Annotated in this window: 49 protein-coding genes (1 of these 49 running past the window's edge); 32 read left to right on the top strand and 17 right to left on the bottom strand. The window is 72.5% G+C overall.

Annotated elements, in window-relative coordinates; all coding sequences use genetic code 11:
• Positions 1–955 carry the 3' portion of a TauD/TfdA family dioxygenase gene (locus O7621_RS27465; protein ID WP_282231884.1) on the top strand. Its footprint begins 116 nt before the window's first position, so the window shows 955 of its 1,071 coding nt (coding positions 117–1,071); the start codon falls outside the window, past its left edge; it ends in the stop codon at positions 953–955.
• Positions 956–1,072: 117 nt separating this feature from the next.
• Here O7621_RS27465 and O7621_RS27460 read toward each other — a convergent pair whose 3' ends face one another.
• A complete protein-coding gene (locus tag O7621_RS27460; protein WP_282231883.1) occupies positions 1,073–3,319 on the bottom strand; it encodes a cytochrome P450 in 2,247 nt (748 codons plus the stop codon).
• A gap of 125 nt (positions 3,320–3,444) precedes the next feature.
• The gene (locus O7621_RS27455) at positions 3,445–4,527 is read right to left on the bottom strand and encodes an NAD(P)-dependent alcohol dehydrogenase (protein WP_282231882.1); all 1,083 of its coding nucleotides are present in this window, start codon (positions 4,525–4,527) and stop codon (positions 3,445–3,447) included.
• 75 nt (positions 4,528–4,602) lie between these two features.
• Between O7621_RS27455 and O7621_RS27450 the strand changes: the two genes are divergently transcribed.
• The 8 genes from O7621_RS27450 to O7621_RS27415 all read left to right on the top strand — a co-directional run bounded on the left by O7621_RS27450 (position 4,603) and on the right by O7621_RS27415 (position 14,889).
• A complete protein-coding gene (locus tag O7621_RS27450) occupies positions 4,603–6,072 on the top strand; it encodes an aldehyde dehydrogenase family protein (RefSeq protein WP_282231881.1) in 1,470 nt (489 codons plus the stop codon).
• Positions 6,069–7,250: a helix-turn-helix domain-containing protein gene (locus O7621_RS27445; protein WP_282231880.1), complete on the top strand. Its 1,182-nt coding sequence runs from the start codon at positions 6,069–6,071 to the stop codon at positions 7,248–7,250. Before O7621_RS27450 ends, O7621_RS27445 begins: the two co-directional genes overlap by 4 nt.
• A 190-nt stretch (positions 7,251–7,440) precedes the next feature.
• A complete protein-coding gene (locus tag O7621_RS27440) occupies positions 7,441–8,460 on the top strand; it encodes a zinc-binding dehydrogenase (RefSeq protein ID WP_282231879.1) in 1,020 nt (339 codons plus the stop codon).
• Positions 8,457–9,926, top strand: a complete 1,470-nt coding sequence (locus O7621_RS27435) for an amidohydrolase family protein (protein ID WP_282231878.1) — start codon at positions 8,457–8,459, stop codon at positions 9,924–9,926. Before O7621_RS27440 ends, O7621_RS27435 begins: the two co-directional genes overlap by 4 nt.
• Before the next feature lie 11 nt (positions 9,927–9,937).
• Positions 9,938–11,017 (top strand): BMP family ABC transporter substrate-binding protein, encoded by a 1,080-nt coding sequence (locus O7621_RS27430; protein WP_282231877.1) that lies wholly within the window; start codon positions 9,938–9,940, stop codon positions 11,015–11,017.
• Between the two features lie 106 nt (positions 11,018–11,123).
• Positions 11,124–12,680: an ABC transporter ATP-binding protein gene (locus tag O7621_RS27425; RefSeq protein ID WP_282231876.1), complete on the top strand. Its 1,557-nt coding sequence runs from the start codon at positions 11,124–11,126 to the stop codon at positions 12,678–12,680.
• Positions 12,680–13,978, top strand: coding sequence for an ABC transporter permease (locus O7621_RS27420; RefSeq protein ID WP_282231875.1), 1,299 nt, complete (start codon positions 12,680–12,682; stop codon positions 13,976–13,978). The genes O7621_RS27425 and O7621_RS27420 overlap by 1 nt, the downstream gene beginning before the upstream one ends.
• Positions 13,975–14,889: an ABC transporter permease gene (locus tag O7621_RS27415; protein ID WP_282231874.1), complete on the top strand. Its 915-nt coding sequence runs from the start codon at positions 13,975–13,977 to the stop codon at positions 14,887–14,889. The genes O7621_RS27420 and O7621_RS27415 overlap by 4 nt, the downstream gene beginning before the upstream one ends.
• Positions 14,890–14,946: 57 nt before the next feature.
• Here the strand turns inward: O7621_RS27415 and O7621_RS27410 are convergent, their stop codons facing one another.
• Positions 14,947–15,450: a YetF domain-containing protein gene (locus tag O7621_RS27410; protein ID WP_282231873.1), complete on the bottom strand. Its 504-nt coding sequence runs from the start codon at positions 15,448–15,450 to the stop codon at positions 14,947–14,949.
• Between the two features lie 173 nt (positions 15,451–15,623).
• Between O7621_RS27410 and O7621_RS27405 the strand changes: the two genes are divergently transcribed.
• Positions 15,624–16,661 carry a sodium:calcium symporter gene (locus tag O7621_RS27405; RefSeq protein ID WP_282231872.1) on the top strand — a complete coding sequence of 346 codons (1,038 nt, stop codon included), beginning with the start codon at positions 15,624–15,626 and terminating at the stop codon, positions 16,659–16,661.
• A 19-nt stretch (positions 16,662–16,680) separates the two neighbouring features.
• Here O7621_RS27405 and O7621_RS27400 read toward each other — a convergent pair whose 3' ends face one another.
• Entirely contained in the window at positions 16,681–17,709 is a 1,029-nt protein-coding gene (locus O7621_RS27400) for an aldo/keto reductase (RefSeq protein ID WP_282231871.1), read from the bottom strand.
• A gap of 167 nt (positions 17,710–17,876) precedes the next feature.
• Here O7621_RS27400 and O7621_RS27395 point away from each other — a divergent pair, with 167 nt between their 5' ends.
• The 3 genes from O7621_RS27395 to O7621_RS27385 all read left to right on the top strand — a co-directional run bounded on the left by O7621_RS27395 (position 17,877) and on the right by O7621_RS27385 (position 19,573).
• Positions 17,877–18,326: a VOC family protein gene (locus O7621_RS27395; protein ID WP_278170800.1), complete on the top strand. Its 450-nt coding sequence runs from the start codon at positions 17,877–17,879 to the stop codon at positions 18,324–18,326.
• The gene (locus tag O7621_RS27390; protein WP_282231870.1) at positions 18,314–18,721 is read left to right on the top strand and encodes a nuclear transport factor 2 family protein; all 408 of its coding nucleotides are present in this window, start codon (positions 18,314–18,316) and stop codon (positions 18,719–18,721) included. The genes O7621_RS27395 and O7621_RS27390 overlap by 13 nt, the downstream gene beginning before the upstream one ends.
• A 72-nt stretch (positions 18,722–18,793) precedes the next feature.
• Positions 18,794–19,573, top strand: coding sequence for an IclR family transcriptional regulator (locus tag O7621_RS27385; protein ID WP_282231869.1), 780 nt, complete (start codon positions 18,794–18,796; stop codon positions 19,571–19,573).
• Here the strand turns inward: O7621_RS27385 and O7621_RS27380 are convergent.
• Both O7621_RS27380 and O7621_RS27375 read right to left on the bottom strand, forming a co-directional pair.
• Complete coding sequence (locus tag O7621_RS27380) at positions 19,570–20,460, bottom strand: IclR family transcriptional regulator (protein ID WP_282231868.1); 891 nt, start codon at positions 20,458–20,460, stop codon at positions 19,570–19,572. The two genes, O7621_RS27385 and O7621_RS27380, sit on opposite strands and share 4 nt — an antisense overlap.
• Positions 20,461–20,561: 101 nt before the next feature.
• Positions 20,562–21,875: a hypothetical protein gene (locus O7621_RS27375; RefSeq protein WP_282231867.1), complete on the bottom strand. Its 1,314-nt coding sequence runs from the start codon at positions 21,873–21,875 to the stop codon at positions 20,562–20,564.
• A gap of 183 nt (positions 21,876–22,058) precedes the next feature.
• Between O7621_RS27375 and fdxA the strand changes: the two genes are divergently transcribed.
• From fdxA to O7621_RS27340, 7 genes are read left to right on the top strand one after another with little or no spacing between them, the layout of a single operon-like run.
• Positions 22,059–22,373, top strand: a complete 315-nt coding sequence (gene fdxA, locus O7621_RS27370; protein ID WP_278170791.1) for a ferredoxin — start codon at positions 22,059–22,061, stop codon at positions 22,371–22,373.
• Positions 22,370–23,350 (top strand): NAD(P)/FAD-dependent oxidoreductase, encoded by a 981-nt coding sequence (locus O7621_RS27365; RefSeq protein ID WP_282231866.1) that lies wholly within the window; start codon positions 22,370–22,372, stop codon positions 23,348–23,350. The genes fdxA and O7621_RS27365 overlap by 4 nt, the downstream gene beginning before the upstream one ends.
• Positions 23,347–24,279, top strand: a complete 933-nt coding sequence (locus O7621_RS27360; protein WP_282231865.1) for a fumarylacetoacetate hydrolase family protein — start codon at positions 23,347–23,349, stop codon at positions 24,277–24,279. Before O7621_RS27365 ends, O7621_RS27360 begins: the two co-directional genes overlap by 4 nt.
• Positions 24,276–25,463: an amidohydrolase family protein gene (locus O7621_RS27355; RefSeq protein ID WP_282231864.1), complete on the top strand. Its 1,188-nt coding sequence runs from the start codon at positions 24,276–24,278 to the stop codon at positions 25,461–25,463. The genes O7621_RS27360 and O7621_RS27355 overlap by 4 nt, the downstream gene beginning before the upstream one ends.
• 10 nt (positions 25,464–25,473) lie before the next feature.
• Complete coding sequence (locus O7621_RS27350; RefSeq protein WP_282231863.1) at positions 25,474–26,301, top strand: aldolase/citrate lyase family protein; 828 nt, start codon at positions 25,474–25,476, stop codon at positions 26,299–26,301.
• A 25-nt stretch (positions 26,302–26,326) separates the two neighbouring features.
• The gene (locus O7621_RS27345) at positions 26,327–26,704 is read left to right on the top strand and encodes a cupin domain-containing protein (protein ID WP_282231862.1); all 378 of its coding nucleotides are present in this window, start codon (positions 26,327–26,329) and stop codon (positions 26,702–26,704) included.
• Between the two features lie 4 nt (positions 26,705–26,708).
• A complete protein-coding gene (locus tag O7621_RS27340) occupies positions 26,709–27,626 on the top strand; it encodes a ribokinase (RefSeq protein ID WP_282231861.1) in 918 nt (305 codons plus the stop codon).
• Here the strand turns inward: O7621_RS27340 and O7621_RS27335 are convergent.
• Positions 27,623–28,093 (bottom strand): hypothetical protein, encoded by a 471-nt coding sequence (locus O7621_RS27335; protein WP_282231860.1) that lies wholly within the window; start codon positions 28,091–28,093, stop codon positions 27,623–27,625. The two genes, O7621_RS27340 and O7621_RS27335, sit on opposite strands and share 4 nt — an antisense overlap.
• A gap of 48 nt (positions 28,094–28,141) precedes the next feature.
• Here O7621_RS27335 and O7621_RS27330 point away from each other — a divergent pair, with 48 nt between their 5' ends.
• Positions 28,142–28,285, top strand: a complete 144-nt coding sequence (locus O7621_RS27330; protein ID WP_282231859.1) for a hypothetical protein — start codon at positions 28,142–28,144, stop codon at positions 28,283–28,285.
• Positions 28,286–28,514: 229 nt separating this feature from the next.
• Here O7621_RS27330 and O7621_RS27325 read toward each other — a convergent pair whose 3' ends face one another.
• The 3 genes from O7621_RS27325 to O7621_RS27315 form a co-directional block, all read right to left on the bottom strand.
• Positions 28,515–28,868: a PadR family transcriptional regulator gene (locus O7621_RS27325; RefSeq protein ID WP_278170779.1), complete on the bottom strand. Its 354-nt coding sequence runs from the start codon at positions 28,866–28,868 to the stop codon at positions 28,515–28,517.
• 25 nt (positions 28,869–28,893) lie between these two features.
• The gene (locus tag O7621_RS27320) at positions 28,894–30,075 is read right to left on the bottom strand and encodes an MFS transporter (RefSeq protein WP_282231858.1); all 1,182 of its coding nucleotides are present in this window, start codon (positions 30,073–30,075) and stop codon (positions 28,894–28,896) included.
• 77 nt (positions 30,076–30,152) lie between these two features.
• Positions 30,153–31,160: a CehA/McbA family metallohydrolase gene (locus O7621_RS27315; RefSeq protein ID WP_282231857.1), complete on the bottom strand. Its 1,008-nt coding sequence runs from the start codon at positions 31,158–31,160 to the stop codon at positions 30,153–30,155.
• A 51-nt stretch (positions 31,161–31,211) separates the two neighbouring features.
• Between O7621_RS27315 and O7621_RS27310 the strand changes: the two genes are divergently transcribed.
• The gene (locus O7621_RS27310) at positions 31,212–31,685 is read left to right on the top strand and encodes a hypothetical protein (RefSeq protein ID WP_282231856.1); all 474 of its coding nucleotides are present in this window, start codon (positions 31,212–31,214) and stop codon (positions 31,683–31,685) included.
• Positions 31,682–31,849: a hypothetical protein gene (locus tag O7621_RS27305; RefSeq protein ID WP_282231855.1), complete on the top strand. Its 168-nt coding sequence runs from the start codon at positions 31,682–31,684 to the stop codon at positions 31,847–31,849. Before O7621_RS27310 ends, O7621_RS27305 begins: the two co-directional genes overlap by 4 nt.
• Before the next feature lie 22 nt (positions 31,850–31,871).
• Here O7621_RS27305 and O7621_RS27300 read toward each other — a convergent pair whose 3' ends face one another.
• The gene (locus O7621_RS27300) at positions 31,872–32,978 is read right to left on the bottom strand and encodes an acetamidase/formamidase family protein (protein WP_282231854.1); all 1,107 of its coding nucleotides are present in this window, start codon (positions 32,976–32,978) and stop codon (positions 31,872–31,874) included.
• Positions 32,979–33,254: 276 nt separating this feature from the next.
• Here O7621_RS27300 and O7621_RS27295 point away from each other — a divergent pair, with 276 nt between their 5' ends.
• The 5 genes from O7621_RS27295 to O7621_RS27275 all read left to right on the top strand — a co-directional run bounded on the left by O7621_RS27295 (position 33,255) and on the right by O7621_RS27275 (position 36,831).
• On the top strand, positions 33,255–34,682 hold the full coding sequence (locus tag O7621_RS27295) for an aromatic ring-hydroxylating dioxygenase subunit alpha (protein ID WP_282231853.1): 1,428 nt from the start codon (positions 33,255–33,257) through the stop codon (positions 34,680–34,682).
• 4 nt (positions 34,683–34,686) lie between these two features.
• On the top strand, positions 34,687–35,208 hold the full coding sequence (locus O7621_RS27290) for an aromatic-ring-hydroxylating dioxygenase subunit beta (protein WP_281551084.1): 522 nt from the start codon (positions 34,687–34,689) through the stop codon (positions 35,206–35,208).
• Positions 35,209–35,234: 26 nt separating this feature from the next.
• Positions 35,235–35,528 (top strand): Dabb family protein, encoded by a 294-nt coding sequence (locus O7621_RS27285; protein WP_282231852.1) that lies wholly within the window; start codon positions 35,235–35,237, stop codon positions 35,526–35,528.
• Between the two features lie 21 nt (positions 35,529–35,549).
• Positions 35,550–36,443, top strand: coding sequence for a VOC family protein (locus O7621_RS27280; RefSeq protein WP_282231851.1), 894 nt, complete (start codon positions 35,550–35,552; stop codon positions 36,441–36,443).
• Between the two features lie 187 nt (positions 36,444–36,630).
• Entirely contained in the window at positions 36,631–36,831 is a 201-nt protein-coding gene (locus O7621_RS27275; protein ID WP_282231850.1) for a DUF397 domain-containing protein, read from the top strand.
• A 408-nt stretch (positions 36,832–37,239) separates the two neighbouring features.
• Here the strand turns inward: O7621_RS27275 and O7621_RS27270 are convergent, their stop codons facing one another.
• Positions 37,240–38,298: a serine hydrolase domain-containing protein gene (locus tag O7621_RS27270; protein ID WP_282231849.1), complete on the bottom strand. Its 1,059-nt coding sequence runs from the start codon at positions 38,296–38,298 to the stop codon at positions 37,240–37,242.
• A gap of 457 nt (positions 38,299–38,755) precedes the next feature.
• Between O7621_RS27270 and O7621_RS27265 the strand changes: the two genes are divergently transcribed.
• The 4 genes from O7621_RS27265 (at position 38,756) to egtD (ending at position 43,087) form a co-directional block, all read left to right on the top strand.
• Positions 38,756–40,033 (top strand): glutamate-cysteine ligase family protein, encoded by a 1,278-nt coding sequence (locus tag O7621_RS27265; RefSeq protein WP_282231848.1) that lies wholly within the window; start codon positions 38,756–38,758, stop codon positions 40,031–40,033.
• A 71-nt stretch (positions 40,034–40,104) separates the two neighbouring features.
• Positions 40,105–41,394 (top strand): ergothioneine biosynthesis protein EgtB, encoded by a 1,290-nt coding sequence (gene egtB, locus O7621_RS27260; protein ID WP_282234761.1) that lies wholly within the window; start codon positions 40,105–40,107, stop codon positions 41,392–41,394.
• Positions 41,394–42,146, top strand: a complete 753-nt coding sequence (gene egtC, locus O7621_RS27255; protein ID WP_282231847.1) for an ergothioneine biosynthesis protein EgtC — start codon at positions 41,394–41,396, stop codon at positions 42,144–42,146. Before egtB ends, egtC begins: the two co-directional genes overlap by 1 nt.
• The gene (gene egtD, locus O7621_RS27250) at positions 42,125–43,087 is read left to right on the top strand and encodes an L-histidine N(alpha)-methyltransferase (RefSeq protein WP_282231846.1); all 963 of its coding nucleotides are present in this window, start codon (positions 42,125–42,127) and stop codon (positions 43,085–43,087) included. Before egtC ends, egtD begins: the two co-directional genes overlap by 22 nt.
• On the opposite strand, the gene O7621_RS27245 is transcribed toward egtD, so the two are convergent.
• The 5 genes from O7621_RS27245 to O7621_RS27225 all read right to left on the bottom strand — a co-directional run bounded on the left by O7621_RS27245 (position 43,065) and on the right by O7621_RS27225 (position 57,640).
• Positions 43,065–43,841 carry an amino acid ABC transporter ATP-binding protein gene (locus O7621_RS27245; protein WP_282234760.1) on the bottom strand — a complete coding sequence of 259 codons (777 nt, stop codon included), beginning with the start codon at positions 43,839–43,841 and terminating at the stop codon, positions 43,065–43,067. The genes egtD and O7621_RS27245 overlap by 23 nt on opposite strands.
• 32 nt (positions 43,842–43,873) lie before the next feature.
• On the bottom strand, positions 43,874–44,755 hold the full coding sequence (locus O7621_RS27240) for an amino acid ABC transporter permease (RefSeq protein ID WP_282231845.1): 882 nt from the start codon (positions 44,753–44,755) through the stop codon (positions 43,874–43,876).
• Positions 44,756–44,757: 2 nt separating this feature from the next.
• Complete coding sequence (locus O7621_RS27235) at positions 44,758–45,633, bottom strand: ABC transporter substrate-binding protein (RefSeq protein WP_282231844.1); 876 nt, start codon at positions 45,631–45,633, stop codon at positions 44,758–44,760.
• A 69-nt stretch (positions 45,634–45,702) separates the two neighbouring features.
• Positions 45,703–46,104 carry a rhodanese-like domain-containing protein gene (locus tag O7621_RS27230; protein ID WP_282231843.1) on the bottom strand — a complete coding sequence of 134 codons (402 nt, stop codon included), beginning with the start codon at positions 46,102–46,104 and terminating at the stop codon, positions 45,703–45,705.
• A 16-nt stretch (positions 46,105–46,120) separates the two neighbouring features.
• Positions 46,121–57,640, bottom strand: a complete 11,520-nt coding sequence (locus tag O7621_RS27225; protein ID WP_282231842.1) for a non-ribosomal peptide synthetase — start codon at positions 57,638–57,640, stop codon at positions 46,121–46,123.
• Positions 57,641–57,671: the final 31 nt, after the last annotated feature.

Below are 57,671 nucleotides of genomic sequence, written 5' to 3'. Positions count from 1 at the left end.
GGAGACCGTCGGGCGCAAGTTCGTCGCAGACGACCCCGACCTGCGTACGGTGACCGCCGCCGACTACCCGCTGCCGGTCTGCGCCGGCCTCAACGCCGAGTGTGCCCAGCAGATGGACTCCGGCCGCGGCTTCATCTTGGTCCGCGGGCTGCGCACCGAGGAGTACGGCGACACCCTCGCCGGAGCGATCTTCTTCCTGATGGGGCTGCACCTCGGCGTACCGATGGGGCAGAACCAGATGGGTGACGTGCTCGACCACGTCATCGCCACCTCCAACAAGACCCTCGACGACCCGTCGGCGCTGCCGTCGCGGGTGCGTGACCGGCTGCCGTTCCACTCCGACAGCTCCGACGTCGTCGCGCTGATGTGCCTGCGCGCGGCGAAGGAGGGCGGGGCGAGCAGCCTGGTCAGCGGTACCACCATCTACAACGAGATCCTGCGCCGCCGGCCGGACCTGGCGCCGCTGCTGTTCGAGCCGTGGCACTGGGACTGGTACAAGCAGGACCACGACGCCCCGGCGAAGACCTACCTGTCGCCGATCTGCAGCTACGTCGACGGCATCTTCAGCACGTACGCCGGCAGCTCGATGATCTTCTCGGCGCAGGACTACCCCGAGGTGCCCCGACTCACCGAGGCGCAGATCGAGCTGCTGCACCTCTACGACGAGATCTCCCAGGAGCCGGGCCTGGCGCTGGACATGAACTTCCAGCCCGGCGACGTGCAGTGGCTGCTGAACTACGCCGCCCTGCACTCGCGGACCGGCTACGTCGACTACCCCGAGCCGGAGCGTCGCCGGCACCTGCTGCGGCTGTGGCTCAAGCGCGACGTCGGCCGCCCGCTGGTGGACGGCTTCGGCAAGAACGTCGTCAGCGACCGGGGCGCGGCGGACGTGGTCCCGGGCGGCCGGTTCCAGATCGCCGAGGCTGCCGAGCCGAACTTCGAGTGGGGTAACTGACCTTCCGGTACGTGGACGGCCCGTCACGCTTCAAAGTCGCAGCGTGGCGGGCCGCCCGCATTCACAGCACAAGGGCGGGACCGACGATCCGGTCCCGCCCTTCGCCGTACCCGTTGATCAGAGGTCGAGCACCAGGCGGTCGGAGCTGCACCTTCCGACGCAGATCATCATGCTGCGCCCGGCGGCCCGTTCGTCGGCGGTGAGCAGCGAGTCGCGGTGCTCCGGCGTGCCGGCCAGCACCCGGGTCTCGCAGGCCCCGCAGTAGCCCTTCTCGCAGTCGTAGGTCAGGCCGGGTACGGCCTCGCGCAGCACCTCGATCATCCGCTTGTCCTTCGGTACCCGCAGGGTGACCCCGGTGCGGGCCAACTGGACGTCGAACTCGGTGTTGGCCGCCGGGTCGAACGCCACCTCCAGGTCGTCGCCGGCGGCGAAGCGCTCCACGTGCAACTGCCCGGTGCGTCCGGCGTCGGCACACACCTGCTCCACGGCGTTGATCATCGCGCCGGGTCCGCAGCAGTAGACGGCGGTGCCGTCGCCGATGCCACCGATCAGCCCGGCCAGGTCGGGTAGCCCGGCCTCGTCCTGCGGCAGCAGCACGGCCCGGTCGCCGGCGAGGGCGGCCAACTCGTCGGCGAAGGCCATCGAGGCCCGGCTGCGGCCGCCGTAGACGACCCGGTACGGCGTGCCGCGCCGGACGGCTTCGCGGACCATGGCGAGGATCGGGGTGATCCCGATCCCGCCGGCCAGGAAGAGGTATTCGTCGGCGTCGACCAGCGGGAAGTGGTTACGTGGGCCGCGTACCGTCAGGGTCGCGCCGGCGGCGGCGACGGTGTGCAGCTCGACGGAGCCGCCGCGCCCGGCGGCCTCCCGCAGCACGCCGAGCCGGTAGCGGCCGGTGTCGGCGGGATCGCCGCAGAGCGAGTACTGCCGGACCCGGCCGGACGGCAGCCGCACCTCCAGGTGGGCGCCGGGTGCCCAGGCCGGCAGCGGTGCGCCGTCGGCGGCGGCCAGCCGTACCTCCAGCACCTCGTCGGCGGCCCGGGTGACCGCCTCGACGACCAGTTCCCGGTCGCTGCCGGGGCGGGTGAGCGCCGGGGCACCTCCGGCCGTCGCGTCGGCGGCGCGGCGGCCGGAGGTGAATACGGCCGGGATGGCGTCCCAACCGGTCTGGTTCCCCTTGGTGGGGTAGCCGACGAGACCGTCTTCGACGACCCGGTAGTCCGGCAGCCGGGTCAGCACCTGGGTGATCATTTCGCGGAACATCAGTCGGGCCAGGTGGGCGCCGGCGCACCGGTGGCTGCCGATGCCGAAACTGAGGTGCCGGGTGGCGTCGCGGTCCAGCCGGACCTGCTCCGGCTCGGGGAAGACCGCCGGGTCGTGGTTGGCGGCGACCCAGGGGATCAGGATCCGCTCGCCGGCGCTGACCGGGCAGCCGCCGACCTCGGCGTCGGCGCGCGCGGTACGGGCCATCGACTGGGACGGGGCGAAGACCCGCAGGAACTCCTCGGTGGCGCCGTCGAGCAGGTCGGGTGAGTCGATCAGCCGTTGCCGCTGCTCCGGATGGCGGCTCAGATGCACCAGGGTGGAGCCGGTCAGCGAGGTGGTCGTGTCGACCCCGCCGGCGATCAGCAGGCCGATGACGGAGACCAGCTCGTCGACGCCGAACAGTTCGCCGTCGGGTCGGCGCTGGGCGACCAGGTAACTGACCGCGTCGTCGGCCGGTTCGGCGCGCCGCGCGTGGATCAGCTCCCGGATCCGTTCGTCCATGTACGCCAGGCCCTGGCCGCCCCGGATGGCCCGTTCGCTGCCGGGCAGGGCGGCGAAGATGTCGTGGATCGGCTTGGCCAGCTTGGGCCATTCCGCTTCGGGGAAGCCGAGCCAGTCCAGGGTGACGGCGGCCGGCAGCGGGTTGGTCAGGTCGCGGACGAAGTCGACCGAGCCCTCGGTGACGAAGTCGTCGATGATCCGGGTGGTGTGCCGGGCGATCATCGGGGCGAGTTTCGCGACTGCGTCCTGGGTGAGCAGCGGGTTGATCAGGTCGCGGTAGTCGCCGGCGGCTGGCGGGTCCAGCTCGATCGGGTACTGCTCCAGGCCGGGCCCACGGGGGATGACGATGGCGGTGCCGTCGCCGCCGGCGGTGGCGCGGGCAGAGGAGAAGGTGTCGTCGTCGCGGGCGACGCGGACCACGTCGGCGTACCGGGTGGTGTAGACGAAGCCGCCGTGCGCGTCGGTCCGGCCGACCGGGCATTTGTCGCGGTACGCCCGGTAGTAGCCGACCGGGTCGGCGTTGCACTCGGCGGAGTGGTGGTCGAACGGTGCCGCGGACTGCGGGTCGGACGGACCCGCGATACGAGATTCAGTCATGGCGGGCGAGCTCCACATGTGCTGACTGCCGCGCGGTGTTTCCCAGCCGCGCCACTGGGTGTCTGGAGCCGAGGGTAATCCCACTCACATGGCGAGACAACGTTTCGCAGTGGGACACGGTCGGGTCAGAGCGTCAGGACGGCCTTGCCGACGGTGCCGGAGCGTACCGCCGTCACCGCCTCGTTGATCTGCTCGAACGGGTAGTAGCTGAGCAACCGGTCCACCGGGAATCGGCCGGCGGTGTGCAGGTTAAGCAACTTCGGCAGGAACACCTGGGGCAGACTGGCGCCGCCGATGATCCCGGTGACACTGCGCCCGTTGAGGATGCTGCGCCAGTCGAAGCTCATCCGCTCGCTGGGGCCGACCCCGACGACGCCGCACCGACCCAGCGGGCCGAGCGACTCGACCGCGGTCCGCAGCACCTCCTCGCGCCCGGTGGCGTCGATCGCGAAGTCGAATCCGTGCGGGGCGATCGCGGCGAGCAGTTCCTTCGCGTCCCCGGTGCGCGAGTCGACGCCGTGGGTGGCGCCGAGCAGCCGGGCGGTGTCCAGCTTGTCGGCGTTGACGTCGACCGCGGCGATCGTGGTGCAGCCGGCGATCCGGGCGGCGAGGATCGCCGCCACGCCGACCGAGCCGGCACCGAAGACGACGATCGACGACCCGACCGGCGGGCGGAGTACGTTGAGCACCGCGCCGGCTCCGGTGCCGAAGCCGCAGCCGAACGGCCCGACCAGCCGCAGGTCGATCTCCTTGCTGATCGGCACCACGGCGCGGGCCGGGGCGACCACGTGGCTGGCGAACGACGACTGGCCGAGAAAGTGTCCGTTGACCGGCTCGCCGTCGCGCGACAGCGCGCTGCTGCCGTCCGGGCGGCGACCGGCGAAGTTGACCGCGTCGAAGCTGCGGCAGTACGCCGGGCTGCCGGTCAGACAGAGCGGGCAGTTGCCGCACGAGGTGAAGCTCATCGCCACGTGATCGCCGGCCGAGACCCCGGTGACCCGCTCGCCGACCTGCTCGACCACGCCGGCACCCTCGTGGCCGAGCACTGCCGGAGTGGGGAAGAAGTTGGCGAACTCCAGGTCGGTGCCGCAGATGCCGACGCTGTGCACGCGTACCAGCACCTCGTCCGGGCCGGGTCCGGCCAGGTCGAGCTCCTGCAGGGTGAACGGTCCACCCGCGCTGTCCAGTACCGCCGCCGTGACCCGCACGCAAATCCTCCCGGTGTACTCACAAAGCGAGACTGCATCTTGACATGCGGAACATGGAGGGTCAAGGATTCCACCATGGCTGACCTGGACATCCCCGCTGCCCGCCAGCTGATCGACGGCGCCTGGGAGACAGCCGCCGACGGTGGCGAACTTCCGGTGCTCGACCCGGCGACCCGGCGGAGCATCCAGCCGGTCGCCCGGGCCCGCGCCGTCGACGTGGACCGCGCGGTCGCCGCCGCCCGTCGGGCCGCCCCCGGCTGGGCCGCGACCTCGCCGAGCGAACGCGGCGCCGCGCTGCGCCGGTGGGCCGACCTGATCGCCGCCCACGTCGAGGAGCTCGCCGCCCATGAGGCCCGTGACGTGGGCAAACCCCGTTCCGGCGGGCGGCTCAACATCTACATCGCGCAGGGCATCGTCGACTACTTCGCCGGCGCGGCCGACAAGCTGACCGGGGTCACCCTGCCCACCCGTACCCCTGACTACTTCGGTTACACCCGCCCGGAGCCGTACGGCGTCTGCGCGGTGGTGATCCCGTGGAACGTGCCGGCCGTGCTCACCGCCGCGAACGTCGCCCCGGCGCTGGCCGCCGGCAACACCGTGGTGCTCAAGCCGTCCGAGATCGCCCCGCTCGCCCCGTTCGCCCTGGCCGAGCTGGCCCGGCGGGCCGGGCTGCCGCCCGGGGTGCTCAACGTGGTGACCGGGCTCGGCCCGGAGGCCGGCGTGGCGCTGACCGGCCATCCGGACGTCGACCACATCAGTTTCGTCGGTTCGACCGTCACCGGCCGGGCGGTGATGCGGGCCGCCGCCGAGCACCTGGTCCCGGTGAAGCTCGAACTCGGCGGCAAATCGCCGAACGTGGTCTTCGCCGATGCGGACCTGGACACCGCCGTCCCGGCGATCGTCGCCTCGATCACCGAGAACGCCGGCCAGAACTGCTACGCCGGCTCCCGGCTGGTGGTCGAGGAGTCGATCCGGGCGGAGGTGGTCGAGCGGGTGGCCGCCGCGATGGCCGAGGTCCGGGTCGGGTCGTGGGATCAGGACCTGGACATGGGCCCACTGGTCAGCCAGACCCAGTACGAGCGGGTCCGGGGGTTCCTGGCCGAGGCGCCGGGCTCCGGGGCGCGGCTGGTCACCGGCGGGGAGCCGGCCACGGCCGCGTTCGGCGACGGCTGGTACGTGGCCCCGACCGTGTTCGACGGCGTCGACGAGACGATGCGGCTGGCTCGCGAGGAGATTTTCGGCCCGGTCCTGGCCGTGCAGGGGTTCCGGACCATCGAGGAAGCGGTGTCGATCATGAACGGCACTGACTTCGGCCTGCTCACCTGCGTCTGGACCTCCGACGTGTCCCGGGCGTTGCGGGTGGCCGGCCAGGCTCGCAGCGGCCAGGTGGCGGTCAACCAGTTCCACGACGCCGGGGTGATCGGGTTCCCGTTCAACATGCAGAAGGAAAGTGGGTTCAGTCGCGGCGGCGGGTATGCGGCGCTGCGCGAATACACCCAGGAGAAGGCCGTCGCGGTCCGGCTGCTCGATCGATCGCCGACGTGACCGGGGCGGCCGACCTTCCGGTGCCGGTCCGGCCCCGGCTGGCCGTGGCCGCCGAACCGACGCCGGCCCAGTTCGCCCAGTGGCTGACCGACCTCGCGTTCGGCGGTGCCGGCTGGCCGGTGCTGCTGGCCCGGCTGGCCGAGGCCACCGGCCGTGGTTGCCGGCTGGTCGCCGAGACCGGGGAGCTGCTGGCCACCAGTGACGGCACCAGCGGCAGCGCCGTCGCCGACCCGGGCACGCTGCGCGGCGACCGGGTGCGGTGCGTTGACGGCTGGCTCGGCCGGTCGGTGCCGGTCGGGTCCGGCAGCCGCCGGCTCGGAGTCCTGCTGCTGGCCGAGCCGGTCGGGACCGGCCAGCTCGACTACGCCCGGGCCGCGGTCACCGCGTTGCTCATCGAGGCGGTACGCCGGGAGCCGCCGCAGCCGCCGGCGCCGGTGGGCGCCGACGGGCTGCTACTGGCTCTGCGGGACGGCTCCGGTGACCGGTCCCCGGCCGGTCAGGCCGACCTGGTGCGCGCTGCGGCGGCGTACCGGTGGCGGCTGGACCAGCCGCATGCGGCGGTGGCACTCGGCTACACCGGCACCCAGCGCCGTCGTTGGGCATCCGCGTTGACCTGGCTGGACCGGCCGGTGCTGGCCGATGGCCGGCTGGGCTGGACCCTGCTGCAGGGTGACGCCGAGCGGGAGGTGGCCCGGCTGCGTGGCCGGTTGGAGCAGATCGTCGGTGCCGGCCAGGTCCGGGTGGCCGGCGGCCGGTCGGTGACCGGCCCGGCCGCGACCCCGGACTCGTTCCGGGACGCCCGGCTGCTGCTGCGGCTGCTGCTGCGCCGCAGCCCGGCGGCGGCGGAGTCGGCCGAGCTGCCGTTCGAGCGGGCGGGTCTGGCGCAACTGCTGCTGGCCGTGCCGCACGAGCGGCTGCGCTGGTACGTGGACCGGCACCTGGGGCCGATCGCGCAGCGCGACGACCTGCTCCGCACCCTGGACCACTGGTTGGCGACCGGTGGGAGCAGGCAAGCTGTGAGTGAACAACTGCATCTGCACCGTAACTCCGTCGGCTACCGGGTGGGTCTGATCAAGCGGCTACTGGGGGTGGATCCGTTGCATCCGTCGACTGCTGCGGTGCTGCGTACCGCGCTGGTCGCGCGGGAGCTGCTGATCGTCGCCGCAGATGGCGGATAACCGCAGGTCGATGGCGACTTCCGCCCGGTTGCGCCGGCCTGGATCACGGGCACGTTACGTAGCTGAGCCAGTTTCGGTCGAGGCGTTGACAGGTTGCCGGAGCGCAGGCAGAGTACGTCGCTAAGCAGCACGAATCACAATGCAAGACGGCATATTGTTTGGTAGACCGGTGGAGGTAAGGGTGCGAGCGATGGTTCAGACCGACTTCGGTGGCCCCGAAGTCGTACGGCCGCGCGCCCTGCCGGACCCCGAGCCCGGCCCGGCCGACGTCGTCGTCGGCGTCACCGCCGCCGCGCTGAACCGTCTCGACCTGCTCCAGCTGCGCGGGCCCGGCCTGCTCCCCGGCTTCACGCTGCCGCACGTCGCCGGCATGGACGTCGCCGGACAGGTGGTCGCCACCGGTGCCGAAGTCGGCACGCTGCGCACCGGCGACCGGGTCGTGCTCGACCCCACCATCGGCTGCGGGCACTGCGCCGCCTGCGTCGGCGGCAACCCCGGCTACTGCCGGACGCTGCGCGTCGTCGGCGGCAACCGACCCGGCGGCTTCGCCGAGTACGTCGCGGTACCGGCCGCCGTGGCCCACCGGGTCCCCGACCACGTCGACCTCGCCGACGCCGCCGCACTGCCCACCGCCTGGAGCGTCGCCTGGCACGCCCTGCACCGGGTCGGCGCCCTGCGCCCCGGCGAATCCGTGGTGATCCAGGCAGCCACCAGCGCAGTCAGCATCGCCGCCATCCAGCTCGCCCGCGCCCGCGGCGCCTGGGTGATCGCGGTGGCCCGCAGCGAAGCCAAACGGGCCGCAGCCGTCTCCCTCGGCGCCGACGTGGCGCTCGACCTGGACGACCGGACCGCCGCCGGGGTCCGCGAGCACACCGGCGGGCACGGCGCCGACCTGGTGCTGGACCACGTCGGTGCGGCCACCTGGGACAGCTCCCTGGCCAGCCTGCGCACCGGCGGCCGGCTGGTGCTGCTCGGCAACACCAGCGGCGACCAGGTCAGTCTGTCGCTGGCCCAGGTCTACCACCAGGGTCTGCGCCTGCTCGGCGCCGGCGCTTACGCCCCGGCCGACTTCGCCGCCATGCTCGACGCCTACTTCGCGGGCGGGCTGCGGGTGGTCCGGGGAGCCGAATATCCGCTCGCCGACCTGCCTGCGGCGTACGCCCGGCTGGAGTCCGGTGACCTCGTCGGCAAGATCCTGATCCGGCCATGACCACGCCCGCGGCCCCGACCGCCGACTCCGGACCCGGCACCGCCCGCGCCGACCTGCTGGTCGTCGACGCCGACATCGTCACCATGGCCCCCGGCCGGGAGGTGGTCACCGGCGGTGCGATCGCGGTGGTCGACGGCCGGATCGCCGACATCGGCCCGACCGGTGCGCTGCGGGTCGCGTACCCGCACACCCCGGAGCTCGACGCGGCCGGCTGCCTGGTCGTCCCCGGCCTGGTCAACGCCCACCAGCACACCACCGCCGACCCGCTGATCCGCAGCGGCATCCCCGACGACGTCCCCGCCCAGCAGGCGATCTTCGACTGGATCGTGCCGCTGCACGCCGCCGTCACCGGCGACGACGACGAACTTTCGGCCACCCTCACTGCCGTCGAGGCGCTCAGCTACGGTGTCACCACCCTGCTCGAACCAGGCACCGTGGCGCATCCGCTGCGGGTCGCTGCCGGGCTGCGCGCCGCCGGCATCCGGGGCCGGGTCGGACGCTGGGGCTGGGACACCGCCGATGCCCCGTACTCGATGCCGGCCGCCGACACCCTCGCCGCCCAGGCTGAGACGGTCACCGCGCTGGCCGGCGACCGGCTGGTCACCGGCTGGGTCACCCTGGTCGGCCACGATCTGGTCAGCGACGAGCTGTTCACCGGCGCCGCCGAGCTGGCCGAGCGACTCGACGTGCCGATGACCTGGCACCTGTCGCCCAGCGCCGAGGACCCGGCCGGGTACGCGGTCGCCGGCCGTCCCCGTCCGGTGCTGCACCTGCGTGACCTCGGTGTGCTCGGCCCTCGTCTGCTGCTCGGGCACGCCGTCTGGCTCGATGACGACGAGCTCGACGCGCTCGCCGGCAGCGGTGCCGCTGTCGCCTCCTGCCCCGGCGCCTACCTGCGGCTCGGACAGGGCTTCACCCGGGCGGGCCGGCACACCGAGCTGCGGCGGGCCGGTGGCCGGCTGGCGTTGGGCTGCGACTCGCACAACGCCGGCGACACCCCGGACGTGTGGCGGGCGGCCCGGCTCTTCGCCGGGCTGGACCGCGACCGCGGCGCGGCCGATCCGCTACCCGCCGACGAGATCTTCGCCCTGGCCACCGTCGACGGCGCCGACGCCGTCGGGCTGGGGCGGTTGACCGGTTCGATCGAGGTCGGCAAGGCCGCCGACCTGGTCGTACTGGACACCCGCACCATCGCGTGGACCCCGCGCGGGGACCTGGCCACCCAGCTCGTCTGGGGCGCGGCCAGCCACACCGTGCGGGACGTACTGGTCGACGGCCGGCCGGTGGTCCGGGACCGACGGATCACCACCGTCGACGTCGACGCCCTGCGGGCCGAGGTTGCGTCGCGCGGCGCGGACCTGCTCCGCCGGGCCGGCATCGACATCCCCCATCGCTGGCCTGCCGTGCCGGCGACCGAGTACCGCGCGCACCGGACCGGACCGGCCGGCGCGACGCCCCCAAGGTGAAAGGAACAGCTGTGACAATAAGGTTCGGAAAGGGTGCGTCGGCGCTGCTCGCCGGCGCCGTCAGCCTCGCCCTGGTCGGCTGCGCCGACAACGACGCCACCGCGCCGGACCCGGCCGGCTCCGAGGGCGGCGGCACCGTCATCGCCGGCCAGCCGGACGTCAACGGCGACGGCAAGGTGCTGATCGGGGTGCTCAGCCCCGGTGACATCAACGACAACGGCTACTACGAGAGCTTCGTCGCCGAAGCCGAGCGGTTCGCCAACGAGCAGGGCTGGGAGGTCATCAAGCGGGGTTCGGTGCCGCCGACCGAGGCGCTCAGCTCGGCCCGGGCGCTGTGCCAGCAGGGCGTCGACATGGTGGCGCTGGGCGCTTCTGAGCTCAAGGACGCCATCCCGGCGTCCGAGGAGCCGGCCTGCGAGAACGTCGCCTGGTACGTGCCGTCGTCGGAGAACATTCCGCAGACCCCGGAGATCGTCATCTCCAGTGACGACCCGAACCAGAGCATGCTCGCCGCCGGATACGCCACCGGTCTGCTGATGGAGGAGAACGGCGACACCAAGGCCGGCTTCGTCACCGGCATGGAGGTCGACTTCGCGATCAACGCCGCCCGGGCCTTCAAGGCCGGCATCCGGATGGTGGTCCCCGAGGCCGAGCTGGTGATCACCTATACCGGTGACTTCAACGACTCCGCAAAGGCCCGGGAGGCCGTGCAGGCGCAGATCGACCAGGGCGTCAGTGTGGTCTACCCGTACCTCGGTGGGGCCACCGACGCCGCAACCGAACTGGCCAACGAGGGCGGCGCGATCACCCTGACCCCGGGCACCGACCGGTGCGACTCGACCGAGCCGGAGTTCGACATCTCGGTCATCTTCGACCCGGGTGCCTACTTCGCCGCCGCGCTGACCCTGTTCGCCGACGGCGAGTTGGAGATGGGCACCACCAAGGTGTGGCAGATCGGCATCGACCCGTACCCGGCGATCAAGATCTGCGACCCGACGGCGGAGCAGACCGAGCGGATGGAGGCTTTCGTCACCGACGTGGCCGAGGGCAACATCGACACCGCCGCCGAGGTGGAGCGGCTCGGCGGCTGACCCGCCACCGACCGCACATCGGAAACCACTTGCTGACCCGACTATCGAGGTGGAACGGACTGTGCACACCGACGGCCACACGGCGCCGGCGCTCACCCTGCGCGCAGTGAGCAAGCGCTACGGTCCGGTCGTCGCCTGCGACGCCGTGGATCTCGCCGTCCGACCCGGCGAGATCCACGGCCTCCTCGGCGAGAACGGGGCCGGCAAGTCGACCCTGATGAAGATCCTGCTCGGGCTGGTGCACCGCGACGCGGGCAGCATCCGCCGCGACGGCGAGCCGGTGGAGATCGACACCCCGCAGCGGGCGGCCGATCTGGGGCTGGGCATGGTGCACCAGCACTTCAGCCTGATCGACCCACTCACCGTCTGGGAAAACGTGATCATGGGCGACAACGGCCGGGTCGACAAGGGCGCGGCCTGCGCCCAGGTCGAGCAGGTCGCCCAGCGGTACGGCCTGCCGATCGACCCGATGGCCCGGGTGGACCGGCTCTCCGCCGGGGAACGGCAGCGGGTCGAGCTGATCAAGTGTCTGCGCCGCGACCCGTCGGTGCTGATCCTGGACGAACCGACATCGGTGCTCACCCAGGCCGAGTCGGCCGAACTGTTCACCGTGCTGCGCCGGGTGGTGCAGGCGGAAAACCGGGCGGTCATCCTGATCAGCCACAAGCTGGCCGAGATCGTCGCGGCCACCGACCAGGTCACCGTGCTGCGCCGAGGGGCGGTCGTCTTCCACGGGCCGACCGCGCAGACCACCCCGCAGCTGCTGGCCCGGCAGATGGTCGGCCGGGAGGTGTCGCTGCGGGCGGAGAGCGCCGCGCTGGGCATGCTGCCGGTCGAACGTACCGGCGACCAGCCGGCCGGGGACCGGCCGGCGGGGCAACCCGCCGACAGACCTGCCGAGCCGGCGACGGCAGGTTCCCCGCCGGTGCTGCGACTGCGCGACATCACCGTGCTCCTCGGCGAGCTGCGGATCCTCGACGCGCTCAACCTCGACGTCGCACCGGGCGAGATCGTCGGCCTGTACGGCGTCGAAGGCAACGGTCAGGCCACCCTCGGCGATCTTCTCTCCGGGCTGCTGGTGCCCGACTCCGGCACGGTCGAGATCGGCGGCGAGCCGGTCGACCTCGAGCGGGCCGGCGCGCTGCACACCGCCGGACTCGGCATCGTGCCCGAGGACCGGCACCGGTCCGGAGTGGTGCTGGACATGACGATCGCCGAGAACCTGGTGATGAAGTCGCTGGCCGGGGTCTCCGGCACCGGCGGGGTGCTCAGCCGGCGGCGGATCCAGCAGATCGCCCGGCAGCGCATGACCGAGTTCAACATCGTCGCCCCGTCCCCGGACACCCCGGTGCGCAGCCTCTCCGGCGGCAACCAGCAGCGGGTGGTGCTGGCCCGGGAGTTGTCCGCCGGACCGAGGGTGCTGATCGCCGCCCAGCCCACCCACGGGCTGGACGTCGGCGCAATCGAAGACATGTACGTGCGGCTGCGGCAGGCCGCCGCGGAAGGGGTGGCGGTTTTGCTGATCTCCACCGAACTCGAAGAGGTGATGGCCCTGTCCGACCGGGTGGCGGTGATCTCCTCGGGTCGGATCGTCGGCGTGCTCGACCCCGCCGAGGCCACCGCGGAACGCCTCGGGATGCTGGTCGGCGGGGTGAGCCACTGATGGCCACGTTGACCGGCGCGGACCCGGCCGGCCGACGGCTGCTGGCCCGGCTCACTCCCGGCCCCGGCGGCTGGCAGGTCACCGCGGCGACGGTGGTCACGGTCGCCGTCGCCCTCGGCCTGTCCGCGTTGCTGATCGCGGTCACCGGCGGCTCGCCGAGCGCCTCGGTACAGGCGCTCTACCAGGGCAGCATGGCCAGTCCGCGAGCCTGGAGCAACTCGCTGCTCTACGTCGCGCCGCTGCTGCTGGTCGCGGTCGGCGCCTGCGTGAGCGCCCGGTCCGGCTTCTTCAACATCGGCCAGGAGGGCCAGGTGCTGATCGGGGCGCTGGCCGGTGCCTGGGTCGGCCTACGACTCGCCCTGCCCGGACCGCTGCTGCTGGTCGTCGTGCTGCTCGCCGCGCTGCTCGCCGCCGGCGGCTGGGCCGGGCTGAGCGCGTTGATGTACCGCTTCCGAGGGGTCAACGTGGTGGTCAGCACGCTGCTGATGACCTTCCTGGCCCAGCAGCTGGTGGCGTTCGCGGTCAACACCCCGTGGCTGCTGCAGGAGTCCCGGCTGGGCACCGGGGTGGTCTCGCCACAGTCCAACCCGCTGCCGGAGAACGCCTGGCTCGCCTCCCTGGGTGAGTACCCGAACCTGCAGGTCAACGGAGGGCTGATCCTGGCCGTCCTGATCGCGGTGGCGATCAGCCTGGCGATGACCCGGACCCGGTGGGGGTTCCGGCTCAAGATGCTCGGGCTCAACCCGGTCACCGCCCAGCACGCCGGGGTCCGGGTCGGCGCCCTCGGCGGGATGGCGCTGGCCATCTCGGGAGCCTTCGCCGGCCTGGCCGGCGCGCTGCTGCTGACCAGCCCGATCGGCAGCCACCGGCTGCAGCCGGGGATGTCGTTGAACCTCGGCTGGGACGGCCTGCTGGTCGCCCTGGTCGGCCGGAACAATCCGCTGCTGGCCATCCCGGTGGCGGTGCTGTTCGGCGTGCTGCGCGCCGGATCCAGCTTCCTGGCCGCCACCGGGGTGCCGTCGTTCCTGGTCGACGTGGTCAAGGCGCTGCTGGTGCTGGCGTTCGTGGCGCCGCCTGCGGTGATCGCCCTGCTGCGCCGGCGGCGGGCCGGCGGTGAACCGGCCGGTACTCCGCCGCCGACCGGTGGCCTGCCGACCCCGACCCCGTCGACAGGGGAGCCGGCGGCAACCGGCACCGAGGTGCCGGCGATCGACGTCCCGGCGGCGTCCGGTAGCGAAAAGACCGGTAACGGGCCGACTGGTAGCGAGAAGACCACCATGGAAGGCAGGCCGGCATGAGCGCCGCCGACAACATCGCCACCATTTTGTCCAGTGGGGCGCGGCTGACCATCCCGTTGGCTTTCGCCGCCTGCGGCGAGTACGTGGCGCAGCGCGCCGGCACGCTGAACATCTCGGTCGAGGGCATGATGCTCGGCGCGGCGTTCGGCTCGGTCGCGGTGGCCAGCGCCACCGGCAGCGCCACCATCGGGCTGGCCGCCGGCGCACTCGTCGGCGTGCTGGTCGCCGTGCTGCACGCCAACCTGTCGCACCGGGCCCAGATCAACACGTTCGTCGTCGGCCTGGTGCTCAACGCGCTGGTGCTCGGCCTGACCAGCTACCTGATCACCATCAGCAGCTTCACCGGGCATCAGGTGTGGCGGGTGGACATCCCGGTGCTGCGCGACATCCCGATCATCGGGCCGATGCTGTTCGTGCAGCGCTGGCCGGCGTACCTGCTGCTGATCGCGATACCGCTGACCTGGTGGCTGGTGGAACGCAGCCGGTGGGGCCTGGAGCTACGGGCGGTCGGGGAGAACCCGCAGGCCGCCGACGTCAGCGGGATCCGGGTCAACCACCGGCGCCGGCAGGCGCTGCTGTTCTGCGGCCTGCTCGCCGGGCTCGGCGGTGCCTACCTGGCGGTGGGTGAGGTCGGCTCGTTCAACCAGAACATGACCGCTGGCCGTGGCTACCTGGTGATCGCTGCGGTGATCTTCGGCGCCTGGCGGCTCGGTCGGACCATGGTCGGCTGCGCGGTGTTCGGCCTTGCCGACGCGATGCGGCTGGCGCTGCCGGCGCTCGGGGTGACCATCAACTCGCAGTTGCTCATCGCTGCGCCGTACCTGCTGGCGCTGCTGGCCATGCTGGTCTTCGCCACCCAGCACCGGGAACCGAGAGCGCTGGCCAAACCGTTCCAGCGCGGCACCACCTAGTCGGCGACCTGACTACCGGCGACCCGGCGTCGCTGGCCCGACTCAGCGCGTCGCTTCTCACGTGACGTCTTCCAGCGCGGTACCGTCGCCCATCTGCTGACGGGTGATCACGCTGAACGAACCGTCGGTCTCCAGCACCACGGCCGCCACCTGGGCGATGTCGCCGACGCCCTGTGCCCGGACCGCCTGCCGGATCTCGTTGTCGGTGACCCGTTGGCGGCGCATCGACGCGGCGAGCAGTTCACCATCGTGGAGCAGCAGCGTCGGAGTGGACTTCAGCGCGGACCGGAGCGGAGCCCACCGCACGGACAGCCAGGTCGCGGCGAACTGGAGAGCCACCAACAGGACCAGCGCCGCCGCGCCTTCGGCGAACGAGACGTCGCCGGAGAGCAGGATGGTCGCCAGAGTGGAGCCGAGCGCGACCGTGACGACCAGGTCGAAGGCGTTCAGCTTCGCCAGGGTCCGTTTGCCGGACGCCCTGAGTACGCCGACGAGAAGGACGTAGGCCAGGACACCGACAGCGGTGACTCGCCACAGGCCATCTGGGTCGTCGAGTAACATGCTGCTCGGATACCCGCGACGGTTCCCAGCTATCCGGCGACCGGCTGACGAGCGGATGATTCGCCGCGGCGGTGATTGGGTAGCGAGGCAATCATGGGACCTGAACGGACGAGGCCGGCTCGGCTGCGCCCACCGCCGCCGGATCATCCACGAAGCGGCGACGGTGGGCGGCGGTGACCGGCTCGACCTGGCCGCTGGCACCGAGCATCGCGGCGCTGGCGGTCGCCCTGCTGGTGATCGTCTTCGCCGGCAAGTCGCTGGCGGCGACCGCCGACACCCTCGCCGACCGGACCGGAATGGGCGAGGCCGTCGCCGGAGCGCTGCTGCTCGGCGCGGTCACCTCGCTGCCCGGGATCGCCACCACCGCGATCGGCGCCTGGCAGGGCGACGCGCAGTTCGCCATCGCCAACCCGATTGGCGGCATCGCCGTACAGACGGTCTGGCTGGCCATCGCCGATCTGCTCTACCGGCGGTCGAACATCGAACACGCGGCCGCCTCGCTGGAGAACATCATGCAGGCGCTGGTGCTGGTGGCGCTGCTCTGCCTGCCGATCGTCGCCTACGCCACGCCCGGCCTGACTCTCGGCTGGGTGCATCCGGCGAGCCTGCTGATCCCGGTCCTCTACCTGTACGGACTGCACCTGGTCCGCCGGCTGCGACAGAACCCGATGTGGCGGGCCGAGCAGACCTCGGACACCCGGCAGGACGTCCCGGACGACCCCGACGGCGACGCCGACGGTGCGCCCAGCACCCGCCGGCTGTGGTGGCGGCTGGCCGCGCTCGCCGCCGTTGTCGGCGGCACCGGCTACCTCATCGGGCAGGGCGGCTTAGGGGTGATCGCGGCGACCGGACTGCCCAGCGGTTTCGTCGGGTTCACCGTCACCACCGCGATAACGTCGTTGCCGGAACTGGTCACCCTGATCGCGGCAGTCCGGATCGGAGCGTTGACCCTGGGGATCGGCAACATTCTCGGCGGTAACGCGTTCGACTCACTGATGATCTTCCTCGCCGACGCAGCGTACCGGCCGGGGTCGGTCTACACCGACGCGGCCTCCGCCGGTCTGCTCCTCGCCGGGTCGACCACGCTGCTCACCGTGACTCTCGCCGCCGGCCTGATCATGCGCGAACGCCGGGGTGTCGGCTTCGAGGGCGTCGCCATCCCGGTGGTCTACCTGGTCACGGTGGTGCTGCTGCTGGTCCGCGCCGGCTGACCGCTTGTCCCGGTGAGGGTCAGTCCCGGCGGCGCAACGCCGGATCGGTGAGCGCCGGCGGCCGGTAGCCGGCGTCGGCCGGGTTGACGTTGTGTCCTGGCGGCACCAGCTCGTCGATGCGGTCGAGTACTGCGGCGGGTAGCCCGGTCAGCTCCCCGGCACCGAGCTGACTGCGCAGCTGGGGCAGGGTGCGCGGGCCGACGATGGCGGTGGTCACCGCCGGATGGCTCAGCACGAAAGCGAGGGCCAGCTCGATCAGGCTCAGCCCGGCCTGCGCGGCCAGCTTCTCCAGCTCGCCGAGAATGTCGAGTTTGCGCTGCCGGGCGGCGGCGTCGCGGAAGTCGAAGTGGTCGGCGTTGCGTCCGGCCCGTGAGTCGGCGGGGACCTCGGCGGAGCGGTACTTGCCGGTCAGCCAGCCGCCGTTCAGCGGGCTGAAGGCGAGCACCCCGAGTCGGTGCCGCTGGCAGGTCGGCAGCACCCCGGCCTCCACCCCCCGCGCCATGATCGAGTACGGCAGCTGTTCGGTGGTGAACCGTTCCCGCTGCCGTCGCTGGGCGACCCACTGCGCCTCGACGATCTCCTCGGCGGGGAACGCCGAGGAGCCGACCATCAGCACCTTGCCCTCGCGGACCAGGTCGGACAGCGCACCGAGGGTCTCGTCGATGTCGGTGCCCGGGTCGGGCCGGTGCACCTGGTAGAGGTCGATCCGGTCGGTGCCGAGCCGGCGTAGGCTTGCTTCAACCGCCTGCCGGATCCAACGCCGTGAATTGCCGCGCCGGTTGCGCTCGTCCCCCATCGGTTCGTGGAACTTGGTGGCCAGCACGACGTCATCGCGCCGTCCACGCAGCGCCCGGCCGAGGATCCGCTCGGATTCGCCGTGCGCGTACACGTCGGCGGTGTCCACGACGTTGATACCGGCGTCGAGCGCTTCCCCGACGATCCGCCGGCATTCCTGCTCGTCGGTGTTGCCCCAGGCACCGAACATCATCGCGCCGAGGCAGAGCGTGCTCACCTCGACGCCGGTGCCGCCAAGTCTGCGGTACTGCATCAGAACCTCCCGCCACCAGCCTGTCATCCGACCACCGACGGCGGCACCGTCGCCGCGGCTCGAAGGCCGATCGCCGGGTTTGTGTCCCCGGCACATGGATCCCGGCTAGCGTGCCGAATAGCCTGGTAGACGCGCTGCAACAGACATTTCGGCAACTGGAGGTTCCCGTGGCGACCGGCCTTACCCACGCCCGATGGACGCACGTGGCACTGCCCACCGGCGACCTTGACAAGGCCATCTCGTTCTACACTTCGCTCACCCCGCTGGTGGTGGTGGAGCGCTTCGCCGACGCCGACGGCGAGAGCGTCTGGCTCTCCAACGACAAGCAGGTCGAGACGCCGTTCGTGCTGGTGCTGGTCTCGTTCAACAAGGACAAGGGCGGCCAGTTGGGGCTGCTGCACCCGTTCGCGCACATCGGCATCGAGGTGCCGAACCGGTCCGACGTCGACGAGATCGCCGAACGGGCCCGGGAGATGGGCTGCCTGCACTGGGAGCCACGGCAGATGCCGCCGCCGGTCGGCTACATCTGCGCGTTGAAGGACCCGGACGGCAACGTCATCGAGATCTCCCACGACCAGCAGGTGTTCGACACCGTACGGCGGCTGTGGGGGAGCTGACCGGCGGACGCACCCGCGAAGCGGTTCGGCGTTACCTGTCCGCGCTCAACGCGTGGGACGCCGACGCGGTCGCCGGCTGCGTCAGTCCCGGTTTCGTCAACGAGCACACTGCGGCGCTGGGCCGCACCGTCACCGGCCGGGCCGCGTACCGGGCCCGGCTGGACGGCTTTCTCGCCGAGTTCGCCGACCTGCACTACGAGGTCGAGGATCTGCTGGTCGAGGGCGACCGGGCGGCGGTGGCGTACCGGATGTCGTTTCGGCTGGTGTCGGCCGGCCGCGCGCCGGTACGCATCCGGGGCATGTTCCGCTTCCTGGTGGACGCCGACGGGCTGATCGCCCGCCGGGTCGACTACTGGGACAGCGCCGAGGTGCACCGACAGATCGCCGCCGGCTGATTCCGTCGGCTGGCTGATTCCTGTCGACCGGCTGGTCCCTGTCGACCGGCTGGTGCTCGGTAGAGTGGCGCCGTGGTGGTCACGGGTCGGGCGGCGGGTGAGGCGAACGAGGTGACCGGTGACGGGCCGGCCATCCAGACGGTGCAGCGCGCCGCGACGATCCTGCGGGCGTTCACCGTGGACCGGCCCCGGCTCACCCTGGCCGAGCTGACCGCCGACCTGGCGATCAGCCGGGCCACCGCACACCGGTACGCGCGGGCGCTGCGCGCCGCCAACCTGCTGCGTTTCGACGTCGCCACCGCCACCTACACACTGGGGCCGCAGATCCTGGCGATGGAGGCGGCGGCCCGCGCCGCGCTGCCGATCGTCACCGTCGCCGAGCCCTACCTCGACCGGCTGACCCGCGACACCAACCAGACCTCGGTGCTGAGCATCTGGAACGGCGAGGTGCCGACGGTGGTCCGGTGCATGGACAACACCAGCGGGGACGTGCGGCTCAGTGTGCGTACCGGCTCGCCGTTGGAGCTGACCCGTTCGGCCCAGGGCCGGGTGTTCTGCGCGTACCTGCCGCCCGCCGAGAACCCGGTGGTGGCCCGGCAGCTGCGGCTGTCCGCCGCGCTGCGGGAGGTGGTCGCGCAGGTCCGCCGCGACGGCGTCGCGGTCAACTCACCGGAGGATTTCGGGGTACGGGTGATCGCCGCCCCGGTGTTCGAGCGTACCCAGGTGGTCGCCGCGCTCGCGGTGCTCGGCACCAGCGTGGCGCTGGCCGGTACGGCGCAGGCCGAGGCGGCGGATCAGCTGCGGCAGGTCGCGGGGGAGTTGTCCGAGACGTTGGGGGCGATCGCCGGTTAACGCCGGCTGGTCCGCCCGTTGCCACTCTGCTGGTGGCTGGTCCGCCCGTTGCCGTCCTGCTGGTGGCCGTTGCGCCCGGGACCGCCCGGCGGCTGGTGGCCGTTGCCGGCGACGCTGCCCAGTTCGGCGGTCACCACGGCGGCGACGCGCTGCAGGGCGGCTGCCAGCGGACTGTCGGTGCCCTCCGGCACCGACGTGGTGGTGCCGACGATCGCCATGGCGGCGATCAGCGTCTGGCCCCGGAAGATCGGCGCGGCGATGCTGCGTACCCCGTTGACCGACGGCGTGTTGGCGGAGATGCCGGTGCGGCGGATCTTGTCGACCTCGTGGCGCAGCTCGGCCGAGGCCGCCAGGTCGGCGGCCAGCCCGGGGACGTCCTCCGCCGGCAGGAACGCGCAGAACACCCGGCCCTGGGCGGATTCGGTGCGCGACAGCCGGGATCCGGTGCGGACGCTGACCCGGATCACCCGGTCGGTGTTGTCGTCGGCGCGGACCACCACCGCCGTGTCGCCGTCCCAGACGCTGAGCACCACGGTCTCGTCGACCTCGCGGACCAGCTGCTGCATGTGCGGGCCAGCGATGCTGATCACCGGCATGGCGGCGCGGGCGGCGGCGGACAGGGTGAGGATCTGCGGGCCGAGGGAGTAGAGGCCCTCGCGTTCGTCGTAGCGCAGCAGGTTGCTCTCCCGCAGCGCCTTGGTGTAGCGGTGCGCGGTGGCCTTGCTGGTGCCGAGGCTGGCGGTGAGCTCGTTTAGGCTCAGCCGGGGACGTGCGGCGGTGAACGCGTTGAGGATCACCGCAGCACGCTGCACGGTCTGGATCGCCGGGGTGCTCGGTTCGGCGAGCACCGGGGGGCTCACCTCGGCGGGAGAGTTGTCGTCCGCCATCTGGCTTCCTTATCTGGCTTCCTGGTCGGAAGCGGCGGGGCGTGCGCACCGGACGGGGGTAGGTGCGGGCGGCCGGGACGCGTACGGAAGGTGAGACAGCATCATGCCATACGGTACCCTGTGCTGTCGATGGTGCCGGTGTGTCGTACCGCGATGTCCGCATAAATGCCGGCGAACATCCGCAGATCGGTCAGCGCGTACCGGTCCCGTCGGGGATCAGCGGGATCGGCACCCCGGCCGGGCGGTCCCAGCCGTACCGTCGGCACCCCCCGACCGCGCAGTACCACCCCGTCGGTCGAACCGGTCCAGCCGAGGACCGGCGGTGGCTGTCCGCCGTACGCCGCTGTCCACGCGTCGCACGCGTGCCGGGCGATCGGCGCGTCCGGTTCCGTCGCCGCGGCCGGGTGGACCAGTTGCCCGTCCACCGAGACCGGGCACTCGGCCAGCGGAGTGCCGGCGGTCGCGGCGGTGACGGCGGCCTGCACCTCGTCGCGGATCCGCGCCGGATCGTCACCGGGCACCGTCACCAGGTACAGGTGCAGGTCAAGCCGGCCCGGCAGCAGATCCGGCTTGGCCGGCTGCCCGGCGCGTACCGCGCCGATGCCGACTTCGGCGCCGACCGCAGCGGTCGGATCGGCCCGGGCGGCCAGGTGCCGCCGCCGGAAGGCCTCCAACGCGTCGATCACCACGCCGAGATGGGTGATCAGACCGCCGGGCGGCACGGCGTGCTCGCGGGCCAGCACCGGATGGAACCGGCCGGTGAGCCGTACCCGCAGGTAGAGGGCACCCGGTTCGGCGGTCAGCACGCCCGGCGGACTGGTCTTGGCCAGCACCGCCGCGGCCGGCAGCGGGTACCGGTCCAGGTGCCTGGCCACACCGCCGGGCTGCTGCCGGGTCACCCCATCGGCATCCCCGCGCTGGTGCGACAGGTGGTACCGGTGGGTCCCGGCGGCGGCCAGCAGCAGGGTCAGCCGGTGCGGCCGGTCGGCCGCCCGCAGCGCCTCGGCGGCGGCGATGAAACCGACCAGCGCGCTCGCGGCGGCGGCCCGGGCGACCCCGAGGCCGAAGCCGTCCACCAGGGCGTCGCCGTCCGGTCCGACCGACCGGCGCAGCCCACCCGCCGCACCGGACGAGCCGGTCACCGGCTCGTCGAAGTCCGGGTCACCGGTGAGGGAGGTGTCGAGGTGGGAGCAGATCAGCAGCTCCGACGCGCCGCCGTGGCCGGCGCTGACCACGAGGTTGGCGCTGCGCGGCAACTCGGCGGTCGCTGGCAGCCGGTCGACCTGCCAGGCCAGCTCCGGCCAGCGGGCGCCGCCCCAACCGGCCAGTCGTTCGGCGGTGGCCAACTCCTGTCCGTACGGGGTCGGCCCAGCGGCCAGCACCGTCAGGGCGTCGACGATCCGGTCCTCGCTCATCGCCTCATCCCATCACTCCCGTGACAGTTATCCAAGATGACGTCTCGCATGTTGACATAGCCAGGGTGGGGTCTCTAGCGTGACGTCACATCAACGACGCCGCTGTCCATCCAGATAACCGCAGGTCGCAGAGGCGCGAGACGCGAGCAGGACGGCGAAAGGTGCACAGATGCGGGAGGACCGATGACCTACGTGGTCACCGACGAATGCGTGGACGTACAGGACCGCTCCTGCGTCGAGGAATGCCCCGTGGACTGCATCTACGAGGGCGACCGGATGATGTACATCAACCCCGACGAGTGCGTCGAGTGCGGCCGGTGCGAACCGGTCTGCCCGGTCACCTCGATCTTCCACCTGGACGACCTGCCGGCCGACCAGGCACACTTCGGCCCGATCAACGCCGAGTTCTTCAGCGAGCTCGGTGCCCCCGGCGGCGCCCGCAAGATCGGCCGGGTCGGTCGCGACCACCCGGCCGTCGCCGGGAGCACCGGCTCATGACCGCCGAACACGACGTCGACCTGGCCATCATCGGCGCCGGCCCGGCCGGCCTGTACGCCGCCTACTACGCCGGCTTCCGTGGGATGACCGTGGCGATCATCGACTCGCTGCCCGAACCGGGCGGACAGATCGCTGCCCTCTACCCGGAGAAGGACATCTACGACATCGCCGGCCTGCCGGCGATCAAAGGTCAACAGCTCGTCGACGCCCTGCTCACCCAGGCCGCCACCGCCAAACCCACCTTCCTGCTGGGCGAGAGCGCCGTGGAGCTGACCAACGCCGCCGACCACGTGCTGATCGGCACCGACTCCGGCAGCCGGGTGCGCGCCAGGGCGGTCCTGCTGACCGCCGGGATCGGCACCTTCACGCCGCGTGAACTGCCGGTCGGCAGCGACTACCTCGGTCGTGGGCTGCGCTACTTCGTGCCCCGGCTGGAAGAACTCGCCGGACAGCAGGTCGTCGTGGTCGGCGGCGGCGACTCCGCCGTCGACTGGGCACTCGCCCTGGAGCCGTACGCCGCCAACGTCACCCTGGTGCACCGCCGGCCGCAGTTCCGCGCCCACGAACGCAGCGTCGGGCAACTGCACGCGTCGACCGTGCGGGTGGTCACCCCGTACGAGGTCAGCGGCATCGCCGGCGACCCGCAGCTGACCTCCGTCACGATCAGCGAGGTACGCGGCGACGGGCGCGAGGAACTGCCCGCCCAGGCGGTGGTGGCCGCCCTCGGCTTCATCGCCGACCTCGGCCCGATGCAGCAGTGGGGGCTGGAGATGACCAAACGGCACATCACCGTCGACCGGTCGATGCGGACCAACCTGCCCCGGGTCTACGCCGCCGGTGACGTCACCGACTACCCCGGCAAGGTACGGCTGATCTCGGTCGGCTTCGGTGAGGCCGCCGCCGCCGTCAACAACCTGGCACCGCTGGTCAACCCGGCGCTGAGCACCGTGCCCGGCCACTCCTCGGACGCCGCGTGAGCGCCCCCGGACTGCAGCTGCTGGCCACCCGGCACGGGCTGGCCCGGATCTGTGGCGACGGCACCGCCGAGCTGCTCGACCTGCCGTACCGCGACGTCGCCGAGCTGCTGCGGGCCGGCGCCGGCCTGACCCCGGCCGCCGACGCCTCGGCCCGGGACCGGCTGCCGCTGGACAGCGTCACAGCCGAGCTGGTCGCCCCGCTGGGCAGCACCCGGGCGGTGTGGGGAGTCGGCCTCAACTACCACTGCAAGGCGCGGGCCGCCGGCCGGGCCGTCCCCACCGAACCGGTGCTCTATCTCAAGTCGGCCAGCGCCGGCTCCGGCCCGGACGCCACCGTGGCGCTGCCCAGCTCGATCAGCGCCCAACCCGACTACGAAGGCGAGATCGCGCTGGTCATCGGGGCCCGGATGCACCGTACGCCGGCCGAGCAGGCCTGGTCACACGTCGCCGCGATCACCGCCGCCAACGACCTGACCGCCCGGGACGTGATGGCCGCTTCGGCCAACCCGACGCTGGCCAAGAGCTTCCCCGGTTTCGGCGCGCTGGGCACGTCGGTGCTGGACATCGCCGCCGTCGCCGACCGCGACGCCATCGAGGTGCGGACCACCGTCAACGGCGAGGTACGCCAGCAGGCCACCAGCGCCGACCTGATCTTCCCGGTGCCGCAGCTGCTCGCCTGGATCACAAAGTACGTGATCCTGGAACCGGGCGACGTGGTGCTCACCGGCACCCCGGCCGGCACCGGCCAGGACCGGGGCTGTTTCCTGCGCCCCGGTGACCTGGTCGAGGTCTCGGTCGGCGGGGTACTGCCGCTGCGTACCCGGTTCTGCGCTGAAACCCCCGACGACGAGCCCGCCGTAACCTCCGACGGCACCTCCGACGTGGTGGCACCGTCCTCTCCTTCGCACAGAAAGTCCGCTGACCGATGACTGAGAATGCTCCCCGGTACGACCTGGTGCTGGCCGGCGGTGAGGTCTTCGACTCCGCCACCGGTGCCAGCCAGGTCACCGATGTCGCGGTGACCGGTGACCGGATCGCCCGGATCGCCCCCGGCCTGGCCGCCGACGCCCGCGAGGTGGTCGACTGCGCCGGCCGGTACGTGCTGCCCGGCCTGGTCGAGGGGCACACCCACATCTTCGCCGAGGTGTCCAAGGTCGGTGCCCCGCCGGACGAGGCGCACCTGCACCGGGGCGTCGTCGCCGCCTGCGACGCCGGCACCGTCGGCGCCTCCACCTTCGCCGCCTTCGAGCGGTACGTCGCCGCCCCGGCGAAGCTGCGGCTGGTCAACTTCCTCAACGTCAGCGTGCTCGGCCTGATCGACTTCCGGTTCGGCGAGCTGATGAACCCGGACACCCTGGTCCCCGAGGACGCCCTCGCGGTCGCCGCCGCCAACCCGCACCGGGTCCGCGGCTTCAAGATCCGGCTCTCCGAGGACGTCGTCGGGCACAACTGGCGGCCGCTGCTCAAGCGTTCCCTGGAGCTGTCCGCCGACGCCGGCCTGCCGCTGATGATCCACATCGGGGAGACCCCGGAGCCGTTGCCGGCCGTGCTGGAGATGCTGCGTCCCGGCGACGTCGTCGCGCACTGCTACACCGGCAAGCCGTACGGCATCCTGGCCGACGGCACCGTGCTGCCCGAGGTGTACGCCGCCCGCGAGCGCGGCGTGCTGTTCGAGTCGGCGCACGGCAAGAGCAACCTCAGCTTCAAGGTCGCCGAGCCGGCGATCGCGCAGGGCTTCTACCCCGACGTCATCACCTCCGACACCTCGGCCCGCAACTGGCGCGGCCCGGTGTTCGACCTGGTCACCAGCATGGCCAAGCTGCGCGCGCTGGGCATGACCATGGAGCAGATCGTGCCCCGGGTGACCAGCGCCCCGGCCCGGCTGACCGGCCTGGACGCCGAAGGCTACGGCAGCCTCGTCGAAGGCGGCCCGGCGCACGTCACCGTGCTCGCCGACGCCGACGAGGCGGTGCTGCCCGACGCGGCCGGCAACCAGATCACCGCCCCCCGGCTGGAGCCGGAAGTGGTGCTGCTGGCCGGCGAGCGGGTGCCGACCGTACCGTGGCGTGGCCTGCCCACCGACCAGGCCGGTGCCGCCGGCCGGGCCAGCTGAGGGACCGACCGTGACGCGTACCGGGGTGCACACCGGCCGGGCCGCGCTGCGCGAGCGGCTGCGGCGCGGCCGGCGGGTGGTCGGCACGTTCCTCAAACTGCCCGGCACTGACGCGGTCGAGCTGGCCGCCCAGGCCGGCCTCGACTTCGTCGTGGTCGACCTGGAGCACTCCGGGTTGGACGAGCGGACCGCCGCCGGGCAGCTGCGGCACGCCGCGCTGCTCGGCCTGCCGGCCCTGGTCCGGTTGGCGGCGGTCGACCCGGCGCAGATCAACCGGCTGCTGGAGGCCGGTGCCGCCGGGGTGCAGCTGTCCACCGTACGCAGCCGGGCACAGGTCGCCGCGCTGCACGCCGCCGTGCGGTACGCGCCGGTCGGCCGGCGCAGCATCAGCCTCGCCCACCCGTCCGCCGGCTACGGGGCCGCCGGGCTGGACGCCTACCTGGCCGCCGAGGCCGCCGACCCGCCGCTGCTGGTCGCCCAGATCGAGACCGCCGACACCGACGACCCGCTGCCTGACCTGCTTGCCAGCCCGGACGGCACCCTGGGTGCCGGCCGCCGGCCAGGTGCGGCCAGTGTCGACGTGGCGTTCGCCGGCACCACCGACCTGGCGGTCAGTCTCGGCCTGGCCACCACCGACGACCAGGCGCCGCTGCTGCGCCGGGTCGGTGAGATCGCCGACGCCGCCCGCGCCGCCGGGGTCACCCTGGGCGGGTGGGCGCCGGGCCGGGCCGACGACACCCTGCGCCGGTACGGCCTTGCCAGTGCCAACTATCTGGTCGCCGGCTCGGACCTGCAGCTGCTCGGTGCCGGCCTGCGACACCTCGCCACCGACAATTGAGCCAGCCCTCGAAGGGAGCCCGGACGTGCTGAACTCGCAGCTCTACCGCACCTCGGTCAACTGGGACGAGATCCCCGCCACCGACGTGCGCCCCGGCGTGCGACGCAAGGTGTACGCCACCGACGAGGTGGTCCTCGCCTGGCACGAACTCGCCGTCGGCATGGCCCTCAACCCGCACACCCACGACGACTTCGACCAGCTGGTGATGATCCTCGGCGGGCGGTGCAACTACTACGTCGACGGCATACCGCACGACATGGGCGCGGGGTCGATGCTGCTGATTCCGCGCGGCGCCGAGCACTACATCGAGCCGACCGAAGGGCCGTGTATCAACCTGGACGTGTTCGCCCCGCCGCGCGCCGACTTCCTCGCGCACGCCTGGCGCCCCGCCGCGCAGGGGTGAGCCGATGACCGACATCGTGGTGGTGGGCAGCCTCAACGTCGACGTGGTGGTGCCCCTCGACGAGTTGCCCGCCGCCGGGCAGACGGTGCTCAGCGCCGCCGACCATTCCCGGGCCGGCGGCGGCAAGGGCGCCAACCAGGCGGTGGCCGCCGCCCGACTGGGCCGATCGGTGACGATGGTCGGTGCGGTCGGCGACGACCCCGAGGGGGAGTGGCTGACCGGGCTGCTGGCCGCCGAGGGCGTCGACACCTCGGCGGTGCTGCGCGCCCCGCGCCCCACCGGGCAGGCGATCGTGCTGGTCACCGCCGACGGCGACAGCACCATCGCGGTCAGCTCCGGGGCCAACATGTGGCTCGCCCCGGAGCACCTGCGGCCGTACGCAGACCTGATCGGCGACGCTGCGGCCGTACTGCTGCAGCAGGAGGTCGCTGCGGCGGTGGTGGCTGCGACGGTGGCCGCCGCCCGCGGCCTGGTCGTGGTGAACCCGGCACCGGCCCGGCCGATCGACCCGGGAACCCTGGCCCGGGTCGACGTGCTGGTGCCCAACCGGGGCGAACTCGCGGCGCTGGCCGGTGCAGGTGCCGGGCCTGCGGCTGCCGGGCCGTCGGAGGACGTCGCCGGTCTGGCCGCGATGGCCCGGTCGCTGGGGACCCGGGGGCCGGTGGTGGTGACCCTCGGCGTCGACGGCGCCCTGGTGGTGACCGCCGACCGGGAACATCTGGTGCCGGCCGAGCAGGTCGACGCGGTGGACGCCACCGGCGCCGGGGACACGTTCTGCGCGGCGCTGGCCGACGCGCTGCTCGACGGTGCGGCGATCGACGACGCGGCCCGCTGGGCGAGCCGGGCGGCGGCGGTGACGGTGACCCGGCCCGGCGCGATGGCCAGTGCCCCACGCCGGGCCGAGGTGCTCGCCGTCGGCTAGCTGGCCAGCCCTGGTCGGTCGTCGGTAGCCGGCCGGCGCCGGTGATTGCCGTGGGGCGGACGACACAGCGCGACGATGGCCGCCGCGACGACGGTGACGAGGATCGTCGGGGCGAGGAGCAGCAGTCCTTCGTCGCCGGGGACCGTCCACGACCAGATCGGTCCCTCGTGCAGGGTGAACCCCTGGTCGACGATGGTCAGATAATCCTGTACGACAGAGCTGATCATCGGGGCGGAGGTGCCGGCGGCGATGAAGGCCAGCAGCGCGAGGACGCCGCTGGCCTGCGGGTGCTGCTCGGTCCGGCGACTCGCCCAACCAGTGAGGAGCCACCCGAGGACCATGCCGAGCAGCCCGCCGACGGCGAATCCGACCGGCATCCCGGCGGGCTCGATCCGGCGTACCGAAACCTCGAACCAACCACCGCCTTCCGGCTCCAGCGCCTGGTAGGTGTTGGCGAAGGTCAGCAACCAGCCGTCCTTGGTCGCGGTCAGGACCTCGGCCGTACGCCGATCGGCGTGTCCCGAGTAGGCGAGCGGGCCGAGCCGCCAACCGTCGGCGGTCAGCCGCTCGGCGACCTCGGCGTCGTACGCGCGCAGGTCAGGTACCGGGGTGACATGGTCGACCTGGTACCGGACCTGACCGAACTGCCGACGCGCTGACGAATCCGCTCAGGATCGCGACGAGGGCGGCGATGAGCACCACGAGGCGGTTGCCCGGTCGCCCCAGCCGGGCCCGTGGTGCGTGGCGCAGCACGTTGACGACCTCGCGGGCGCTCGGCCGGCGGCGGCCGGTGTCCTCGGCAACCATCAGCATCGTGTCGAGCAGCTCGGCCCGGCGTGGCCCGGGCGGGTAGCCGGTAGCCCCGGTGGCGTGCGGTGCCGGCCGGGCTCATCCGAACGTCACCGTGGCCGGACCGGCCGGTGGGCGCAGCGCGTCCAGCAGCCGGTTCGCGGTCGCTACCTTGCGGCTCAGCCGCTGCGTCTCGGCGGCCAGCGCGGCACCGCCGGAGTCGGTGAGCCGGTAGTAACGGCGCAGTCGACCGTCGACCGCCTCCTCCCGGTCAACGGCCACCAGGCCCTCGGCGGCCAGCCGGTCCAACGCGGCGTAGAGGGTCGCCGCCAGCAGCCGTGTCTCTCCGTCGGAGAGCTTCGTGACCTGCTGAATCACCCCGTATCCATGTCGCGGTTGGTCGACCAGCGCGGCCAGGATCCAGAACGTCGGCTCTCTCATCGGACGTGTCACGCGGTTGAATATACAAATAATTTGACTATCGTGCCAGTCGGTCGACCGGGACGAAAGCGTGCCGCCGACCCACCACCCACAGGGTCAGGGCGAAGCAGCTCAGCGCCACCCCGACCAGCGACACTGCCGTCCAGCCGCCAGCCGACCAGAGCGTCGCGGCAGCAGCCGAGCCGGCGGCACCACCGAGGAAGTTGGCCGTCACGTACGCCGTGTTCAGCCGGCTACGCGCCTCGTGCGAGACGGCCATGACCCGCAACTGGTTGAGGATTCCGGCCGCCTGCAACGCCGCGTCGAGCGCGACCACCACGACGATCACCAGCAGGACGCTGCGTCCGGCGAAGATCGCCGTGACGAACGAGGCGAGCACCAGGACCCAGGCCGCGCCGGTGGCGGGCAGCGACCAGCCCAGGTCGTGCAGCCGACCGCTGCGCTGTACGGCGACCGCGCCAGCCAGACCGGCGAGGCCGAACAGCCCGATCACCGACACGGGATAGTCGAACGGCGGGCCACTGAGCAGGAACGTCAACGCCGTCCAGAACATGGTGAACGCGGCGAAGCCGGTCGCGGACAGCACCAACGTCCACCGGACCGCGCGTTCGCGGGCGACCACCGCGGCGACGGACGCGATCAGCGCCGGATACGGCAGCCGGGTCTTCGGCGCCAGCGACGGAATCGCCCGGTACATCACCACGGCGAAGCCGACCGCCGCCACCGCCGCCAGCAGGAAGATCGCCCGCCAGCCGGCGATGCCGGCGACCAGCCCGCTGATGGTCCGCGAGGCGAGAATGCCGGTCAGGATTCCGGCGACGACCGTACCGACCGCGCTGCCACGCCGGCTGTCGTCGGCGAGATCGCTGGCGAGCGGGGTGAGCAACTGCCCGGAGACCGTGGCCACCCCGAGCACGGTGATCGCCACGAGCAGCACGCCGAACGACGGCGCGAGCGCACACGCCACCAGAGCGCCCGCCGCGCAGAGCATCAGCACCGGTACCAGCCGGCGTCGGTCGAGGATGTCGCCCAGCGGCACCAGGAACAGGATCCCGGCGGCGTAGCCGATCTGGGTGGCGGTGACCAGCAGACCGGCGGTCGCGGTCGTGACGTCGAGGTCGGCGGCGATGAGATCGAGCAGCGGTTGCGCCCAGTAGAGGTTGGCGACGGCGGCACCGGCGGCCACCGCGAACAGGAAGGTCAGCCCCCGGCGCGTCACCCGCCGACCTCGGCGTCGGGCACCGTACCCCGGTCGAACTGGAAACTGATCACGCCCGACGGTACGCCACGGCCAGCTCAGACCAGCGTGACCGGGTTGCTCAGGGCAGCCAACCGCCCGTCCGGGTGGCGCACCTCGACCCGGACGAACGCCGACGCCGTGGCGTCGGTGCGCCACCGGAGGCTGCCGGCACCGTCGGCGGACAGCACGACGCGGTACGCCGTACCCCGGTCGGTGTGGGCGCTGACCGTGCCGGACGGCACGCCACGGACCTCGACCTCGACGGTGGCCGTGGCGCCGCCGGTGTCGAGCCGCTCACCGATGTCGGCGCGGCGGTCGCCGGCCGACACGATCACCGACAGGTCGACATCGGTTGATCCGGCGATCCAGCTGTGACCGGCGGCGATCCCGGCCAGTAGCGCGTCCACAGTGCGCCCGGCGGCGCGGACCACGGTGTGCGGGACGCCGATCTGACCGGCGAGGTGGGTGTCGCTGTTGCCGATCACCGGCCGCCAACCGCCAGCGCCGACACCGGCGGCGGGTCTATGGGCCCAGTCGACCAGGCTGGCGGCCCAGTCGGCCAGCGCCGCCTCGTTGTCGGCGTTCCACGGCAGGTCCGACGCCCACTGTCCGTTCCAGACCTCGACGGCGTCGAACCCCTGGTACGGGTATTCGAACGTGCCCGACGGGTACGGCGCGTAGGGGTGCGCCACCACGCACAGTCCACCGGCCCGGTGCACTTCGTCGAGCTGTCGGCCGATCCGGTCGTCGCCGTCGCTGTTGTCGTTGCCGTACCGCCAGTCGACGAGGTGCCCGGGTGGCAGGCCGAGGGCCAGCCAGTGCCCGGTACGGGTGACGACCTCCTGGCCGCAGATCACCAGCAGGTCACCGGTGCGGTCGACCCAGTCGGCGTACCCGTCGGTCGTGTTGTGCTCGGTGACGGCGACGAAGTCGAGCCCGGCCGCGCGGGCGGCGGCGGTCAGCTGGGCCGGGGCCAGCTCACCGCCGGTCGACCGCACCGAGTGCAGGTGGCAGTCGCCCCGGTACCACCTGGCTGCCGCTCGCGGTGCTGACGCTCGACTCATCTCAGCGATCCTTCCAGGCAGCCGCATGACATCCACGGTAGTGTGGATGTCATGGCGGCGGTACATGAGGAAGTGCCGTTCAGCGACTTCCTGCATCGGCCCGGCGCCGCTGCGGAACGGCTGAACGAGGTCCGAACGTTGCGGCTGCGTCGTCGCGATGCGGACGACCTGGCCCTTGTCCGCGCCGACCAGGTTGAACGAGAGGCTATCGTCGTCGATTTCACCGCCCGTCTGCTGGCGGGCCTGGTTCGTTCCGGGTCGGTGGAGGCGGTCCGGCGGGTCCTCGAGGAGGCGCTGCCCTGGGTGACGTTCCTCCCGGAGTCAGATGTCGACGAGCTGCTCTCGGAGCTGATCACCGTGGCGCAGGGTGCGGCTTCGCTGGAAAATCTGTCTCCGATCGCCACCCTGCTCGGGCAGTGGCGGCACACGGCGGAGATCTACAGCGACCCGGCGTTGCTGGAGATCATCAACCGGGAACCGGAAGGCGACCTGGGCGTGGTCGACCCTCCCGAAGAGCGGCAATGAGCCCCAAACGGGGCGACCGGGCAGCGCCTCCAGCTGTCGGAACCGAGTACGAGTTGCGCTTCGGCACGTCGTCGGCTGCCGACGGCTGGGAGGCGTTGGCCCGGCAGGCTGCGGCGAATCTCCGGCGGGCGTACGACACCATCCGGGCGCAGCCCGGAGAGTGATGTCTCGTTCATCCTGTAGTGGTCAGATCTGGGCGGGGAAGTCGGCCTTGCGGATCAGGCAGTGCACGCCCTTGACCGCGTCGACGACCTGGCTGACCTCGAAGTCGGCGGCGGCGCTCAGGTAGGCCAGGGCGGTGTCGCGCGGCATGCCCTGGGTGCGGGCCAGGAAGTCGACAGCGGCCCGGACCGCCCGGCGCATCGCCTCGTTCAGGTCGGCGTCCAGGCCGACCGGGATCCAGTGGGTGGTGGTCTCGGCCAGCGGGGCCTCGCCGGCGCCGACCAGCAGGGCGGCCTGTGCCGCCGGGATCACGCTCAACCGCAGCGTGGCCCGCAGCGGCGCCTCCAGGGCGGTGAGCGCCACCTCGCCGTCGCCCTGGGCGTAGTGCGGGTCACCGGCGTAGAAGCCTGCGCCGGGTAGCTGCACCGGCAGGTAGAGGCTCGATCCGACCTGCAGTTCGTTGATGTCGAGGTTGCCGCCGTGCCCGCCGGGCGGCACCGAGTGCACCATCTCGTCGGTGTCCACGGCGACGCCCATCAGGCCGAGGAACGGCGCGAGCGGGAACCGGGCGGCCCGGCCGGCACCGAACGGCAGTACGCCGTACAACCGGCCGCCGCTGGAGGCTACCTCGGTGAAGTGGCAGACGCTGCCGTACTCCCGCGGGTCGCTGCCCGGCCCGGTGTCGGCCGGGGTGAGCGGGAACTCACCGGGCAGCGCGCCGTAGCCGTGCCGGCTGCTGACGAAGCCGTACGGGGCCCGGATCGTCAGGTCGAGCACGTCGACCCGGAGCAGGTCGCCGGGTTGTGCGCCGTCGACGGTGATCGGGCCGGTGACCACGTGCGGGCCGTCGTCGTCGTAGTCGTGGGCGACGTCGGACGCGGCCAGGTCGCGGGCGTCGGCGAGGACGCCGTCGGCGGGTACGTCGTACTGCTTGAGGTAGCCGACCGGGTCGCGGCCCTGGTCTTCGAGGATGCCTTCGTGGCTGAGGGTGTCGATGGTCACGGTCTCACCGGAGCGGACCCGCAGCACCGGGGCGTGACTGCGGTTGGGCAGCCGGCCCCACAGGCAGGTTTCGGGCGTGGTCGGCAGGTAGTGGGCGCCGGCGATCGGTCCATGGTGCGGCTGGAGCATCGGTTCCTCCGGAAGGGGTACCCGGCCGGCGGGCGTAGGGCGCGCGGCGGTGCGTGCCGCTGGTGGGCCGGGGTGACGGGTGGATGACCGGATCGTTTCCGGCGAACCCGCAGGAACGTGTTGCTGTCCTGTTAACAGTGAGTAACCCGATCACGGAAAATGCCCTGCTCTTGACAGGTGGAGGGCTCTGATAGCAGCATCGGAGTGCGAGACACTGTCTCGCATGACGTAGCATCGCTGAGGCAGGCGGACGGGACGAAAGAGGGCGGTGGGGTGATGACGCAGCAGACGCCGGTGCGACCGCTCGGCGGAGCCGACGGTGGCGCGCTGATCGACGAGGACTGGGAGGCGATGCGCTTCCGGGTGCACCGCTCGGCGTACCGCGACCCGGGTGTCTTCCGCGACGAGATCGCCAAGATCTGGGGCCACACCTGGCTCTACCTCGGCCACGAGACCGAGATCCCCAACGCCGGCGACTTCAAGACCCGCACCCTCGGCGGCCGTCCGCTGATCTTCTGCCGCGACTCCGCCGGCGAGGTCAAGGTCTTTCTCAACGCCTGCACCCACCGCGGCACCATCCTGTGCCGGCACAACGAGGGCAACACCAAGTTCTTCCAGTGCTTCTACCACGCCTGGGCGTTCAGCAACTCCGGTGACCTGGCCGCGCTGCCCGGCGACGAGAGCTACCCCGACGATCCCGGCTTCCGCGAGTCGATGCGGCTGCGCCAGGTGCCCAGGCTGCAGATCCACGAGGGCTTCGTCTTCATCGCGTTCGACCCCGACGTGCCCGACCTGCTCACCCACCTCGGGCCGGCCGCGCACTACATGTCGCTGACCGCCAAGATCGGCGAGCATGGCATGCAGACCCTGCCCGGCGTGCAGCTCTACAGCGTCAAGGGCAACTGGAAACTCGCCGTCGAGAACGCCATGGACGGCTACCACTTCGCGCCCACCCACAACACCTTCGTCGGCTACCTGCGGGAGACCGGGTTCGCGGTCACCGACGACGACCAGTACGCCTACGACCTCGGCGGCGGACACGGGCTGCTGGTGCTCACCGGCCACAACGGCCGGATCGGCATGGTCTGGGAGCCGCGCTTCGGCGACGAGGAGAAGGCCCGTACCGTCGCCAAGCGCAACGAGATGATCGCCCGGCTCGGCCCCGAGCTCGCCGCCGAGATCGCCGACGCCAGCCGGATCCTCTTCGTCTTCCCCAACCTGCTGCTGTTCGACCTCGAAGCGCTGACCATCCGCCAGCTCGAACCGGTCGCCCCGGACCGCACCGACGTGCGGGCCTGGCAGTTCGTTGAGACCGGCGAGCCGGAGTCGGTCCGGGCGCTGCGGATCAAGACCATGGTCAGCTTCGTCGGCCCCGGCGGCCTGGCCACCCCGGACGACATCGAGGCGTACGAGGCGGTGCAGCGCGGCATCGTCGCCACCGCCGACTCGGCCGACCCGGCCCACGACTGGTCCGACATGTCGCGCGGCATGGCCAACGAAAAGCAGGGCAACCAGGGCCGCTCCATCGACGAAGGCGCGATGCGCAGCTTCTGGCGACACTGGGCCGACCGGGTCGGGGCGGCCACCGCCGTCGCCGGCGACCCGCCGGCCGACCCCGGCGCACCCGGCCCGTCCGCCGTCCTCGCGGCCGGATCCGCAGCCACCAGCGGCTCCGCCGCGCCCACCGCCAGCGGGAAGGAGTGACCCGATGTCCTCGACGACCAGCGGAGCAGTGCTCAACGTGGGTGCCCGCGAGGTGACCCGGGCGCAGGTGGAGGACTTCCTCTACCGGGAGGCGCAACTGCTCGACGAGTGGCGCCTCGACGAGTGGTTCACCATGTTCGAGCCGGACGGCCGAATGGAGGTGCCGACCACCGACTGGGCCGGCTGGGACGCCACCACCGCCGGATTCTTCGTCTGCGACGACTACGACCTGATCCGGGCCCGGGTGAAGCGGCTCAAGAGCCGCAAGGCGCACGCCGAGAACCCGCACTCGCGTACCCACCGGATGGTCTCCAACGTGATCCTGCTGGAGGCCGGCGCGGAGACGGTGTGGATCAGCGCCAACTTCCTCATCCACCGCTACCGCGACGGCGGCGCCTACACCTACGTGGGCCGCTACGAGCACGTGCTCAAGGTCGACGACGACGGGCTGCGCTTCCGGGTTCGCCGCTCCATCCCGGTGATGGAGTCGATGGATCCCGGCGCCCGGCTCAGCTTCATCCTGTAGCGGGGGCCGCCGTCATGATCACCCACATGTTGGCGTTCAAGTTCCGCGACGACCTGCCGCCCGGCGTCGCCGAGTCGGTCCTCGCCGAGCTGGACACCTTCCCGACCAAGTACCCGGCGATGCGCAACTGGCGCAGCGGGGTCAACGTCAGCACCCGGGACACCACCATGACGCACGGCTTCGTCGTGGAGTTCGCCACCGAGCAGGACCTGCTCGACTACCTGCACAGCGAGTCGCACGAGCGGTTCGTCCGGGAACGCTGGCGTCCGGTCGTGCAACGCCAGGTCATCGTCAGCATCCCCACCGCCGGGGACGCGTAATTCACCATGAAGGGGTCGCAGATGTCCACCGAGGCCGCCACCCGCCGCCGCGGGCCCTACGGCATGGAGTACGCCCGGATCGAGGTGCCGGATCTGGCCGCCTCCATCGAGTTCCTGCAGTACCACGTCGGCCTGCAGTTGGAGCAGCACGACGACCAGTACGCGTTCCTGCGCGCCGACATCGAACACCACAGCATCGAGTTGATTGCGGCACCGCACCGTACCGAGTCGTGGACCACCGCGGTCGGGTTCAGCGTCGAGTCCGACGAGGTCCTCGACGATCTGCGGGAGCGGGTTGTCGCCGCCGGCCACGAGGTCCTCGAACTGCACGAGCGGATGAAGGGCCTGTGCCAGCGCGGATTCGCCGTACGCGACCCCAACGGGCTGATCGTCGAACTGTTCACCGAGTTCGTCGAGTACGCCGAACCGCCGCTGATCGAGCTTCGTCCGGTGGACCTGGTGCACCCGTTCCTCGCCACCGACAAGTACGAGGAGTCGCTCGACTTCTACACCAAGGTGCTGGGCTTCCTGCCCAGCGACTACGTCGGCGACGTGACCGTCTTCCTGCGCTGCGAGGACCGCTACCACCACAGCCTTGCCCTGCAGCGCAACAAGGAGTTCTACGCCGCACACCTGTGCTTCATGATGAAGAGCTTCGACCACGTGATGCGCGGTCGGGCGCGGGCCCAGTACAAGAAGGTGCCGATCGCCTCCGACCTGGTCAACCATTCGGCGTCGACGTCGATCGCGTTCTACATGCACGACCCGAAGCACGGGCCGCGTTACGAGCTGTGTGACCGGCACCGGGTGTTCACCCCGGAGGAGCACGCCACGCACCGGGCCCGGCGGATGGCCGTCGACCCGCGCAACATCGACGTGTGGCGCCCGGCCGCCGACGACTGGGGCCGTTTCTGACCGTCGTCGTTCGAAAAGGTGAACGACCCTCGGGAATCTTCCCCCGGGGGTCGTTTCTCGTGGTTTGAGTTCGGCACCGTGGTGTCCGGCCATGGAGATGTGACCGAGCTGGAACTAGCCTGGGAAACCGTGGACGGACTCGCGCTGCCGGTGGTGCAGTCCCGGGATCTGATGCTGAGGATGATCGTTGAGCGCAAGTGAACCGCGCTGGCGGAAGTCCAGCCGATCGGCCAACGGCGGCGACAGCTGCGTCGAGGTGGCCGACAACCTTCCCGGTCGGGTCCTGGTGCGCGACACCAAGGACCGTGCCGGCGGTAGGTTGACTTTCGGCCCGGCCGCCTGGTCGGCGTTCGTCGCGTCGACCAAGGACACCACCGCCACCCCCTGACCCGCATCCAGTAACGCCTTCGGAACCCCGGCCACCCGTACGCTGTGGCCGGGGTTCCTTCGATGCTCTGGTGAAGTTCATGACTCTGCACGAGCGCTCGTTCCAGGACATGGTTCATCGGGTTGCGGGCCCGACGTCGAGGACCAGCCGGATACCGTTCAACTATCAACCCGAAGTTGACCACGTCGTGCGCTGCCATCGCTGTCTTCCCTTCCGGTTGTCCGCTGTGCTCACTGCTAAGTGGCGGCAGCACAACCCGGCGTGAAGCCCAGCAGGCTGGTTCGACGTCGAGGTGAGGCTGGCGCACGTCAAGTTCGCGAGATGAGGTGTCTCAGCCTCACCTCGATGTAGTGCCCCTGCCTTGGCGTCCGGAACTGCCGCGTACCGCGCTGCCCGCAGCCGGATGCCTCAGGCTTGCGGCATCGACTCGTCGAACAGCCGGACCAGCGGCCAGATGGTCTCCTCGCCGACGCCGAGCATGGCCAGCGTGATGCCGTCGCCCGCGCCGTGGCCGGGGTAGTGCCGCAGCAACGCGCTGACGCCGAAGTTCACGCCCACCTTTCCGTAGTAGCGGACCCGGCCGTCGGCGTCGGTCCTGAACTCCAGCCCGTACCCGTTGCGCCGGTTGCCCTCCGCCTGCGCGTACGGGACGAGCATCGCGGCGGTCGACTCCGGCCCCAGCAGCCGGTCCTCGACCAGCGCCCGGTGGAACGCGGTGAGGTCACCGACCGTCGTGTACGCGCCGCCGGCCGGGTCGCCGACCGGCGGGTACGAGAAGATGTTGCGCCGCCAGCAGGTGATCGTGCCGTCGGCGTCGCGGATCGCCTCCACGCCCTCGGCGACGTCCGGTGCGACGACGTCCATGCGCAGGAACGCCGACCGGCTCATGCCGGCGGGCTCGAAGACGTTGGCGTGCACGTACTCGCGGTAGGAGCCGCCGGTGGCCCGCTCGACCATGAGGCCGAGCAGGATGTACCCGACGTTGCAGTACCGGCAGCCCTCGCCCGGCGCGAACCTCGGCGGCTTGGTGACGAAGTGCGGCAGGTGGTGGGCGGTCTCGGTGAACGCGTACGTCGGCTCGTCGACGAACAGGTCCTCGTACCGTTCACCGTCCGACTCGTCGGCGTCGTCGGCGATCCCGGAAGTGTGGGTGAGCAGATGGTACGGGGTGACGTCCGGCGAGATCGTGCTACCGGCCAGCCCGAGGTAGTCGACCGCCGAGGTCTCCAGCGTGAACGCGCCGCGCTCGATCTGCTGGAGTACGGCGACGGCGGTGAACAGCTTCGTGACCGACGCGGTGTCGAACCTGGTGTCCAGGGTGCACGGTGTACGGCAGGCCCGGTTGGCGTTGCCGTACGCGCCGGCCAGCAGCCGCTGCTCTCCCATGGTCACCAGGACCGAGCCGGTGAACTCGTCGCGCGCGGCGCGTTCACCGAGTGCGGCGGAGAACAGTGCGAGGTCGGGCACGGTGGTGAGCATCGCAGCCGGCAGAACCGTGCCGCCACCGATTTGCCGGCGGGCAGGCGCCACGACGCACGGTGGTCTGCTCAGCCGGTTCCGGTGGTGAGGGTGAGCGGGTTCTTGCCCCGTCGGTCACGTCGGCTCCCCTCCGGTCGGCACCGACCCTGCCGGTACCCCGTCCGGCGGCGATCACACCCCGGGCGACGCGAATCCCACCCACAGGCGACGCGAATCCGCAGGTGACTGCCGGGTTGCGGAACGGGGAACGTCTCCCGCCGCCCGCCCCGCGCCACGCCGGTGTCTCGGCAAATGTCGGACGGTGACGATACGGTAGCGAAGATCGATCGCTACCCGCGATCGATCTTTCACTGGAGGAGATGCGATGACCAAGGCTCCCCATCCAGCAGCTCCCCATCCAACAGCTCCCCATCCACCATCCGCCCATCCGCCCGACGTGCTACCGGTGGCCGCCGAGTCTGCGGCGTCGGCCGGTCCGAGGAGCGTGGCCGACGCCCCGGCCGGTACCGCCATCGTCGATCCGACTGCCGCCGCCGGCTACATCACCCGGATCTGCTTCAAGACCGGCCCACCCCGACGGATCGGCGTCGAACTCGAATGGACCGTTCACTACCGAGACCACCCCGCCAGACCGCTCGACCCCGCCGACCTCGCGACTGCCCTCGGTGACCACGCCCCGCGGACACTACGCCCCACCAGCCCGCACAACCCGCTTCCACAGGGCGGACTGGTAACGGTCGAACCCGGCGGGCAGGTGGAGATCTCCACCCCGCCGACGGAATCCCTCACTACATTGCACCGGGCCGCGTCGGCCGATGTCGTCGCGCTGACCCGCCGGCTCGACCGGGCCGGCCTGCTGCTCGGCCGGACCGGATGCGATCCGTACCGGCCACCCCGGCAGATTCTGCGCAACCACCGCTACACGGCGATGGCGGCGGCTTTCGCCCGGCAGGGTCGGGCAGGTGCCGACATGATGTGCGGCACCGCCGGCCTGCAGGTCTGCCTGGACACCGGCAGCGACCGGCAGCTCTCCCTCCGCTGGTCAGCGGCGCACCTGCTCGGTCCGCCGCTGATCGCCCTGTTCGCCAACTCGCCGTCGCGGGCCGGCCGGCGCACCGGCTGGGTGTCGAGCCGGATGGCGACCTGGCTGGCCCTCGACCCGGTCCGCACCGCCGCACCCGCCGACCCGACCACCGGCATGCGGCCGTCCGACCCGGTTGCCGACTGGACCCGGCGGGTGCTCGACACGCCACCGCTGTTCGTCGACGATCCCGTCGGCTGGCGGCTGCCGGGGCCGGCGACCTTCGGCGAATGGATCCGCACCGGCACGCCCCGACCACCGACCTACGCCGACCTCGACCTGCATCTGAGCACCATGTTTCCGCCGGTCCGCCCACGTGGCTACCTGGAGCTGCGCTACCTCGACGCGCAGCCGGACGGCGAGTGGATCGTCCCGGCTGCGGTGCTGGCCGCGCTGTTCGCCCGCGACGAGACACTGCGGACCGCGACGTCGACGGTGATGGACGCGGCCGACCGCTGGCTGCCCGCCGCCCGGGACGGGCTCGCCGATCCGGTCGTCGCGTCGGCCGCCCACCCGCTGGCCGAGCTGGCCTGCGAACGCCTGACCGACACCGGCCTGCCTGACGAGACGACCAGCACCGTGGTACGCGCCCTGCGCCGACGGCTGCACCAGCGAACCCACCCCTGGGGAGGAACCAGGTGACCGAGACAGCCCACGACCCGACCCGCCCGACACCGAGCACACCCGAGCCACGTTCGGCGGCCGCGTCCGATCTGCGTACCGTGCTCGCCGCCGATCTCGACCGGGCGCGGCGGCGCAGCCGCGCCCTGACCGACCCGGTCGACGACGACGACCTCACACGCCAGCACTCCCGGCTGATGTCGCCCCTGGTCTGGGACCTGGCGCACATCGGCAACCAGGAGGAGCTGTGGCTGGTCCGCGACGTCGGCGGCCGGGAACCGGTCCGGGCCGACGTCGACCACCTCTACGACGCGTTCAAACACGCCCGCGCCGACCGTCCGGCGTTGCCGCTGCTGGACCCGGCCGAGGCGCGTGCGTACACCCGTACCGTCCGGGACAAGGTCCTCGATCTGCTCGACACGGTGACGTTCGACGGCCGCCGGCTGGTCGAGCAGGGCTTCGCCTTCGGCATGATCGTGCAGCACGAGCAGCAGCACGACGAGACGATGCTCGCCACCCACCAGCTGCGGGCGGGCCCGCCGGTGCTCACCGGCGCGGCGACGCCGCCCGCGACGGCCGAAGGCGTCGACAGTGAGGCGCTGATCCCCGGCGGACCGTTCACCATGGGCACCTCCACCGAGCCGTGGGCGCTCGACAACGAACGCCCGGCGCACACCGTCGACGTACCCGCTTTCTTCCTCGACCGCGCACCGGTCAGCAACGCCCGGTACCAGCAGTTCATCGACGACGGCGGCTACCACGACGAGCGGTGGTGGAGCGCCGAGGGCTGGGCCCACCGGCTGCAGGCCCGGCTCAGCGGGCCGGCACACTGGCACGGCGACGGCAGCTACACCCGGTTCGGTCGGCGGTCGGCGATCGTGCCCGACGAGCCGGTGGTGCACGTCGGCTGGTACGAGGCGCAGGCGTACGCGAGCTGGGCCGGCCGCCGGCTGCCCACCGAAGCCGAATGGGAAAAGGCGGCCCGGTTCGACCCGGCCACCGGCCGGTCCCGCCGCTACCCGTGGGGCGACGACGACCCCGGCCCCGAGCACGCCAACCTGGGCCAGCGGCACCTGCACCCGGCACCGGTCGGTGCCTACCCGGCCGGTGTGTCACCGGCCGGGGTGCACCAGCTGATCGGCGACGTGTGGGAGTGGACCGACACCTGGTTCACCGGTTACCCCGGTTTCGCGGCCTTCCCGTACCGCGAATACTCGGAGGTCTTCTTCGGCCGCGACTACCGGGTGCTGCGCGGCGGCTCGTTCGGCACTGACCGCGCCGCCTGCCGGGGCACCTTCCGCAACTGGGACTACCCGATCCGGCGGCAGATCTTCAGCGGTTTCCGCACCGCTCGTGACCCGCACCCCGGCGAGATCGCCTAGTGTGCCGCCACCAGCTCTACCTTGGCCCGCCGGTCAGCCTGACGCAGCTGCTGGTCGAGCCGCCGTACGGCCTGTACCGCCAGTCCTGGGCGCCCCGGGACATGCGCGGCGGCGGCACGGTCAACGTCGACGGTTTCGGCGTCGGCTGGTACACCCCGACCGGTCCGATCCGCTACCGGCGGGCCGGGCCGATCTGGGCCGATCCCGGCCTGGTCGAGCTGGGTCGGGCCACCGCCGCCGGTGCGGTGCTGGCCGCGGTCCGCTCGGCTACCCCCGGGATGCCGTTCGGCGAGACAGCCTGCGCGCCGTTCACCGACGGGCGCTGGCTGTTCAGCCACAACGGGGTGGTGGCCGGCTGGCCGGACAGCGTCGCCGTCCTGGCCGCGGCCCTGCCGGTGACCGATTTGCTCACCCTCGACGCGCCGACCGACTCGGCGCTGCTGTGGGCGTTGCTGCGGCACCGGCTGCGGTCCGGCGCCGACCCGGGTACGGCGATCACCGACACCGTCACCGGCGTCCTGTCCGTCGCCCCGACGTCCCGGCTCAACCTGCTTCTCACCGACGGTGAACGGGCCTGGGCCAGCGCCGTCGGCCATTCCCTGTCCGTCCTCGCCGGGCCGGAGCGGCTGGTCATCGCCTCCGAACCGTCGGACGACGACCCGGCCTGGCGTCCGGTGGCCGACCGCCGGCTCGTCGTCGCCGACCGGCACACCTACACCGTGGAGGATCTGTGCGGATCGACATCGAGCTGACCGACGCCGACCAACGACACGCGCTGCGGATCGACGCCCGCGCCGGACTCACCGCCGACCCGAAATGGCTGCCCCCGAAGTGGTTCTACGACAAGTACGGCAGCGAACTGTTTGAACGCATCACCACCCTGCCGGAGTACTATCCGACCCGGGCCGAGCGGGCCGCGTTGGCCGCCCACGCCGACGACATCGCCGCCGTCACCCGGGCCCGGACCCTGGTCGAGCTCGGCTCCGGTTCGTCGGAGAAGACCCGGCTGCTGCTCGACGCGCTGCGCCGGCAGGGCAGCATCAACCTGTTCGTGCCGTTGGACGTCTCCGAGGCGGCGCTGCGTGACGCCGCCACCGCCATCGACCGGGACTACCCGGGTCTGCCGATCCACGCGATAGTCGGCGACTTCACCCGCCACCTTGACCGGATCCCGGCCGGCGACGACCGGCTCGTCGCGTTCCTCGGCGGCACCATCGGCAACCTGGTGCCGGACGAACGCGCCGAGTTCCTGGCCGCGCTGCGCGGGGCGCTCGGCACCGGCGGCTGGCTGCTGCTCGGCACCGACCTGGTCAAGGACCCGGCCACCCTGGTCGCCGCCTACGACGACAGCCAGGGGGTGACCGGCGAGTTCAACCGCAACGTGCTGCGCGTACTGAACCAGCAGCTCGGTACCGACTTCGACCCGGCGGCGTTCCGGCACGTCGCGCTCTGGGACACCGACCGGGAGTGGATCGAAATGCGGCTGCGCGCCGACCGGGACATGCAGGTGTACGTGGCCGATCTCGACCTGCCGGTGAGCTTCACCGCCGGCGAGGAGATCCGGACCGAGGTGTCGGCGAAGTTCCGCCGGGCCGGGGTTACCGCCGAGCTGGCCGCCGCCGGTTTCGAGCTGACCCACTGGTGGACCGACCCGGCCGACCGGTTCGCGATCAGCCTGAGCCGTAGTCGGTGACCCGGCGCAGGAACTGCCGGGTACGGGGGTGCTCGGGCGCACCGAGCACCCGCTGCGGCGGTCCCTGCTCGCAAATGGCGCCGTCGGCCAGGAAGCAGACCCGGTCGGCGACCTCCCGGGCGAATCCCATCTCGTGGGTGGCGATCAGCATCGTCATCCCGTCACCCTTCAGTTCCCGGATCAGGGCCAGCACCTCGCCGACGAGTTCCGGGTCCAGCGCCGAGGTGACCTCGTCGAGCAGCAGCAGCCGGGGTGCGTTGATCAGGGTCCGGGCGATCGCCGCCCGCTGCTGCTGGCCGCCGGAGAGCCGGTCCGGGTACTGCCTCGCCTGATCGGCCAGCCCGACCCGGTCCAGCAGTTCCATCGCCCGCTGCTCGGCCCGCGCCCGAGGCAGCCGGTGCACCTTGCGTGGCGCCAGCGTGACGTTGTCCAGCACGGTCAGATGTGGGAAGAGGTTGTACGACTGGAAGACCAGCCCGATCCGCTGCCGCACCTGGTCCGGGTCGACCCGGGGGTCGGTGATGTCCCGGCCGTCGAGCTGGATGGTGCCGTCGTCGACGGTCTCCAGCAGATTCACCACCCGTAGCAACGTCGACTTGCCGGAGCCGCTGCCGCCGATCAGGGCTACCACCTCGTGTTCGGCCACGTCGAGGCTGAGGTCGCGCAGCACGACCCGGTCGCCGAAGACCTTGCGGACCCCGGCACAGACCAGCACCGGTGGCCCGCCGTGCCGGCCCACCTCCGCCGCCGGCATCATGCCGGGCCGGGTCGGGTCCGCCGCTGGCGTCATGCCGCGCCGGCCCAGGTCTGCCGCCGGGCGGCCCGCATGGTCACCCAGTCGGTCACCGCCACCAGCGGAACCGCCATCAGGATGAACAGCACCCCGGCCACCACGTACGGGGTGAAGTTGTAACTGGTGGCAGTCTCGATCTGGGCGGCGCGGATCGCGTCGACCGGGCCGGCCAGGGAGATCAGCCCGACGTCCTTCTGCAACGCCACCAGGTCGTTGAGCAGCGGCGGCGCGACCCGCCGGACCGCCTGCGGCAGCACCACGTGCCGCATCGTCTGCGCGTGGCTGAGCCCCAGCGACCGGGCGGCGGCCCGCTGCGCCGGGTGCACCGATTCGATCCCGGCCCGGAACACCTCCGCCAGGTAGGCGCCGTAGGTGATGACCAGCGCACAGCCACCGAGCACCAGCACCGACGGGGTGCCGGCGAGCCGGAGCCCCGGCACCCCGAAGGTGAACAGGTACAGCACGATGATCAGCGGGGCGCCCCGGAACACGTACGTGTAGGAGGTCGCGACGGCCCGCAGCGGAAAGAACACCGCCGGGCGCAGGGTCCGGGCCAGCGCGATCGCCAACCCCAGCGCCAGCGCCCCGGCGGCGCAGAACACCAGCAGCCGGACGTTGAGCCAGAGTCCGCGTAGCACCGCCGGCAGCGCCTGCACCGCGACGGCCGAATCGAAGAACGACTGCTGGACCCGGGGCCAGCCGGGGGAGTTCGCGACCGCTGCCACCAGCAGGGCACCGAGCACGGCGGTGGAACCGGCGGCGATCAGCACCGACCGGACGCTCTGCCGGCGGCGGTACGCGTCCCGCCGCCGCTGCAGCTCACTGGGCTGATAGCCGTCGGCGCCGCCGGCCGCCGCTGCGGTGGACCCGCTCACTGTCAGGACAGGACCGGTGCGCCGGCCACGTCGGCCAGCCATTCGGCCTGCAGGCTGTCCAGGGTGCCGTTGCCGCGCAGTTCGTCGACGGCGGCGCTGACGCAGCCGGTCAACGGCGATCCCTTGTCGAGCACCAGGCCGAACTGCTCCGGCTGGCCGGACGGCTGCGCCAGCTGTCCGACGATCGTCGCGTCGTCGATCTCGGCGCCGGTCACGTAGAACGCGGTCGGCAGGTCCAGCACCAGCGCGTCGATACTGCCGTTGCGCAGCGCGGCCTTGGCGTCGTCGTTGTTGTTGAACACCGCCGGCTCGGCCGCCGGGACAACCACCTCGGTGATCGCCCGGAAGCTGGTCGTGCCGACCTGGGCGCCGAGCTTGACGTCCCGCAGATCGGCCAGGGTCGTCGCGCCGGCGGCCGGCGTCCCGTCCAGCGCGATCACCGCCTGACTGACGTCGTAGTACGGGCTGGAGAAGTCGACGGCGGCGCGGCGCTCCTCGGTGATGGAGAACTGGTTGATGTCGACGTCGAAGTCCTTCGGCCCGGGAGCGATGGCGTTGTTGAACGGCACCCGTACCCAGTTCACCTCGTCCGGTTCGTAGCCGAGCTGGTTGGCGACCGCGTACGCCACCGCGCTTTCGAAGCCGGCGCCGCTCTCCGGGGCGTCGTCGACGAACCACGGCGGGTACGCCGGCTGGTCGGTGCCGACGGTCAACGTCCCGGCGACGAGGGTGTCCAACTGCTGCGGGTCGCAGACGTCCGGCGTCGGCGGGTCGACCGGCGGGTCTTCCGCCTGGGGCGAGCAGCCGGCGACAGCGATGGTCACCGCGGCGGTCGTGGTCACGCCGAGCAGGCTGATCGTCCGATGTGATCCGAGCATGACGACTCCTCGACGTTCAATGGGGGTGCCGGGCCGGCGGATACATTCGACCAGCCGTCGGCCCGGCGATCAATGGGCGAGTGGATCGGTCACCGGAAGCCCGGCGGCCCGCCAGGCCGCGAAGCCACCGGCCAGGTCGGTGGCCAACGGCAGCCCGGTGTCCTGCAGCGAAGCGGCGGCCAGCGACGACGCGTACCCCTCCTGGCAGACGACGATCGGCCACAGCCGCGGGCTGTCGGCGACGTCGAGCCGCGCCGAGCTGTGTGGGTCGAGCCGCCACTCCAGCACGTTGCGTTCGATCACGTACGCCCCGGGGATCTCGCCGTACTCCGCGCGTTGAGCGGCCGGACGGATGTCGACCAGCACGGCCCTGCCGTCCTGCTGGGCCTGGTAGGCGGTCCGGGCGTCGACCCGTTCGAGGCGACCACGGACCTGGTCGAGCAGTCTGTCGATGCCGAGTTCCGGGGTCACTGTGGCTCCTCCGTCGTCACGTCTGTCCTTTTGACTTGTCCAGCCGGCCGTCGACCAGGTCGGCGACGGTGGTGCCGTCCAGATGCAGCGGGGCCGCCGTCAGCCCCGCCGCCCGCGCCGCCGACCAGTACACGGCGGCCAGCTCCGGCTCCACCAGGCCGTGCACCAGCGGCAGGTCCGGCCGGTCCGCCTGCAGCAACGACTCCACCTGGCAGGACGCCACCGCGTCCGGCAGCGTGCCGCGTGCCGCGTACACGGCCACCGCGACCGGCGGAAGCCCGGCGGGCAGGACCCGACGCACCGTACCGCAGGCGAGCAGGCCACCGCCGACCACCAGCACGTCACCGGTACGGCGCATCCGGTCCAGCGCGGCGGCCGGGTTCACACAGTGCGGGAACGAGTCGTCGACCAGCACGGTACCCGGCCGCAGCCGGTCCACGTCGACGATCTCCGACGAAGCGCTCACCGCCGCGACGACGGTCGCGGCCGCGTACACCGGCGCCGCGACGGCCGGACCGGCAGCGGCCGTCGCGACGGCCGCTGCCGACTCGGCCCAGATCAGCTCGCCCCGGTAACCGAGCCGGCGCAACCGGTCCGGGTAGTCGGCCAACCGTCGCCGGCTGCCCGGCAGATCCGCCAGCACGATCCGCGGCGGGTGCGGCCCACCGTGGCGCAGCAGCAGCTCCAGCACAGACCGGCCGATCGAGCCCAGGCCGACGACGGCCAGCGGGCCGACAGTCAGGTCGCGGTTGGCGGCGGCCAGCGCGGCGAGGGTTGTGAGCACCACCGAGGTGGCGGTCGCCGCGTGTCCGGTCGTCACCCGTACCGCCGGATTCACCCGCCGGACCACGTCGAAGCCGTAGCCGGTGACCGATGGCAGCATGCCGGCCAGCGACACGCACCGGGCACCCGCCTGGGCGGCGAGGGAGACCGCGTCAGCGGTCACCGGTGCCAGGCCGGGGCCGAGTTCGTCGGCGAACAGCGGCAGGCAGACGAACCCGGACCGGCCGAACGGGGTGACCAGCTCCTCCAGCAGGCGGGGCGCCCCGGTAGGGAACAGCAGGTCGCGGATCTGCTCGCGGGGCAGTGCGGCCGCCGGCATCCCGGCCAGGGCCGCCAACTGCGCCGGAGCCGGCAGATATCCGACGATCGCCGCGTCCAGCGCAGTGCCGACGGCGGCGAGCCGCCCGGCGTCCGCCCGGACGATGTCGGCAGCGGCGACCAGTTCGGCTTCGGCGCCGGCGGCGACCAGGTCGGCTTCGATCGCGTTGACGAAGCCGGCGAAGCGGCCGGCGTCCAACGCCTCCGGAGCGGCCCGTACGGCGACCCGTAGCCCGTCACCCACCGGCCGGACGGTCAACAGAACGTCCGTGCCGACCGGCGGTGGCTCCAGTTCACTGTCGGTGTCGTCGGGCTGCAGACAAAGTCCGTCGCTGGAGGCCGGCCCGAGCCCGGTGAAGTCCAGCGAGCTGAAGATGAACTGCGCCCCGGCCAGTAGCGCGGACACGCCGGGGCCGCCGGACGGGCCGCCGCAGGTGTGGGCGCGCACACTGTCCGGGCCGTACCTGCGGGCGTCGGCGACCTCGGCGGCCACCCGCGCCAGGTCCTCGCCGAACGTCTCGGCACCTGATCCGCTGTCACCTGATCTCTCGGCGTCGTCGGCGAGGCGCAGCGGCAGCAGCACCGCGCACGGGCCGAACATCCGGTGCAGGTCCGGCAGTTGATGGTCGCGGCCGGTCACGGCCAGCCCGATAACCAGGTCGCTCAGGCCGGTCAGCCGGGCCAACCCCCGGCGGTACGCGGTGAGCACCGGCGCGTACCCGGTGCTGCCTGCGGCTGCTGCCAGCCGGCGCAGCCTGGCGGTGACCGTAGCGTCCAGGGTGAACCCGGCGACGCGGGCCCGGTCCTGCTCGACGGCGACGCCACCCGCGCCGGTGCCGCTGGCGGCGGGCGCCCGCAGCGTCGGCGGATGGTACGGCGACCCGAGCCGCTTCCGCCACCAGCGTCGTGCCGCCGGATCCGGCCTTTGCCGGTGCAGCCAGTCGACGTAGTCGCGGAACGTGGTCCGGGGTGGTGCGGCCGCGCCGGACGCCGGATCGTCGTGCAGCGCCAGCAGTTCCCGGCTGAGCAGCGCGGCACTGTAGCCGTCGCCGATCAGGTGGTGCGCGTGCACCACCATGACATGCTCGTCCGGGGCGAGGGTCAGCACCAGCAACCGCAGCAACGGCCACGCCCACGGCTCCACCTGCCGCTGGCGTTCCCGCGCCACCAGCTCGGCGACCTGCGCGGCCGACTCGACTCGTTCGAACCGGACCGGCAGCCGCAGCGTCGCCGGCAACTCCTGCTGCATCGGCGGCCGGGCCCCGGCCGGGAACACCGTACGCAGCATCGGATGCCGGGCCACGACGACGTCGACCGCCTGCTGGAAGCGGCGCCGGTCCAGCCGACCAGACAGCCGCAGCTGGGCCAGCCAGGTCGAACTGCTGCCCGGTGCGGCCGCTTCGGCGAGCAGGAAACCGCGCTGGGCGGGGGCCAGCGGAAACGGCCGTGGGTCGTGGCCGACCTCGGACACGTCCCCGGTCGACGCAGCCGGGCACGACGGGCCCGGAGCCGCCGCGTCCGCCGGCACCCCGGCGGCGGCTTCGTCGATCGCCGCAGCCAGCCCGGCCAGGGTGCGGTGGTCGTAGATGACCGTCGGGCGGGGCAGGACCGAAAAGTGTTCCCGCAGCCGGGCGAAGACGTCGATGGCCACGATGGAGTCGCCGCCGATGGCGAAGAAGTCGTCGTCGCGGTGCACGGCGGGCAACCCGAGCACGGACTGCCACACCTGCGCCAACCGCCACTCCGTGCCGGTGCCCGTGCGCGGTGCCGCACCGGCCGGCTCCGGCTCTTCGCCCGGCAACCCGGTGAGTAGTTGCCGGTCCACTTTGCCGGTGGTGGTCAGCGGCAGCTCCCGTACCAACTCGATGCGGGCCGGAACCCACTGCGGCGGCAGCCGGTCGGCGAGGTGCCGGCGCAGGTCGGCGGCGTCCGTCGCGGCGTCCGCCGTCGGGTCCGTCAGCTGCGCGTACGCGACGAGCCGGGGATAGGGCTCGGTCTGGAGCAGCACCACCGCCGTGGCGACCGCCGGGTGGTTGCCCAGCGCAGCTTCGATCTCTGCCGGCTCGATCCGGTGGCCGTGCAGCTTCACCTGGTCGTCGAGCCGGCCCAGGAACTCCAGGTCCCCGGTGGGTCCGACGCGGACCCGGTCGCCGCTGCGGTACCAGCGCCGGCCGTCGCGGTGGACGAACGCCGCCTCAGTCTGTGCCGCATCGTCCAGGTAGCCACTGGTCAACCCGGGCCCGGAGATGAGTAGCTCGCCGGCCTCACCCGGTGGGCAGGGCCGCCCGGCGGCGTCGACGACGGCCAGCGTCGCACCGGCGGCCGGCCGGCCGATCGGCATCCGCCGCAGGCCGTCGGCCGGCCGCCGGTCGATCAGGAACCAGGCGGCGTTGATGGTCGCCTCGGTCGGCCCGTACAGGTTGGTGATCCGGTGCCCGGGGCCGAACAGGTCGAACCAGCTCCGCACCTGCCCGGGAGGCAGCGTTTCGCCGCCGACGTGGATCCAGCGCAGCGCCGACAGGTCCGGTCGCCCGCTCGAGGCGGTACGCCGCTGCGCCGCCGCCAGCAGTTGACCCCACAGCGTCGGCACCGAGCTCCAGACCGTGATCCGGTCGTTCTCGACCCGGCGCAGCACCTCGTCGGGGTCGCGCAGCACCTGCGGGGCGAGTACGACGACCGTCGCTCCGACCAGCAGCGGTGCCAGCAGTTGCCGGACGGAGGCGTCGAAGCACAACGACGAGGTCTGCGCCAGCCGGTCACCGCTGTGGTAGCCGAACGTGTCGACCGCCCAGCGTAGATAGCCGCCAGTCGAGCGGTGACTGACCGGCACGCCCTTGGGCCGGCCGGTCGACCCGGAGGTGAAGATGACGTACGCCGTACCGTCAGGGTCGGCAGCGGCCGTGCCGTCTGGGACCGGGTCGACAGTGGTCCCGTTGACGATGACCGTGTCGACGTCGACCATGACCAGCCCGGCCAGCGCATCGGCCAGCTTCGTCGACTCGGTGTCGTGCAACAGCACCTGTGCGCCGCTTCGCCGCAGCTGATCGCGGTGGCGGGCCGCCGGATGGACGACGTCCAACGGCACCCAGCCGGCTCCGACGCGCAGCACCCCGACGATGGCGGCGACGGCGGCGGGTCCGCGCGCGGCCAGCAATCCGACCAGGTCACCGGCTTGTACGCCGTGGTGGCGCAGCGCGGCGGCGACCCGGTCGGCGGCGGCGTCCAACTGCCGGTATGTCATCCGCAGCTCGCCCGCCTCGACTGCGACGGCGTCGGCGTACCGGCGGCACACCTGCCCGATTCGCTCCACTACCGACGGCAGCATCCCCGAAGTGGACTCCCTCGAGGGCGGGTCGGTCTGCTCGGCCAGGTCAGCCAGTTCGGCGAGGAAATCGGCGGCCAGCCCGGCGACGGCCGCCCGGTCCAGCGACGGCACCGGATGGTTCCAGGCGAACCGCAGCCGCTCGCCGTCGGGCCAGCAGAGCAGCCCCAGCCGGGTGCCGGCCGACGCGGTGCCGGCGGCGACCGGCGACACCCGTACCGGCAGGTCGGCGTCGGACATGACCGGGAAACGGGCGAAGCTGAAACTGGCCGGGCTGGGGGTGACCGGCCGGCCGCCAACGCCGCTGCCGGCGTCGGCAGCCGGGTCGGCGGGTCGCGGCGTCGCCCGCGCCAGGTCGACCGCGTCAACCGTGCCGTGCCGCTGCGCGACCAGCCAGGCGGCCAGGACCCGCCGCGCGAGGTCGGCCGCCGGCTCGGTCGGGTCGACGTCGACCGTCACCGGCAGGGTGTCGGCGAACGGCCCGACGACCCGGTCGACGCCGGGCAGCCGGGTGTCGCGGCCGGCCCGCGCCACCGACACGGTGACGGTGCGCTGCCCGCTGGCGCGGGCCAGGCACCGGGCGTACCCGGCGAGCAGCAGGTGGAACAGCGACACCTGCGCGGCGGCGGCCGCCCGGGTCAACGCGGCCACCGTCGGCGGGTCGACGGCGACCTGATGGGCGGCGTACGGCGGTGCGGGCGGTGCGGCCGGGTCGCGCCACGGCAGCCGCAGCCCGGTCGGCCACGACGCCAGGGTCTCCCGCCAGAAGGCCAGGTCCACCGCGCGTGCCGGCGCGGCGACGGCCAGGTGGTCGCGGAACGTCGCCGGCACCGGCGGCAACTGCGGTACGCGGCCGGCGGCCAGCGCCCCGTACACCTGCCACAGCTCCTCGCTGAGCACACTCAGGCTGGCCCCGTCCCCGGCGGCGTGGTGCAGCACCAGCAGCAGTTGGGCGGCGTCCGGACCGGTCCGGATCAGGGCGGCGCGCAGCGGAGGTCGGCGGGTCAGGTCGATCGGCTCGTTGCACAGCCGTTCGGTCAGCGCGTCGACGTCACCGTCGCCCTGGCCGTAGTCGTGGACGGCGTACCAGTCGGCGAGCGGCGTCGGCGGGCCGATCATCTGGCGGGGCGGCGCGGCACCGTCGTCGTCGGTCCACCGCATCCGCAGCATCGGGTGCCGGCGCGTCAGCTGTGCCAGGGCCTGCCCGAGCAGGTCGGCGTCGAGCGGTCCGGTGACGGCGTGTCGGACGAACCCGAACGCGGCCACCTTCGGGTAGAGCCGGTGCAGCGTGTGGAACGCCCGCTGCACTCCGGACAGCGCGAACAGCTCCGCGTCGCCGTCGGCGGTGACGGCGGTCGGAGCAACAGCCGGCGGCGGATCCGCCAGCCGGTCGACGAGCGTGGCGATGGTGCCGTGCTCGAACAGCAGCATGGTCGGCAGCGGCCGGCCGAGTTCACCTTCGAGGGTCTTGACCAGGTCGATGGCGGTGAGTGAGTCCAGGCCGAGGGTGAGGAACGACGTGTCGTCGTCGATCTGCGCCGGGTCGCAGTCGAGCGCGTCGGCGAGTAGCCGCCGCAGCATGTCCCCGATCTCGCCCGGGGTGTGCAGCTGCCGGTCCGCGTCACCACTCGGCACGGCCTGCGGTTGCGGCAGGGTGTCCACTGGAGGCACGCTCGCGGTGACTGTCGCGGCCTCGCTCGCGGCTGTCAGCCGGGTGACGACCAGGTGGGCGGCGGGTCGGCGCAGCGCCGACCGCAGCGCCGGCAGGGCGTCGTCGAACGGCAGCGCCGGCAGGCCCCGGGCGGCCAGCCGCGCCGCGAGCCCCGGGTCGGCGGCCATCCCCGCTTCGGCCAGGGCCGAGAACCCGACGGTACGCAGCGGCCGTCCGGCGGCCCGCTCGACGGCGGCGTACGTGTCCAGGAAGGCGTTGGCGGCGGCGTAGTCACCGACCGCCCCGGCGAGTCCGGGCAGCAGCGCGCTGACCGAGGTGAACGCCACCACGGTCGCCGGCCGTCGACCGTACCGGCGCAGCGCCCGGACCAGCAGGTGACCGCCGCGTACCTTCGGCGCCAGCACGGCCTGCAGTTGCGCCACGGACCTCGACCGCAGCGGGCCGGGCCGGACCACACCGGCGGCGTGGAACACCCCGGCGAGGTCGGGCAGCCCGGCGATCAGCGCGTCGACGTCGGCGGCGTCGGTGATGTCACACCGGCGATAGCCGACCTGCGCGCCGAGGGCACGCAGCCGGTCGACCAGACGGTCCGGCGCGGCGGCGGCGCGGCCGGCCAGCACGATCCGGCGGTGTCCGCGCGCGGCCAGGTCCGCGGCGAGCGCGGCGCCGACACCACCCGTGCCACCGACGATCAGCTGTACGCCGTCGGCGTCGACCGGTTCCGTCGTGTCCTCGGCGGCCGGTTCGGCCGGGACGAGCCGGCGGCCCAGCCGCTGCCCGCCCCGCCACGCCACCGGCCGCGACTCCGCCGGCCGCGACTCGACCGCCGCCGGGTCTGGCTGTGCCCCGACGGTCGTCACTTCGGCGACCAGCGCGTTGACCCGGGCCGGTACGTCATCGGCCGCTGACAGGTCCACTCCGGACACCGTGTTGTCCGGGTGTTCGTCGGCGAGCGCGGCCGTCAACCCGTTGACCAGGCTCTGTACCGGGTCCGGCCGTTCACCGCCCGCCCCGGTGCAGACCGCGTCGTGGGTGACCACCAGCAGCCGGAACCCGCGTTCGGGCAGCGCGGCGACCAGCCCCGTCACGCCGTGCAGCGTGGCGTCGACAGCCGCGTCCAGCCCGGCCACGCCGCCATCGGCGTCGAATGGGTCACCGCTGGCCAGGTAGACGATGAGCTCGGCGTCACTGATCCCGGTGGCAAGCTCGATGCCGTCGGCGGCCAGCCGGTCCCGCAGCCCGTCCGCCAGCGGGCCGCCGAGGGCCGCGTCCGGCCCGGTCAGGTGCACCGAGGCGGGGGAGCGGCCGGCCGGCAGCGGCAGCGGCGACCAGCACACCTGATGGACCAGCTCGTCCCGGTCCTTCGCCGCCTCCGGCAGCCAGTGCCGGCGGTGCTGGAACGGGTACGTCGGCACGGCGACCCGCCGCCGGCCACCGGAGATCCGGGCCCGGTCCACGGCGACCCCGCGCTGCCACAGCGCCCCGACCAGCCCGACCAGCCCGCCGTCGGCGTCGGTCGGCGGCACCGACAGCACCTCGACCCGGTCCGCTGCCTGCGGCGACGCGTCGCGTACCGCCCGGGTCAGCCGGTCCGGGTCGGCACCGAGCAGCACGTCGTAGCCCTGGTCGAGCAGCGCCCGCAGCTGGTCGGCGTCGTCGCCGGTGACGGCGTCGGGCACCACCCCCCAGTCAGCGAGCCGCCGGCAGACCGCCGTCGGCCCGGTCTCGTCGCCGGGCCACACCACGGCGGTACGCGGCCGGCGTACCACCTCGGTGACCGGGCCGGACGCGGCAGCGGCCAACGCGGCGGCGAGCCCGGTGGTGCTGTCGGCGACGACAGCGACCCGGTACGGCCGGTCGTCCCGGGCGGTGTTGACGGTGGCGCACACGTCGTCGGGGTGCAGCTGCGGATGCGCGTCCAGGTAGGTGGCGAGGTCCCGCAGCGACTGCCGCAACGCGACCTCGGTCGCCGCCGAGCAGGTCAACAGGTACGGCCCGGCGCCGGCTCCCTCGGCGGCCTGCCCCGCCGCCGGGGCGGCATGCCGCCGAACTGTTGCCGGCGCGGCCTGCTGCGGTGCTGTTGCCGGCATGGCTTCCTGCAGGATCGCGTGCGCGTTGGTGCCACCGAACCCGAACGCGTCCACCCCGGCGGTCAGCGGAGCGTCGTCGCCAGCCGTCCAGGCCCAGTCGGTCGCCTTGGTGACCACCTCGAAGCCGGCGGCGGGCAGGTCCAGCCGGGGCGACGGGGTGTCGACGTGCAGCGACGGCGGCAGTTGCCGGTGCCGCAGCGCCAGCACCACCTTGACCAGGGACGGCATCCCGGCGGCGTTGAGCAGGTGACCGAGGTTCGACTTGACCGAGCCGATCAGCCGGGGCCGTCCGTCCGGGCGAGGTGGGAAGGCGTACGCCAGCGACCGCACCTCGACCGGGTCACCGAGCTCCGTACCCGTCCCATGCGCCTCCACATAGGAGACGATGGCCGGGTCGACGCCGCTGTCCCGGTACGCCTGGACGATCACTTCCCGTTGGCGTAACGGGTTCGGGGCCAGCAGGCTCAACGAGCGGCCGTCGTTGTTGACGGCGGTGCCGCGTACCAGGGCAAGAAGTTCGTCCCCGGCGGCGCGGGCGTCGTTGACGCGGGCCAGGACCAGCGCGGCCCCGCCCTCGCCGGGCACGAACCCGTCGGCGTCGGCGGCGAAGACCCGGCACCGGCCGGTGGCCGACAGCGCCCCGGCGGCGGCGAGCAGCCGGTGCCCGGTCGGCGTCAGGTTCAGGTTGACCCCACCGACCACGGCCAGGTCACATTCGCGTTCGCGGAGGCTGCGCACTGCCAGGTGCAGCGCGACCAGCGCCGACGAGCAGGCGGTGTCGACCGCGATCGCCGGCCCGGTCAGGTCGAGGGCCTGCGCGACGCGGGCCGGGATCAGGTTGCGCAGGTTGCCGACCAGCGCGGCCGGTTCGCCGGTGACGTCGGAATCGGCGCGGAGCAGTTCGGTGTAGCCGCTCTCGCCGACCGCCGCGAACACCCCGACCCGGCGGCCGTGCCGGCGCGGTCCGGCGTACCCGGCGCGTTCCAACGCCTCGTGCGCCAACTCGAGGAAGATCCGGGCGTGCGGGTCGGTGTGGTCGGCCTCGGTGTCGGACATGCCGAAGAAGCCGGCGTCGAAGCCGGCCGGGTCGTCGAGGAACGCCCCCCAGCGGGCGGTGTCGGTGTCGCCATCCGGCCGCCACCGCTGCGGCGGGATCCCGCCGACGCTGTCCCGGCCGTCGAGCAACTGCCGCCAGAACTCGTCCGGGCTGTCCGCACCGGGGAACCGGCAGGCCAACCCGATGATCGCCACCCCGACGCCGGACCCGGCAGCCGCTGCGGCGGCTGGCCCGCCTGTCGGCCCGGTCGCCGGCCCGACGGCCGGCACAGCCGGTTCCCGGCTCCCGTCCTTTACCGGGGTGAGCAGATGGTCGGCCAGCGCTGCCACTGTCGCCCGTTCCCGCAGCTCGGCCGGGTCGAGTTCGCGGCCGAACGCGTCCTCCAGCCCGGCCAGCACCTCCATCGCCTGCAGCGACGAACCGCCCAGCGTGGTGAACCGGTCGTGGACGCCGATCTCGTCGGCGGGCCGGCGCAGCACCCGCGCCCACACCGCCCGCACGACCCGTTCCACCTCGTCGCGGCTCCCACCGCCGGCCACTGTGTCCACTGTCGGCGCGCTGGCCGGTGCCGGTGTCGGCGAACCGTCCGCCGCCGTCGCCCAGCGTTGTTCGACGGCGGCGAAGTCACCGGCGGCGTACCGCTGGCGCAGCCGGGGCCGGCGCAGCTTGCCGCTGGTGGTGCGCGGGAACGCCCCGGCCGGCACCGGCAGCACCCGCACCTGGTCGTGGCCGGTCGCCGCCACGATCCGGGCCGCCACCCGCGCCAGCACCGCGCCGGCCTCGGTCGGCGGCGCGGTGGCGTTGGCCCACTGCACGAAGACCACGATCCGTTCGGCACCACTGTCATGGTCGGTGCAGCCGATCACCGCGACCCGCCCCGGCGGCAGCCCGGCCGTGCCGGCGACGACCTCCTCCAGGTCGGCGGCGTGGAAGGTCCGGCCGTTGACGAACACCACGTCCTTGGCCCGGCCGGTCACGCAGAGCCGGCCGTCGCGTAGGAATCCCAGATCACCGGTACGCAGCCAACCGTCCATGAACACCTCAGCGGTGGCCGCCAAATCACCGTGGTAGCCGGCGGCCACGTTCGGGCCGTGTACCTCGATCCGGCCGACCCGGTTGTCACCGAGGTCCCTGCCGGTCTTGTCGCCTCCGGCGACCCTGCCGGCGTCGTCGACGATGCGCACCTGGCAGCCGGGCACCGGCGGCCCGACGTCCATGAACTCCACCGCGTCCGGGTCGCCGTCGCCAGCGTGCTGCACCGTGCCGGCGGCGAGCGCCGCCCGGTCCACCCGCACCGGTGCGGCGGTTTCGCCCAGCGGCGGGACGGTGACGGCGAGGGTCGCCTCGGCCAGCCCGTACACCGGTTGCAGTGCGGCCGGGTCGAGCCCGGCGGGCCGGGTCCGTTCGACGAACGCCCGCCACACCACCGGCGAGATCGGCTCCGCGCCGACCATCATCAGCCGTACGGCACTCAGGTCCAGCCCGGCCAGGGCCTCGGCCGGCACCCGCCGGACCGCCAGCGCCAGCGCGAAGTTGGCCGCCGACAGCAGGGTGGCCCGGTGCCGGTGCGTGACGCTGAACCACAGCAGTGGCCGTTTCGCGAAGGTCAGTGGGCCGATCCGCACCTGCTGCAGCCGGGCGGCCAGGGGTGCCAGGTGGGTGCCGATCAGCCCCATGTCGTGGAAGTACGGCATCCAGCTGACCGAGGTGTCGTCGGTGGTCAGCGCGGCGGCCCGGCCGATCTGCCGCAGGTTGGCCAGCACGTTGCGGTGCCGCAGTTCGACGCCGCGCGGGGTGCCGGTGCTGCCGGAGGAGAACTGCAGGAACGCGGGTGAGTCGGGGTCGGGTGTCGGCAGCTTTCGTGGTGCTCTCCCGTTGGCCCGCAGGGTGTCGAGGCGCAGCGCCGGCGCGCCGGCGTTCCGCGCGACCGGGGCGCAGGCGTCGTCGACGATCATCGGTACGCCGCCGAGCAGGTCACGCACGCCGGCCACCCGGGTCGGTTCCGCCGGCAGCGGTACGGGGACCAGCCCGGCCGCCAGCGTGCCCCAGAACATCGGCTGGAAGTCGTCGCCGGCATCGGCCAGCAGGATCACCGGGGTGCCGGCCGCGATGCCGGCGTCGTGCAGCCCACCGGCGACCCGCAGCGCCTCGTCGCGCAGCTGCCGGTGGGTTACGACGCGCTCGGCACCGTCCCCGCGTACGTGCGTGATCGTCTGATCCGGGGCGGCGTCGGCGGCTGCGATCAGCACATCGAGCAGGTGTTTCTCGCCGTTCGGCCCGTCCGTGATCAGCACGGCCAGACCCTAGCCGAGCCGGTCGACACCC

This window comes from Solwaraspora sp. WMMD937, from assembly GCF_029581175.1.
Lineage (GTDB): Bacteria > Actinomycetota > Actinomycetes > Mycobacteriales > Micromonosporaceae > Micromonospora_E.
This window is presented reverse-complemented; position numbering and strand designations above follow the sequence as displayed.

Coding starts and splice junctions, on each gene's coding strand:
- O7621_RS27365 (WP_282231866.1), top strand. CDS start 22,370: ATGACCGCCGAACACGACGTCGACCTGGCCATCATCGGCGCCGGCCCG.
- O7621_RS27310 (WP_282231856.1), top strand. CDS start 31,212: ATGGCGGCGGTACATGAGGAAGTGCCGTTCAGCGACTTCCTGCATCGG.
- O7621_RS27375 (WP_282231867.1), bottom strand. CDS start 21,875: ATGAGCGAGGACCGGATCGTCGACGCCCTGACGGTGCTGGCCGCTGGG.
- O7621_RS27355 (WP_282231864.1), top strand. CDS start 24,276: ATGACTGAGAATGCTCCCCGGTACGACCTGGTGCTGGCCGGCGGTGAG.
- O7621_RS27285 (WP_282231852.1), top strand. CDS start 35,235: ATGTTGGCGTTCAAGTTCCGCGACGACCTGCCGCCCGGCGTCGCCGAG.
- O7621_RS27420 (WP_282231875.1), top strand. CDS start 12,680: ATGGCCACGTTGACCGGCGCGGACCCGGCCGGCCGACGGCTGCTGGCC.
- O7621_RS27315 (WP_282231857.1), bottom strand. CDS start 31,160: ATGAGTCGAGCGTCAGCACCGCGAGCGGCAGCCAGGTGGTACCGGGGC.
- O7621_RS27295 (WP_282231853.1), top strand. CDS start 33,255: ATGACGCAGCAGACGCCGGTGCGACCGCTCGGCGGAGCCGACGGTGGC.
- O7621_RS27440 (WP_282231879.1), top strand. CDS start 7,441: ATGGTTCAGACCGACTTCGGTGGCCCCGAAGTCGTACGGCCGCGCGCC.
- O7621_RS27380 (WP_282231868.1), bottom strand. CDS start 20,460: ATGGCGGACGACAACTCTCCCGCCGAGGTGAGCCCCCCGGTGCTCGCC.
- O7621_RS27450 (WP_282231881.1), top strand. CDS start 4,603: ATGGCTGACCTGGACATCCCCGCTGCCCGCCAGCTGATCGACGGCGCC.
- O7621_RS27235 (WP_282231844.1), bottom strand. CDS start 45,633: ATGCTCGGATCACATCGGACGATCAGCCTGCTCGGCGTGACCACGACC.
- fdxA (WP_278170791.1), top strand. CDS start 22,059: ATGACCTACGTGGTCACCGACGAATGCGTGGACGTACAGGACCGCTCC.
- O7621_RS27400 (WP_282231871.1), bottom strand. CDS start 17,709: ATGCAGTACCGCAGACTTGGCGGCACCGGCGTCGAGGTGAGCACGCTC.
- O7621_RS27340 (WP_282231861.1), top strand. CDS start 26,709: ATGACCGACATCGTGGTGGTGGGCAGCCTCAACGTCGACGTGGTGGTG.
- O7621_RS27245 (WP_282234760.1), bottom strand. CDS start 43,841: ATGCCGGCGGCGGAGGTGGGCCGGCACGGCGGGCCACCGGTGCTGGTC.
- O7621_RS27300 (WP_282231854.1), bottom strand. CDS start 32,978: ATGCTCCAGCCGCACCATGGACCGATCGCCGGCGCCCACTACCTGCCG.
- O7621_RS27305 (WP_282231855.1), top strand. CDS start 31,682: ATGAGCCCCAAACGGGGCGACCGGGCAGCGCCTCCAGCTGTCGGAACC.
- O7621_RS27435 (WP_282231878.1), top strand. CDS start 8,457: ATGACCACGCCCGCGGCCCCGACCGCCGACTCCGGACCCGGCACCGCC.
- O7621_RS27460 (WP_282231883.1), bottom strand. CDS start 3,319: ATGACTGAATCTCGTATCGCGGGTCCGTCCGACCCGCAGTCCGCGGCA.
- O7621_RS27290 (WP_281551084.1), top strand. CDS start 34,687: ATGTCCTCGACGACCAGCGGAGCAGTGCTCAACGTGGGTGCCCGCGAG.
- O7621_RS27410 (WP_282231873.1), bottom strand. CDS start 15,450: ATGTTACTCGACGACCCAGATGGCCTGTGGCGAGTCACCGCTGTCGGT.
- O7621_RS27280 (WP_282231851.1), top strand. CDS start 35,550: ATGTCCACCGAGGCCGCCACCCGCCGCCGCGGGCCCTACGGCATGGAG.
- O7621_RS27415 (WP_282231874.1), top strand. CDS start 13,975: ATGAGCGCCGCCGACAACATCGCCACCATTTTGTCCAGTGGGGCGCGG.